Source organism: Azonexus hydrophilus (assembly GCF_038368255.1).
Classification (GTDB): Bacteria; Pseudomonadota; Gammaproteobacteria; order Burkholderiales; family Rhodocyclaceae; genus Azonexus; species Azonexus hydrophilus.
Genome location: NZ_CP151406.1, coordinates 173,015 through 227,833 on the forward strand (window position 1 = coordinate 173,015; position 54,819 = coordinate 227,833).

58 protein-coding genes and 2 riboswitches (2 of these 60 only partly in view) are annotated in these 54,819 nt (G+C 64.2%); of the genes, 34 read left to right on the forward strand and 24 right to left on the reverse strand.

All coding sequences use genetic code 11. From position 1 onward, the window contains the following. The 8 genes in view from AADV58_RS00785 to cobT are tightly spaced (at most 26 nt apart) and all read right to left on the reverse strand, a layout consistent with a single transcriptional unit that may run on beyond the window. Window positions 1–207, reverse strand: the 5' portion of a protein-coding gene (locus tag AADV58_RS00785) for a glycosyltransferase family 9 protein (RefSeq protein ID WP_051295240.1). Its footprint begins 822 nt before the window's first position; the window shows 207 of its 1,029 coding nt (coding positions 1–207); it begins with the start codon at window positions 205–207; its stop codon lies beyond the left edge, outside the window. A gap of 5 nt (window positions 208–212) precedes the next feature. Next, on the reverse strand, window positions 213–1,313 hold the full coding sequence (locus AADV58_RS00790) for a glycosyltransferase family 4 protein (protein ID WP_341743806.1): 1,101 nt from the start codon (window positions 1,311–1,313) through the stop codon (window positions 213–215). Then, window positions 1,310–3,061 carry a lipid A export permease/ATP-binding protein MsbA gene (msbA, locus tag AADV58_RS00795; protein WP_341743807.1) on the reverse strand — a complete coding sequence of 584 codons (1,752 nt, stop codon included), beginning with the start codon at window positions 3,059–3,061 and terminating at the stop codon, window positions 1,310–1,312. Before msbA ends, AADV58_RS00790 begins: the two co-directional genes overlap by 4 nt. A 26-nt stretch (window positions 3,062–3,087) precedes the next feature. Next, window positions 3,088–4,266, reverse strand: coding sequence for a glycosyltransferase family 4 protein (locus AADV58_RS00800; RefSeq protein ID WP_043420659.1), 1,179 nt, complete (start codon window positions 4,264–4,266; stop codon window positions 3,088–3,090). Beyond that, window positions 4,263–5,357 (reverse strand): putative lipopolysaccharide heptosyltransferase III, encoded by a 1,095-nt coding sequence (gene rfaQ / locus AADV58_RS00805; RefSeq protein ID WP_028994062.1) that lies wholly within the window; start codon window positions 5,355–5,357, stop codon window positions 4,263–4,265. Before rfaQ ends, AADV58_RS00800 begins: the two co-directional genes overlap by 4 nt. A 10-nt stretch (window positions 5,358–5,367) precedes the next feature. Continuing rightward, the gene (gene cobC, locus AADV58_RS00810) at window positions 5,368–5,865 is read right to left on the reverse strand and encodes an alpha-ribazole phosphatase family protein (protein WP_157272435.1); all 498 of its coding nucleotides are present in this window, start codon (window positions 5,863–5,865) and stop codon (window positions 5,368–5,370) included. An 11-nt stretch (window positions 5,866–5,876) separates the two neighbouring features. Next, window positions 5,877–6,638, reverse strand: a complete 762-nt coding sequence (locus AADV58_RS00815; protein WP_281982465.1) for an adenosylcobinamide-GDP ribazoletransferase — start codon at window positions 6,636–6,638, stop codon at window positions 5,877–5,879. A gap of 2 nt (window positions 6,639–6,640) precedes the next feature. After that, window positions 6,641–7,684, reverse strand: a complete 1,044-nt coding sequence (gene cobT / locus AADV58_RS00820) for a nicotinate-nucleotide--dimethylbenzimidazole phosphoribosyltransferase (protein WP_281982467.1) — start codon at window positions 7,682–7,684, stop codon at window positions 6,641–6,643. A gap of 74 nt (window positions 7,685–7,758) precedes the next feature. Next, window positions 7,759–7,949, reverse strand: a riboswitch (cobalamin riboswitch). Between the two features lie 5 nt (window positions 7,950–7,954). Here cobT and cobU point away from each other — a divergent pair. Next, window positions 7,955–8,518 carry a bifunctional adenosylcobinamide kinase/adenosylcobinamide-phosphate guanylyltransferase gene (cobU, locus tag AADV58_RS00825; RefSeq protein ID WP_424243823.1) on the forward strand — a complete coding sequence of 188 codons (564 nt, stop codon included), beginning with the start codon at window positions 7,955–7,957 and terminating at the stop codon, window positions 8,516–8,518. Here the strand turns inward: cobU and AADV58_RS00830 are convergent. Further along, window positions 8,493–9,959 carry a cobyric acid synthase gene (locus AADV58_RS00830; protein WP_028994058.1) on the reverse strand — a complete coding sequence of 489 codons (1,467 nt, stop codon included), beginning with the start codon at window positions 9,957–9,959 and terminating at the stop codon, window positions 8,493–8,495. The genes cobU and AADV58_RS00830 overlap by 26 nt on opposite strands. 59 nt (window positions 9,960–10,018) lie before the next feature. Further along, window positions 10,019–10,202, forward strand: a riboswitch (cobalamin riboswitch). A gap of 40 nt (window positions 10,203–10,242) precedes the next feature. Here AADV58_RS00830 and bluB point away from each other — a divergent pair. The 8 genes from bluB to AADV58_RS00870 are packed head-to-tail and all read left to right on the forward strand — an operon-like array spanning window position 10,243 to window position 17,827. Then, the gene (bluB, locus tag AADV58_RS00835; RefSeq protein WP_043420658.1) at window positions 10,243–10,968 is read left to right on the forward strand and encodes a 5,6-dimethylbenzimidazole synthase; all 726 of its coding nucleotides are present in this window, start codon (window positions 10,243–10,245) and stop codon (window positions 10,966–10,968) included. Continuing rightward, window positions 10,965–11,210 carry a Pathogenicity locus gene (locus AADV58_RS00840; protein ID WP_028994057.1) on the forward strand — a complete coding sequence of 82 codons (246 nt, stop codon included), beginning with the start codon at window positions 10,965–10,967 and terminating at the stop codon, window positions 11,208–11,210. The genes bluB and AADV58_RS00840 overlap by 4 nt, the downstream gene beginning before the upstream one ends. Beyond that, window positions 11,198–12,121, forward strand: coding sequence for an adenosylcobinamide-phosphate synthase CbiB (cbiB, locus tag AADV58_RS00845; RefSeq protein WP_341743808.1), 924 nt, complete (start codon window positions 11,198–11,200; stop codon window positions 12,119–12,121). Before AADV58_RS00840 ends, cbiB begins: the two co-directional genes overlap by 13 nt. Beyond that, the gene (gene cobD, locus AADV58_RS00850) at window positions 12,114–13,106 is read left to right on the forward strand and encodes a threonine-phosphate decarboxylase CobD (RefSeq protein WP_341743809.1); all 993 of its coding nucleotides are present in this window, start codon (window positions 12,114–12,116) and stop codon (window positions 13,104–13,106) included. The genes cbiB and cobD overlap by 8 nt, the downstream gene beginning before the upstream one ends. Further along, window positions 13,103–13,987 (forward strand): cobalamin-binding protein, encoded by an 885-nt coding sequence (locus AADV58_RS00855; protein WP_341743810.1) that lies wholly within the window; start codon window positions 13,103–13,105, stop codon window positions 13,985–13,987. Before cobD ends, AADV58_RS00855 begins: the two co-directional genes overlap by 4 nt. A 7-nt stretch (window positions 13,988–13,994) precedes the next feature. Continuing rightward, window positions 13,995–14,795 carry a cobalamin-binding protein gene (locus tag AADV58_RS00860; RefSeq protein ID WP_341743811.1) on the forward strand — a complete coding sequence of 267 codons (801 nt, stop codon included), beginning with the start codon at window positions 13,995–13,997 and terminating at the stop codon, window positions 14,793–14,795. A gap of 48 nt (window positions 14,796–14,843) precedes the next feature. Continuing rightward, window positions 14,844–15,737 carry an ABC transporter substrate-binding protein gene (locus AADV58_RS00865; protein ID WP_341743812.1) on the forward strand — a complete coding sequence of 298 codons (894 nt, stop codon included), beginning with the start codon at window positions 14,844–14,846 and terminating at the stop codon, window positions 15,735–15,737. Continuing rightward, window positions 15,734–17,827 (forward strand): diguanylate cyclase domain-containing protein, encoded by a 2,094-nt coding sequence (locus AADV58_RS00870; protein WP_341743813.1) that lies wholly within the window; start codon window positions 15,734–15,736, stop codon window positions 17,825–17,827. The genes AADV58_RS00865 and AADV58_RS00870 overlap by 4 nt, the downstream gene beginning before the upstream one ends. Window positions 17,828–17,835: 8 nt before the next feature. Here the strand turns inward: AADV58_RS00870 and AADV58_RS00875 are convergent, their stop codons facing one another. Continuing rightward, on the reverse strand, window positions 17,836–19,854 hold the full coding sequence (locus tag AADV58_RS00875; RefSeq protein ID WP_341743814.1) for a TonB-dependent receptor plug domain-containing protein: 2,019 nt from the start codon (window positions 19,852–19,854) through the stop codon (window positions 17,836–17,838). 13 nt (window positions 19,855–19,867) lie between these two features. After that, window positions 19,868–20,458, reverse strand: coding sequence for a PilZ domain-containing protein (locus tag AADV58_RS00880; RefSeq protein ID WP_028994050.1), 591 nt, complete (start codon window positions 20,456–20,458; stop codon window positions 19,868–19,870). A 228-nt stretch (window positions 20,459–20,686) separates the two neighbouring features. Here AADV58_RS00880 and metX point away from each other — a divergent pair, with 228 nt between their 5' ends. The 3 genes from metX to AADV58_RS00895 are packed head-to-tail and all read left to right on the forward strand — an operon-like array spanning window position 20,687 to window position 23,696. Further along, complete coding sequence (gene metX, locus AADV58_RS00885) at window positions 20,687–21,817, forward strand: homoserine O-succinyltransferase MetX (RefSeq protein ID WP_341744520.1); 1,131 nt, start codon at window positions 20,687–20,689, stop codon at window positions 21,815–21,817. Further along, a complete protein-coding gene (gene metW / locus AADV58_RS00890) occupies window positions 21,814–22,425 on the forward strand; it encodes a methionine biosynthesis protein MetW (RefSeq protein ID WP_341743815.1) in 612 nt (203 codons plus the stop codon). The genes metX and metW overlap by 4 nt, the downstream gene beginning before the upstream one ends. After that, on the forward strand, window positions 22,425–23,696 hold the full coding sequence (locus AADV58_RS00895) for an AmpG family muropeptide MFS transporter (RefSeq protein ID WP_341743816.1): 1,272 nt from the start codon (window positions 22,425–22,427) through the stop codon (window positions 23,694–23,696). The genes metW and AADV58_RS00895 overlap by 1 nt, the downstream gene beginning before the upstream one ends. Here AADV58_RS00895 and AADV58_RS00900 read toward each other — a convergent pair. From AADV58_RS00900 to AADV58_RS00920, 5 genes are all read right to left on the reverse strand, one after another. After that, window positions 23,680–23,979 (reverse strand): hypothetical protein, encoded by a 300-nt coding sequence (locus AADV58_RS00900; protein WP_341743817.1) that lies wholly within the window; start codon window positions 23,977–23,979, stop codon window positions 23,680–23,682. The two genes, AADV58_RS00895 and AADV58_RS00900, sit on opposite strands and share 17 nt — an antisense overlap. 1 nt (window position 23,980) lies before the next feature. After that, window positions 23,981–24,271 carry a YqjK family protein gene (locus AADV58_RS00905; RefSeq protein WP_341743818.1) on the reverse strand — a complete coding sequence of 97 codons (291 nt, stop codon included), beginning with the start codon at window positions 24,269–24,271 and terminating at the stop codon, window positions 23,981–23,983. After that, on the reverse strand, window positions 24,268–24,672 hold the full coding sequence (locus AADV58_RS00910) for a phage holin family protein (protein WP_341743819.1): 405 nt from the start codon (window positions 24,670–24,672) through the stop codon (window positions 24,268–24,270). Before AADV58_RS00910 ends, AADV58_RS00905 begins: the two co-directional genes overlap by 4 nt. 4 nt (window positions 24,673–24,676) lie before the next feature. After that, window positions 24,677–24,991, reverse strand: coding sequence for a DUF883 family protein (locus AADV58_RS00915; protein ID WP_028994044.1), 315 nt, complete (start codon window positions 24,989–24,991; stop codon window positions 24,677–24,679). Between the two features lie 63 nt (window positions 24,992–25,054). Beyond that, the gene (locus AADV58_RS00920) at window positions 25,055–25,852 is read right to left on the reverse strand and encodes an exodeoxyribonuclease III (protein ID WP_028994043.1); all 798 of its coding nucleotides are present in this window, start codon (window positions 25,850–25,852) and stop codon (window positions 25,055–25,057) included. 42 nt (window positions 25,853–25,894) lie between these two features. Between AADV58_RS00920 and pyrE the strand changes: the two genes are divergently transcribed. Then, window positions 25,895–26,536, forward strand: coding sequence for an orotate phosphoribosyltransferase (pyrE, locus tag AADV58_RS00925; protein WP_028994042.1), 642 nt, complete (start codon window positions 25,895–25,897; stop codon window positions 26,534–26,536). Then, on the forward strand, window positions 26,529–27,161 hold the full coding sequence (locus tag AADV58_RS00930; RefSeq protein WP_281985540.1) for a hypothetical protein: 633 nt from the start codon (window positions 26,529–26,531) through the stop codon (window positions 27,159–27,161). Before pyrE ends, AADV58_RS00930 begins: the two co-directional genes overlap by 8 nt. Here the strand turns inward: AADV58_RS00930 and gatB are convergent. The 4 genes from gatB to gatC are packed head-to-tail and all read right to left on the reverse strand — an operon-like array spanning window position 27,158 to window position 30,886. Further along, window positions 27,158–28,609: an Asp-tRNA(Asn)/Glu-tRNA(Gln) amidotransferase subunit GatB gene (gatB, locus tag AADV58_RS00935; protein WP_341743820.1), complete on the reverse strand. Its 1,452-nt coding sequence runs from the start codon at window positions 28,607–28,609 to the stop codon at window positions 27,158–27,160. The genes AADV58_RS00930 and gatB overlap by 4 nt on opposite strands. 12 nt (window positions 28,610–28,621) lie before the next feature. Continuing rightward, window positions 28,622–29,143 (reverse strand): hypothetical protein, encoded by a 522-nt coding sequence (locus tag AADV58_RS00940; RefSeq protein ID WP_281985545.1) that lies wholly within the window; start codon window positions 29,141–29,143, stop codon window positions 28,622–28,624. A 1-nt stretch (window position 29,144) separates the two neighbouring features. Next, window positions 29,145–30,602 (reverse strand): Asp-tRNA(Asn)/Glu-tRNA(Gln) amidotransferase subunit GatA, encoded by a 1,458-nt coding sequence (gatA, locus tag AADV58_RS00945; RefSeq protein ID WP_341743821.1) that lies wholly within the window; start codon window positions 30,600–30,602, stop codon window positions 29,145–29,147. After that, window positions 30,599–30,886 (reverse strand): Asp-tRNA(Asn)/Glu-tRNA(Gln) amidotransferase subunit GatC, encoded by a 288-nt coding sequence (gatC, locus tag AADV58_RS00950; protein ID WP_281985548.1) that lies wholly within the window; start codon window positions 30,884–30,886, stop codon window positions 30,599–30,601. The genes gatA and gatC overlap by 4 nt, the downstream gene beginning before the upstream one ends. 104 nt (window positions 30,887–30,990) lie before the next feature. Between gatC and AADV58_RS00955 the strand changes: the two genes are divergently transcribed. Genes AADV58_RS00955 through AADV58_RS00980 form a run of 6 tightly spaced genes read left to right on the forward strand, consistent with a single transcriptional unit; the run spans window position 30,991 to window position 37,457 of the window. After that, entirely contained in the window at window positions 30,991–32,034 is a 1,044-nt protein-coding gene (locus AADV58_RS00955; RefSeq protein ID WP_028994038.1) for a rod shape-determining protein, read from the forward strand. A gap of 33 nt (window positions 32,035–32,067) precedes the next feature. After that, window positions 32,068–32,982, forward strand: coding sequence for a rod shape-determining protein MreC (gene mreC, locus AADV58_RS00960; protein WP_028994037.1), 915 nt, complete (start codon window positions 32,068–32,070; stop codon window positions 32,980–32,982). Continuing rightward, window positions 32,982–33,503 (forward strand): rod shape-determining protein MreD, encoded by a 522-nt coding sequence (gene mreD, locus AADV58_RS00965; RefSeq protein ID WP_028994036.1) that lies wholly within the window; start codon window positions 32,982–32,984, stop codon window positions 33,501–33,503. The genes mreC and mreD overlap by 1 nt, the downstream gene beginning before the upstream one ends. Window positions 33,504–33,515: 12 nt before the next feature. Beyond that, window positions 33,516–35,447 carry a penicillin-binding protein 2 gene (gene mrdA / locus AADV58_RS00970; protein WP_028994035.1) on the forward strand — a complete coding sequence of 644 codons (1,932 nt, stop codon included), beginning with the start codon at window positions 33,516–33,518 and terminating at the stop codon, window positions 35,445–35,447. Then, the gene (rodA, locus tag AADV58_RS00975; RefSeq protein WP_341743822.1) at window positions 35,434–36,537 is read left to right on the forward strand and encodes a rod shape-determining protein RodA; all 1,104 of its coding nucleotides are present in this window, start codon (window positions 35,434–35,436) and stop codon (window positions 36,535–36,537) included. The genes mrdA and rodA overlap by 14 nt, the downstream gene beginning before the upstream one ends. After that, window positions 36,534–37,457 (forward strand): septal ring lytic transglycosylase RlpA family protein, encoded by a 924-nt coding sequence (locus AADV58_RS00980; protein ID WP_281985552.1) that lies wholly within the window; start codon window positions 36,534–36,536, stop codon window positions 37,455–37,457. Before rodA ends, AADV58_RS00980 begins: the two co-directional genes overlap by 4 nt. A gap of 5 nt (window positions 37,458–37,462) precedes the next feature. On the opposite strand, the gene AADV58_RS00985 is transcribed toward AADV58_RS00980, so the two are convergent. Beyond that, the gene (locus tag AADV58_RS00985) at window positions 37,463–38,365 is read right to left on the reverse strand and encodes a response regulator (RefSeq protein ID WP_028994032.1); all 903 of its coding nucleotides are present in this window, start codon (window positions 38,363–38,365) and stop codon (window positions 37,463–37,465) included. Between the two features lie 125 nt (window positions 38,366–38,490). Here AADV58_RS00985 and ubiU point away from each other — a divergent pair, with 125 nt between their 5' ends. Genes ubiU through ubiT form a run of 3 tightly spaced genes read left to right on the forward strand, consistent with a single transcriptional unit; the run spans window position 38,491 to window position 40,852 of the window. Beyond that, entirely contained in the window at window positions 38,491–39,498 is a 1,008-nt protein-coding gene (ubiU, locus tag AADV58_RS00990; RefSeq protein ID WP_341744521.1) for a ubiquinone anaerobic biosynthesis protein UbiU, read from the forward strand. Window positions 39,499–39,500: 2 nt separating this feature from the next. After that, complete coding sequence (locus AADV58_RS00995) at window positions 39,501–40,403, forward strand: U32 family peptidase (RefSeq protein ID WP_341743823.1); 903 nt, start codon at window positions 39,501–39,503, stop codon at window positions 40,401–40,403. Further along, entirely contained in the window at window positions 40,400–40,852 is a 453-nt protein-coding gene (ubiT, locus tag AADV58_RS01000) for a ubiquinone anaerobic biosynthesis accessory factor UbiT (RefSeq protein ID WP_281985556.1), read from the forward strand. The genes AADV58_RS00995 and ubiT overlap by 4 nt, the downstream gene beginning before the upstream one ends. 42 nt (window positions 40,853–40,894) lie before the next feature. Here ubiT and AADV58_RS01005 read toward each other — a convergent pair whose 3' ends face one another. From AADV58_RS01005 to AADV58_RS01015, 3 genes are all read right to left on the reverse strand, one after another. Further along, entirely contained in the window at window positions 40,895–41,557 is a 663-nt protein-coding gene (locus AADV58_RS01005; protein ID WP_028994028.1) for an OmpA family protein, read from the reverse strand. Between the two features lie 153 nt (window positions 41,558–41,710). After that, entirely contained in the window at window positions 41,711–43,546 is a 1,836-nt protein-coding gene (locus AADV58_RS01010) for a PHA/PHB synthase family protein (protein WP_028994027.1), read from the reverse strand. 16 nt (window positions 43,547–43,562) lie between these two features. Next, window positions 43,563–44,603 carry an MBL fold metallo-hydrolase gene (locus AADV58_RS01015; RefSeq protein ID WP_341743824.1) on the reverse strand — a complete coding sequence of 347 codons (1,041 nt, stop codon included), beginning with the start codon at window positions 44,601–44,603 and terminating at the stop codon, window positions 43,563–43,565. Window positions 44,604–44,699: 96 nt separating this feature from the next. Here AADV58_RS01015 and AADV58_RS01020 point away from each other — a divergent pair, with 96 nt between their 5' ends. From AADV58_RS01020 to AADV58_RS01070, 11 genes are all read left to right on the forward strand, one after another. Further along, entirely contained in the window at window positions 44,700–45,089 is a 390-nt protein-coding gene (locus tag AADV58_RS01020) for a MerR family transcriptional regulator (protein WP_028994025.1), read from the forward strand. A 53-nt stretch (window positions 45,090–45,142) separates the two neighbouring features. Further along, window positions 45,143–45,619 carry a PaaI family thioesterase gene (locus AADV58_RS01025; protein WP_341743825.1) on the forward strand — a complete coding sequence of 159 codons (477 nt, stop codon included), beginning with the start codon at window positions 45,143–45,145 and terminating at the stop codon, window positions 45,617–45,619. After that, window positions 45,616–46,788: an isovaleryl-CoA dehydrogenase gene (locus AADV58_RS01030; protein WP_028994023.1), complete on the forward strand. Its 1,173-nt coding sequence runs from the start codon at window positions 45,616–45,618 to the stop codon at window positions 46,786–46,788. Before AADV58_RS01025 ends, AADV58_RS01030 begins: the two co-directional genes overlap by 4 nt. Window positions 46,789–46,898: 110 nt before the next feature. After that, window positions 46,899–48,041 carry a carbonate dehydratase gene (can, locus tag AADV58_RS01035; RefSeq protein ID WP_298396176.1) on the forward strand — a complete coding sequence of 381 codons (1,143 nt, stop codon included), beginning with the start codon at window positions 46,899–46,901 and terminating at the stop codon, window positions 48,039–48,041. A 46-nt stretch (window positions 48,042–48,087) separates the two neighbouring features. Next, window positions 48,088–49,278, forward strand: a complete 1,191-nt coding sequence (locus AADV58_RS01040; RefSeq protein ID WP_341743826.1) for an acetyl-CoA C-acyltransferase — start codon at window positions 48,088–48,090, stop codon at window positions 49,276–49,278. After that, the gene (locus AADV58_RS01045; protein WP_051295236.1) at window positions 49,279–50,193 is read left to right on the forward strand and encodes a DMT family transporter; all 915 of its coding nucleotides are present in this window, start codon (window positions 49,279–49,281) and stop codon (window positions 50,191–50,193) included. Next, entirely contained in the window at window positions 50,190–51,326 is a 1,137-nt protein-coding gene (locus AADV58_RS01050; protein ID WP_281985567.1) for an acyl-CoA dehydrogenase, read from the forward strand. Before AADV58_RS01045 ends, AADV58_RS01050 begins: the two co-directional genes overlap by 4 nt. A 64-nt stretch (window positions 51,327–51,390) precedes the next feature. Continuing rightward, on the forward strand, window positions 51,391–52,011 hold the full coding sequence (locus AADV58_RS01055; protein ID WP_341743827.1) for a 2-hydroxychromene-2-carboxylate isomerase: 621 nt from the start codon (window positions 51,391–51,393) through the stop codon (window positions 52,009–52,011). A 19-nt stretch (window positions 52,012–52,030) separates the two neighbouring features. After that, window positions 52,031–52,630 (forward strand): TIGR00730 family Rossman fold protein, encoded by a 600-nt coding sequence (locus AADV58_RS01060; protein WP_341743828.1) that lies wholly within the window; start codon window positions 52,031–52,033, stop codon window positions 52,628–52,630. Window positions 52,631–52,684: 54 nt separating this feature from the next. Then, a complete protein-coding gene (locus AADV58_RS01065; RefSeq protein ID WP_341743829.1) occupies window positions 52,685–54,292 on the forward strand; it encodes a carboxyl transferase domain-containing protein in 1,608 nt (535 codons plus the stop codon). Between the two features lie 9 nt (window positions 54,293–54,301). Further along, window positions 54,302–54,819, forward strand: the 5' portion of a protein-coding gene (locus AADV58_RS01070; RefSeq protein WP_341743830.1) for an enoyl-CoA hydratase/isomerase family protein. The gene runs 268 nt beyond the window's last position; 518 of the gene's 786 nt are visible here — the first part of the coding sequence; it begins with the start codon at window positions 54,302–54,304; its stop codon lies off the right edge, out of view.

Genomic DNA, 54,819 nt, shown 5'->3' on the forward strand with positions numbered 1-54,819 from the left:
GGTGATCGAACCGACCGCGTGAACAAAGGGAAGGTTTTTGAACACTTCGGCGCGGTTTGGATGCCCGAGCACGGTCAGGCGCGCCCCGGGAAAGCGCTCGGCGATGGCTCGCAAGGTCGGGGTCGACAGCAAGGTATCGCCGATGCGCGAGACCTGGATCGCCAGAATGGAATGTACCGAAGCCGGCGCGGGCAAGAGGTCCGACATTCCGCCTAAACTCCGGTACGGCCGGCAACGGCAGACTGGAAAATTGACTCCATCCGGTCCAGCATGCTCGCCAGTGAAAAGCGCGCGGCCGCTTCCTGGCGGGCGCGAGTGCCGAGCAGCTGGCGGCGCTCCGGCGCGCCCAGCAGATCCTGCAATGCCTGGTAAAGGGCATCGGCGTCACGGGCTGGCACGATCAGACCGGTTTCGCCATGCGTGATGGCTTCGGTGATGGCACCAACCGGCGTCGAAATGATCGGCAAGCCGCTGAGCATGGCCTGCAGGATGGCTTGCGGCACGCCTTCGTTGGCATACGATGGCAGGCAGAAGACATCAATGGCCTGCATCCAGTGCTCCGGCTGGTCCTGCTGGCCGACCAGCGAAACGCGGTCGGCCAGGCCAAGTTCGGCAATCCTCGCCTCGATGTTCGGGCGCATCGGCCCCTCGCCGACGATCAGCAGGCGACACATCGGCAGTTCCAGGCGAGCAAAAGCTTCCAGAAGATACAAATGTCCTTTCCAGCTTCTTAGCGTCGCCACGATGCCGACATGAAGGCAAGCCGGATCGAGACCAAGACGCACGCATGCGGCCTGACGATCACCTGGCGCGAACCGCTGCGGATCAATACCGGTCGGCACCGAGGTGATGTGCGCGGCAGGAAATCCATTGCCATCGATCAGTTCGCGCCGCAACGCCTCACCCGTGGTGACCACGTGTTGACAGCCCCGGGTGTACAACCAGCGGGTTGCCGGATTGCTCGAGACCGCAGCAGAAATGTGACGTGTACGCACCACTGCCGGCGCATTCGCGCGCAGGCTGCAAGCCAGGGCGACCAGCCAGCTGTCGGTGGAACTGTGGGTATTGATCAGATCAACCGGATGTTCGTTCAGCCAGCGATGCATTGCCAACAAACCGGCCAGCCGCTTCTTGCCAATCGGCAGCGGCTGTACCGGTATGCCGCAACGCTGGGCTTCCTGATGAATGCGTGCTTCCGGCGGACACAGCAGCAACAACTCGTGGCCGCGCGCCATCATGCCGCGCGATTCCTCGAGAATCCGGATTTCCTGCCCCCCCCAGCCCAGGGAAGCCTCGGTATGGACAATTTTCATGTAGCTTCCGCAAACTGAAGTCGATGGAGTTGGGCATAAGCGCCATTGCTGGCCAGCAGTTCCTGGTGATTTCCGCTTTCGACCAGACGCCCGCCCGCCAGAACAGCAATGCAATCGGCACTTTCTATGGTCGACAGGCGATGTGCGATGACCAGGGTCGTGCGGCCCGTCATCAGGCGCTCCAGCGCTTCCTGGACCAGGCGCTCGGACTCGTTGTCGAGCGCCGACGTGGCTTCATCGAGGATCAGGATGGGTGCGTTCTTCAGGATGGCGCGGGCTATCGCCAGGCGCTGGCGCTGCCCGCCGGAAAGACGATTGCCGTTTTCCCCGATGACCGTGTCGAAGCCCTGCGGCAAGGCCCGGATGAATTCCAGCGCATTGGCCGCCTTGGCCGCTGCTTCAATCTCTTCCATGGTCCGCGTTCTGGCGTCGCCATAGGCAATGTTGGCGGCAACACTGTCGTTGAACAACAGGATATCCTGGCTGACATAGGCGATATGCCCGCGCAGGGAAGCCAGGGTCAGATCCTGAAGATCGTGGCCGTCGAGCAGGATACGGCCGGAATCCGGCGCATAGAAACGTGGCACCAGAGCCGCCAGCGTCGACTTGCCTCCCCCCGACTGCCCGACCAGCGCGAGCGTCTGGCCGGCCGGCAAAGTCAGGCTGACACCATCGAGTGCCGAACGCTCGGCCCCGGGATAACGAAAAGAAACCTTCTCGAAACGCAACTCGCCACGCACTTCGGACAACTGCAACCGCCCCAGGTCCGTCTCTTCCCGCTCGTCGAGCAACTTGAAAACACTCTCGGCAGCGGCCAGTCCACGTTGCAACGGCGCGTTGACGTCGGCCAGACGGCGCAAGGGTGCCAGCAGCATCAGCAAGGCAGTGATGAAGGAAACGAAACCACCGACCGTAACCTGACCTTCGCCGGACTGGACGATCGCCACATAGACCACGATGGCCACGGCAAACGACGCCAGCAGATGCACGATCGGCCCGATCGCCGCCGCCGCGACAGCCTGCCGCATGTTCTGGTTGCGGACCTGGTTGTTGGTCCCGGAAAAACGGGTTGTTTCCTGGGCCTCGCCACCGAAAACCTTGATCACCCGATTGCTGTGCGCGGTCTCCTGCAGTACCTGCACCATGCTCGAAATGGCCTGTTGGGCATTCAGGCTGGCTTTGCGCAAACGTCCGGAAAAGGTCCGCATGACAATCGCAATGGCCGGAATCAGGGCCAAACAGACCAGGGTCAGTTGCCAGTTCAACCAGAGCAGCCAGCCCAGCAGACCCAGCACCGACAAGCCATCGCGAATGACGATGACCACCACCGAGGTCGCCGCCGACGCAACTCCGTTCACGTCATAGGCGATCCTGGTCAGGGGTACGTTCGAGGAATTGGCCTGGAAGTAGCCGATCGGCAAACGTACCATCTTGGCATACATGGCTTCGCGGACATCGGTCACCACCCGGTTGGAAACCCAGGAAAAGCCGTAACTGGAGAAGAAGTTGAAGATCCCGCGCAGGAAAAACACCCCGACAATGCCCAGCGCGATCGCCAGCGGCGACCAACCGTCCTCGCCGGTTTTGAAACCATTGTCGAACATTGGCTTGAGCAAAGCCGGGAACAAGGGATCGGTCGCAGCCAGCACCATGGTCGCCAGCAGCGACAGGACGATGGCCAGCCAGTAAGGGCGGACATACCCGAGAAGACGGAGGTAAAGCTGGCGGCTGTTCGTTGTTTTGTTCATGTATCGCGACCGGGAACGACCCGCGATTATACAACCCGGTCAGGCGAGACCTGCAGGCCGTTGCCGACAATAAGCCGACGATAAAGCGCGATCAGTCGGTCGGCCATGGCTGGCAGGCCAAGCTCGGCAACAGCGGCGCGGGCCAGCAGGCGACTGGCCGGCAATTCAGCCAGCGCGCACAGCCTGAGCAGGCCATCGGACAAGGCGTCGACATCCAGCGCATCGACAAGATAGCCATTCTTGCCAGGGATGACCCAGTCGCGCGCACCACAACTGGTCGAGGTCAGCACCGGCAATCCGCAGGCCATCGCCTCCAGTACCGCATTCGGCCCGGGATCGTACAGCGTCGGCAGGACGAATCCGTCGGCCGCACCGTACCACGGCCGGACATCCGGCAGGGGCCCGGTGAAATGTACCCGCCGGCCGATCCCCAGGCGTTCCGCCGTCGCGCGCAGCGCATTCAGCTTGCGGTCCGCGCCGACAATCGCCAGATGAAATTCGCCCCCGGCACAACGCGCCATGGCCTGCAACAACTGCGGCACCCCTTTGCGCGCAAAGCCGCTGCCGACATGAAGCAGCAGCGGCACCGACTCCGGAATGCCTGACGCGCGCCGGATTCCGGCACGATGGATCGAGACCTGCTCCGGATTGAATACATCGAGATCGACGCCGTTTTCGATCAGTACCAGGCGCTCCCGGTCGACACCGTAGAAGCGGTGGATTTCATCGGCGACCATGCGGGAATTGCAGATCACGGCCCGCAAGGCCGGATGGGCAAACATATTCGCCTCGGCGTCCAGGACATAGCGATGGTAAGGCGAGAGTCTCTGACTCCAACGACCGACGGCACCAAGCACCCGGGCACGCTGCGCCAGCCACGCGGCATGAACACCGTCGCCGGCACGAAAAATCGAACACCCCGGGATACGCTCATGCGACTGGACCAGGTCAAACTGACCCGCCGCCATGAGTTTTGCTGCAGCCAGGGCAAAACCCCGGTCGCGCGCCAGACGGCCGCCGAACACTCCACCCGACGGCGGATCGCAATTGATCCGCTGAAAACCGTTAGCGGCGGCCTGCGTCCATTGCCGGGCGATCAGGAAAACATCGATCCCTTCCGCCGCCAGCGCCGCCAGCGCCCGTTCGACAAAGCGCTCAGCCCCGCCGTAGGGGTTGTAGCGCTGACGGACAATCGCAATTTTCATTTATCGAGAACTTCATCCAGGGCCGCCATCACCTGCTCGACCGGAAGGCTCTCCAGGCAGTCGCTGACCTTGCCGCCACCGCAACCATCGTTGCCGCAGGGCCGACACGGATGATGCATGCTGCTGACCACGCGCGCCTGCGCCGACCAGGGCCCCCATTGTTTCTCACCGGAAGGCCCGAACAAGGCGACGGTCGGCGTGCCCATGGCCGCGGCAATATGCATGGGAGCCGAATCAACCCCGATGAAGGCATCCGCCATCCGGGTCAACGCCGCCAATTCCTTAAGCGACAACTTGCCGCCCAGGGTCGCCACGGGATGCCCCAGTTGCGACTGGATGGCCGCCAGCATCGCCAGTTCGTCCTGGCTGGGCGCAGCCGTCAGCAGCACGCAGTGCCCGGCCTGCTCGAGGCGCGAAATCAGCTCGGCCATGCGCGACACCGGCCAGCACTTGAAGAACCAGCGGGAGGCCGGGTGGATGTGAATGAACCGGCCTTGCACGCCAACTTCCGCCAGATGTTGCCGTACCGAAGACTCTGCGGCCTCTCCCGGCACCAGGACCAGACGCCGCTGCGCCGGCGCCGGCCACACTCCGATACGGCGCAAGGCATCCAGATTCCGCTCGACGGTATGACGGGGCAGACCACCCGAAACCTTGTAAAGATGCGAAAAACTCCGCCGCCAGAGCGCTCCCGCATCGCTCCGGGTGCACCCCACCGCCCAACGCGGCCGCAGGATTCTCGACAACCAGGCACCCCGCCAATGCTCGGTCAGGTGCAGGATCAGGTCATAGGAGCGGGCACGCAAGCCAGCCAGCAAATCCAGTTCCGATTTCAACTGGTGCATGGCCCCCTTCTGCTTCGCCTTCCTGTCGACCTCGAACACGCGGGAAATCGCCGGGTGCAAGCTCAGCATTTCCGCCGTGTCGGCATAGACCAGCGCATCGATCTCGACCTGCGGCGCCGCCAGCTTGAGCGCGGAAAACACCGGCGAAGACAACAACACATCGCCGTGATGGCGCAGCTTGATGACCAGTACACGCTTCACCTCCCGCAAGGGGATAGCATCGCGCAGGGGATTAAATTCATTCATGGCCGGCATTCTACTGGTTCCATTCGATGACCGTACATGAAGCGTAGGGAAGGTCCCGGGTCAGCCAAGATGCAAGCTCACCGCCATCCTGCGCCGCCAGCAGCAAGCGTATCACCCCCGCATGGGTGACCAGCACGGCTGCCGGCAGCGTCAATGTCGAAAGAAATTCCAGCACGCGTGCCCGCACCATCAGCGGCGACTCTCCACCAGGCGGAGCATAGTTCTCTACATCGGCGGCCCAGGCATCGAGTTCGGCACGCGATACCTCATCCCATGGCACGCCCTCCCAGCGACCGAAGTCCATCTCCTGCAAGCGTGCATCGAATAACGGCGCCGGATGCAAGGCTTCAGCCAAGGCCCGGCAACGCTGCAAGGGGCTGCTCCACACCGGCAGCCCGGCAGGCAATTCGCTACGCAGACGGGCAGCGGCAACATCGACCTGCCTGGCCGGAATATCAAGCCGACCGTAGCAAATGCCCGGCGCAATCTCGGGCTCGGGATGGCGCACCAGGTACAGCGTCAGCGCGGCCATTGCGCGAGCAGCCCGAGGTAGAAGGCGATTTCGGCAAGCTGCTGGGTGGCACCCAGGCAGTCGCCGGTATAACCGCCCAGCCAGCGGCGGAACTTGGCCGCCAGCCAGGCCGTCGCCAGCAACGCGAACAGCAGCCCGACCACTGCCTGTTGCCAGGGCAGCCAGAGTAGCGGCGCCAGCGCGAATGCCAGGGCGAACAGCAATGCCCCCGGCGCCAGCCGCTGGGCCAGCGGCCTGGCTTTGGACTGCGCGTCGTCGCGCGCGTAGTCCATGCTCGCCAGCAGCAGCGTCGCACAGCCGCGCGACCCGGCATGACCGGCGAGCAGCGCCGCCGGCACCAGTGCCGGATCGAGCGCCGCGAGCAGCACGAACTTGCCGGTCAGCCCCAGCCACAGCGCAACCACGCCGTAACTGCCGACCCGCGAATCCTTCATGATCGCCAGGATGCGCGACTTGTCCCAGCCGCCGCCAAGACCGTCGGCGGTGTCGGACAGGCCGTCCTCGTGGAAGGCGCCGGTGGCGTACAGCGTTGCCGCCATCGCCAGCAGCACGGCGACCGGCTGCGGCCAGAACTGCAGCGCGGCCAGGTAGACCAGCGCGGCAATGCCGCCGACAACCAGGCCGACCGCCGGAAACCAGCGCGCCGAGTGGTTCAGCGCTTCAGCCGAATGGCCGACCCAGACAGGCACCGGCAGCCGCGTGAAGAAACGGACGGCGCCGAGGAAGTAGTCGAGCTCGCGGCGCAACATGGCTAGCCGGCGACGCCGGCCGACTCGAAGCTGGCCATCTCGTTGAGGAAGGCGACTGCCGCCTGGGCCAGCGGGAAAGCCAGCGCGGCGCCGGTCCCCTCACCCAGGCGCAGGCCCAGGTCGAGCAGCGGTTCGGCGCGCAGCGCCTGCAACTGCGCACGGTGGCCGGGCTCGGCCGAACGGTGGCAGAAGACGCAGTAGTCAAGCAAGGCCGGTTCCAGGCGCGCGGCGACCAACGCCGCAGAACCGACGATGAAGCCGTCGATGAGCAGCACCATCTTCGCTTCCGCCGCCGCCAGCATAGCGCCGACCATGGTCGCGATCTCGAACCCGCCGAACTCCGCGAGCACGGCAAAGGCGTCGTCGCCGCCGCCAGCGACGCGATAACGGGTCAGCGCCTGCTCCAGCAGCGCCTGCTTGCGCGCCAGCCCGGCGTCGTCGAGACCGGTGCCGCGCCCGACGCAATCAGCCAGCGGCACGCCGGTCAGGCAGTGGGTGATCAAGGACGCCGAGGCGGTGTTGCCGATGCCCATTTCGCCGAAACCGACCACCTTGCAGCCGGCTGCCGCCAGGCCGAAGACCACGCCGGCGCCCTGCTCGATGGCCTGCGCGCACTGCGCCGCCGTCATCGCCGGGGATTCCAGGTAATTGGCCGTGCCCGGCGCCACCTTGAGATCGATCAGGCCTTCACGCGGACCGCCGAAATCATGGGCGACCCCGGCATCGACCACCGACAGGCCGAGACCGTTCTGCCGGCAGAAAACATTGATTGCCGCGCCGCCGGCGAGGAAGTTCTCGACCATCTGCCAGGTCACGTCCTGCGGATAGGCCGAGACGCCGGCCTTGGCCGCGCCGTGATCGCCGGCGAAGACCAGCATCTGCGGCCGGTCGAGCGACGGCGTCAGCGTCTGCTGGATCAGGCCGATGCGCACCGCCAGCGCCTCCAGCTGGCCGAGCGAGCCGGGCGGCTTGGTCTTGCGGTCGACCTTGTGCTTGAGCGAATTTTCCATGCCCCGGTCCGGGGCGGTGATTGCGAACGAATGCATCCGATTCTCCAAAAGCGAAAGGGCCTCGCGACGACGTTTGGCCAACGCAGTCGCGAAGCCCTTGTCCACAGGCTTCAAAATGAAGATGTCCGACAGGTCTTCTGGCTTCCGGATCGTCCGATCCGCTGCGCCTTCCCGGCAGGTCTGTTTCCCTGCGTAGTGGCATCGTGCAGCGGCCGTCCCCGGTTACAGCGGCGGGCCCGCCCCGGAATAGAGTTGTCTCGCACCGGGTTCCGTTTTGTCGAACGCGCTGATTATACAATGGTGGCCATGAATGAACTGATCCTCGGCGGCGCCCGTTCGGGCAAGAGCCGCCATGCCGAGCAACGCGCTCTCGAATCCGGCCTCCGGGTCGTCTATGTCGCCACCGCCGAATCGCGCGACGGCGAGATGGCGCGCCGCATCGCCCACCACCGTGAACGCCGCCCGGCCGACTGGGGCTGCGTCGAGGAGCCGTTGCACCTGTCCGCCCGCCTGCGCGAACTGGCGGCGCCCGACACCTGCCTCCTGGTCGACTGCCTGACGCTGTGGCTCTCCAATCTGCTTTTCGCCGGCCGCGCTGCCGCCCAGGCCGAAGCCGGCGAGGCCGTCGACTGCCCGTTGTTCGCCGGTGAAACGGCGGCGCTGATCGAGACGCTGCCGCAACTACCCGGCCGCATCATCCTGGTCTCCAACGAGGTCGGCTGGGGCATCGTGCCGATGCACCCGGTTTCGCGGCTGTTCGCCGATGAACAGGGGCGGCTCAACCAGCGCGTCGCGGCAGTCTGCGATCAGGTGACGCTGGTCGCCGCCGGCCTGCCGCTGACGCTCAAGGCAGCGCCAGCCAGGGCCTGAGCTTTTCCCAGGCGAGCGCCGCCTCGACCGAATCGGCCAGGCGGTCGAGATCGGCTTCGCGGCGGGCGGCAAAGTCGACGTGATCGACCTCGCCGGCACCGGCCCAGCGCAACAATGCAGCCAAGGCCTCGGGATGGTCGAAAACGCCGTGGCAGTAAGTACCGAGAACTTGATCGTCGGCCGAGATAGCACCATCGGCACGGCCGTCGGCCAGCTGTACGGCAGCCCACGTCAAGCCATCGCCCTGGGTGACGCCGAGGTGGATTTCGTAGCCGGTCATCACCGGCCGGCCTTCGAGATGCAAGTGGCCGCTCACATTGCGCAGCTGCTTCTCCGTTTCCAGCGTCGTGTCCACCGCCAGGAAGCCAAGGCCGGGCGTCGTTCCCGGCTTGCCTTCGAGACCGAGCGGATCGGCGATGCTGCGGCCGAGCATCTGGTAGCCACCGCACAGGCCGATCACCTTGCCGCCGTAGCGCAGGTGGCGGGCGATGGCGCGGTCGTGGCCATGGACGCGCAGCCAGTCGAGGTCGGCGCGCACCGCCTTGGAACCGGGCAGGACGATCAGATCGGCCGGCGGCAAAGCTTCGCCCGGCGCGATCCAGCGGAAATCGACCTGCGGGTGCAGGCGCAGTGGATCGAGGTCGTTATGGTTGGAAGTACGCGGGTAGGCCGGCGCGACGACGCGGATTTTTGCTGTTTTCTTGCCGTCGACCGTGGATGTCGCGATTGCGTCCTCGGCGTCGAGCATCAAGCCGTGCAGGTAGGGCAGCACGCCGAGCACCGGCTTGCCGGTGCGCTGCTCCAGCCAGGCCAGACCGGGTTCGAGCAACGCGATGTCACCACGGAAACGGTTGATGACGAAGCCGACGACGCGCGCCTGCTCGGACGCCGACAGCAGCTCCAGCGTGCCGACCAGATGGGCGAAGACGCCGCCGCGGTCGATGTCGGCGACGATGATCACCGGGCAATCGACCGCTTCGGCGAAGCCCATGTTGGCGATGTCGCGGTCACGCAGGTTGATCTCGGCCGGCGAACCGGCGCCCTCGACCAGCACGCAATCGTATTGCGCGGTCAGCCGGCCCCAGGATTCGAGCACCGCGCCCATCGCCCGCGGCTTGTAGTCGTGGTAGGCCTTGGCGTCGAGGTCGGTGGCGACCTTGCCGTGGATGATCACCTGCGCCTTGCGGTCGGTGGTCGGCTTCAACAGCACCGGGTTGAAATCGGTATGCGCTTCGAGACCGCAGGCCAGCGCCTGCAACGCCTGCGCCCGGCCGATCTCGCCACCGTCGACGGTAACCGCCGAATTGAGCGCCATGTTCTGCGGTTTGAACGGCGCCACGCGTACCCCACGCCGCTTCAGAATCCGGCACAGCGCCGCGACCAGCGTCGATTTGCCGGCGTCGGACGTCGTTCCCTGGACCATCAGCGCGTTGCCTATCATGCGTGCAAACCCGTGAAAAAAGGCCGTAATTATGGCACCATCGCTGCCTTCCGATGCGAATCGGAAACTTGTCTCCCGGTGCCTTCCGGCTTTGCCGGCAGGAGAATCGGGAAGGCGGTGCGATTCCGCCACGTGCCCAACGCTGTGAGGATGACGGGCGATGCACAGGCCACTGCTGCGGCGGGAAGGCGCATCGTCCGGGTGAATCCGAGTCAGAAGACCGGCCGGGAGACGTAATTCGGCACCGTGGACGGGTGCCTTCGCGTTTCCAGAAGGGGAATCCATGGAAAACCAGCACGCTTTTTCCGACGCCGAACGGGCCGCCGTCTATCACGCCATTTTCAGCCGCCGCGACGTGCGCGGCCAGTTCCTGCCCAACCCGGTCGCCGACGACCAGCTCGCGCGCATCCTGATGGCGGCGCATCACGCGCCGTCGGTCGGTTTCATGCAGCCGTGGAATTTCCTCGTCGTCCGCTCGGCGGACGTGAAACAGCGGGTGCACGACATCTTCGCGCAGGCCAATGCCGAAGCGGCGACGATGTTTCCGGACGAAAAGCGCGAAATCTACGGCAAGCTGAAACTGCAGGGCATCCTCGACGCGCCGGTGAACCTGTGCATCACCTGCGACCGCTCGCGCAGCGGCCCGGTCGTGCTCGGCCGCACGCACATGCCGACCATGGACCTCTATTCCAGCGTGTGCGCCGTCCAGAACTTGTGGCTGGCTGCCCGCGCCGAGGGCCTCGGCGTCGGCTGGGTCAGCATCTTCCACGAGAAGGCGCTGCAGGACGCGCTCGGCATTCCGCATCACATCGTGCCGATTGCCTATCTGTGCATCGGCCACGTCAGCCATTTCAAGGATCGCCCGGAACTGGAAAGCGCCGGCTGGCTGCCGCGCCTGCCGGTCGAGGAACTGGTCTTCCACGAACAGTGGGGGACGCGCGATTTACCGGAAAATGCCGGGCTGACCGCCGCCCTGTCGGCGCTCGCCGCGGCGGAGCGCGGCGCATGAATGGCACTTTCCCGGCCGACCAGCGCGCCGCGCTGCTCGCCCTGCCCGGCGTCGGGCCGACGGTGATCCGCCGCCTCGAAGAGGCCGGCTACGCGCCGTTGGCCCGGCTGGCCGGCGAGGAAAGCGCCGTCGTCACGCTGCACATCGCCCGCATGATCGGCTCGACCTGCTGGCACAACAATCCACAGGCGCGCGCGGCAATCGACGCCGCCATCGCCCTGGCCCGCCAATGGCCGAATTGAACCTGCTCGCCGGCCCCTACGCCATGCCGCTGGCGGCGCTCGCCGCGGTGCTGCTCGACCGCCTGTTCGGCGAAGTGCGGCGTTTTCACCCGCTGGTCGGCTTCGGCGCGCTGGCGGCGGCGATCGAAAAGCGGCTGAACCGGCGCACGATTGCCGGCGGCGTCCTCGGCTGGGCGCTGGCGGTGCTGCCCTGGGTGGCGCTGGCGCTGGCCTTGCGACCATTGGCGCCGTTCGCGGTCGACGTACTGCTGCTCTATTTTTCGCTCGGCGCGCGCAGCCTGTGCGAACACGCCGAAGCGGTCGCCCGGCCGCTGAGCGAGGGACGCCTTGATGAGGCGCGGCAGCGCGTCGGCTGGATTGTTTCCCGCGATACCGCAGCACTCGACGAGGCCGGCGTCGCCAAGGCCGGCGTCGAATCGGTGCTGGAAAACGGCAACGACGCGATCTTCGGCGCGCTGTTCTGGTTCGCCCTGCTCGGCGGCCCCGGCGCCCTGCTGTTCCGGCTGGCCAACACGCTCGATGCGATGTGGGGCTACCGCACCGAACGCTACAACCTCTACGGCCGCTGGGCCGCCCGCGTTGACGATGCGCTCAACTGGCTACCGGCCCGGCTGACCGCACTGAGCTACGCCCTGCTCGGCCGCTGGCGCGACGCACTGGCCTGCTGGCGCACCCAGGCGCCCGGCTGGGAAAGCCCGAACGCCGGCCCGGTGATGGCGGCGGGCGCTGGCAGCCTCGGCGTGCAATGCGGCGGCGCCGCCATCTACCACGGCCGCGAGGAAATTCGCCCGCCGCTCGGCTGCGGCCCGGCGCCGGTCGCCGCCGACCTCGGCCGGGCGATCACGCTGATCCGGCGCAGCCTGTGGCTGTGGCTAGCCGTCCTTTTCCTGATCGGAGCCCTGCATGCTTGACCATGGCGGCCGCCTGCGCGAAGCCGCGGCCCACTACGACATCCCGCTCGCCGACTGGCTCGATCTGTCCACCGGCATCAACCCGCAGGGCTGGCCGGTGCCGCCGCTGCCGGCCGCAGTCTGGCAACGCCTGCCGGAAGACAACGACGGCCTGGAGGCCGCCGCTGCCGCCTACTACGGCAACGCCAACCTGCTGCCAGTGGCCGGCTCGCAGGCCGCCATCCAGTGGTTGCCGGCGCTGCTGCCGCGCGCCGCCGTGGCCTGCATCGCGCCGCTCTACAACGAACACCCGCAGGCCTGGCAGCGCGCCGGCCACAAGCTGCGCTTCCTGCAGAACGCGACCCTGCCGCGCGCGCTGGCGGCGGCGACGCCCTACGTGCTGCTGTGCAACCCGAACAATCCGACCGCCGACCGCCACCCGCGCGAACTGGCGGTCGACGCCGCAGCGCAACTGAAAAAGCGCGGCGGCTGGCTGATCGTCGACGAAGCCTTCATCGACGCCACGCCCGAGCACAGCCTGACGCCGCTGGCCGGCACGGCGGACGCCCCTAACCTGATCGTCTTCCGTTCGCTGGGCAAGTTCTTCGGCCTGGCCGGGCTGCGCGTCGGTTTCCTGTTCGCCGCCCCCGAACTGCTGGCGAAGATGGCCGAGGCCATCGGCCCGTGGAGCGTCGCCGGCCCGTCGCGCGCCGCAGCAACGCTGGCACTGGCCGACAACGCCTGGCAAGCAAGCACGCGCCAGCGCCTGTTGGCCGACGGTGAACGCCTGCGCCAGTTGCTGGCACCACTCGGCGAGGTCAAGGCGACGCCACTGTTCGCGACACTGAACGCACCGACCACCGCCGAACTGCACGAACACCTGGCGCGCCGCGCCATCCTCACCCGCCGCTACGAATCGAATCCGCTGCTGCGCGTCGGCCTGCCACCCGACGAGGCCGGCTGGCAGTGTCTGAAGGCAGCCCTTGCCGACTGGAAGCCCGCATGAAAATCCACCTGCCTGCTGTACTGGCAGCCTTCGCCCTGAGCCCGATGGTCCACGCCGAACTGCTGATCAAGGACGATACCGGCCGCGAAGTCAGGCTGGCCAGACCCGCGCAGCGCATCGTCGCCCTCGCCCCGCACATTGCCGAAACGCTGTTTGCTGCCGGTGCCGGCGACAAGCTGGTCGGCACCGTCGACTACAGCGACTATCCGCCCGCCGCCAAACAGGTCAGGCGGGTCGGCGGCTATTCGCGCATCGATCTGGAAGCGGTCGTCGCCCTCAAGCCTGACCTGGTGCTGGCCTGGGAAAGCGGCAACAACATGGCGCAGGCTGACAAGCTGCGGGCGCTCGGCCTGACTGTTTTCGTTTCCCAGCCCAACCACATGGAAGACATCGCCGGCCAGGTCGAACGTTACGGCCGACTGGCCGGGACGGAAGCGGTCGCCAACGCCGAGGCTAGACGTTTCCGCGAGCGCATGGCGGCCTTGCGCACGGCCAACGCCGGCAAACCCAAGGTACGCACCTTCTACCAGATCTGGAAGGCACCGCTGGTCACCGTCGGCGGCCCGCAAATCATCAGCGACGCGATGCGTATCTGCGGCGGTGAGAACATTTTCGGCCACCTGACGCAGATGGCGCCGCGCGTCGGCATCGAATCGGTGATCGAGGCTGACCCGGAAGCCATCGTCGCCACCGGCATGGGCGACGCCAAGCCCGAATGGCTGGACGACTGGCAGCAGTGGAAGCGCATGACCGCCGTCCAGCGCGGCAACCTTTTCCACATCAATCCCGACATCATGCAGCGGCACACGCCGCGCATCCTCGACGGTACGGCGAAACTTTGCGACCACCTCGATGTCGCACGCAGCCGTCGCCCCAAGTGAGAACGCCATGCCCCGCCTGCCCCAGCGCATCGTCTGCCTGACCACCGAAACCGTCGAAGTCCTCTACGCCCTGGGCGAGCAGGACCGCATCGTCGGCATCAGCGGCTACACTGTCCGGCCACCACAGGCGCGCAAGGAAAAACCCAAGGTTTTCGCCTTCACCACCGGCGACATCGAGAAGATCCTCGCCGTCGAACCCGACCTAGTGCTGACTTTCTCCGACCTCCAGGCCGACATCGCCCGTGACCTGATCAAGGCTGGCATTGCGGTCTACGCGCTGAACATGCGCAGCGTCGACGACATCCTGGCGATGATCGAAACCGTCGGCCGCCTGGTCGGCGCCGAGGATCGCGCACAGGCGCTGGTCGCCGGGCTGGAAGCGCAGATCGCCCAGGCCCGGGCACTGGCCGAGAAACACATCGCCCAACATGGCCGCCGGCCGCGCGTTTATTTCGAGGAATGGGACGATCCGCTGATCAGCGGCCTGCGCTGGGCATCCGAGTTGATTGAAATCGCCGGCGGCGAAGATGTTTTCGCCGAACGCGCACGCTCGCCGTTGTCCCGCGACCGCCGGCCAACACCCGAGGAAGTGATCGCGGCGGCGCCGGAGATCATCATCGGCTCCTGGTGCGGCAAACACTTCCGCCCCGAACGTGTCGCTGCCCGGCCGGGTTGGGAGGCCATTCCGGCGGTCAATCAGGCGCGCATGCACGAGATCAAGTCGGCGATCATCCTGACGCCGGGACCGGTTGCCATCAGCGAAGGCCTGCCTTTGCTGCTCGATATTCTCTGGCCGAGTACAACGTAGGGCAAACGTGTATTGCCCTGGCATGTCGCCAGCCCCTATAGTGACGGCATGTCGCGGCCAGCACTGCTCCTCCTGCTGTTTTTCCTATTCCATGCAAAAGCCTGGGCAGGCGAAATTGCGCTCATCCTGGCCGATGACAGCGCGCCGTACCGAGAATTCGCCAGCAGCCTGCAAAAAAACCTGCAGGCCGGCTGGAAAATTGCCTACACCGATAACAATCTCCGACCAGCCGACCGGCAACCGGTGGACCTCATCGTCACCGCCGGCAGCGGTGCCCTGCGTACCGCCCTCGCAGCCAATCCGAAAACACCGATCCTGGCCACCCTGTTGCCCGAATACAGTTACCAGGCGGCGCTTGTCGAAGCGCGTGCACCGCCCCTGGTTTCGGCTATCTACCTGGATCAGCCGGCCAAACGACAGGCACGGTTGCTACGCTTGCTATTCCCGGAAGTGCGCCGCGTCGGCTTGCTGGTCAGCGATCAATCGGCACCGCAGATCGCATCGTTCCGCTCGGCACTGACCCTTCAGCGCATGCAGTTGCACAGCGAGCAGGCAAGCAACGAACAACAAATACTGCCCACGCTCGAAAACCTGCTCGCCCGCAGCGAAGTCCTGCTGGCCGTCCCCGATGCACTGATCTACTCACGCAGTAGTATCCGCCCCTTGTTGATCACTGCCTACCGCTTCCAGCGGCCGGTCATCGGCTTCTCCGCCTCCCTGGCCAAGGCAGGAGCGCTCGCTGCACTGTATTCGACGCCAGCCCAGATCGGCCGACAGGCCGGTGCACTGATTTCGGTTCATGGCAACCGCCTGCCGCCGCCGCGACCACCTTCCGAATATTCGCTGACCATCAACCAGAGCGTCGCCGATGCCTTTGGCCTGCGCCTGCCGGACGAAACCGATCTCTTGCAGAAACTGCTCACCAGCGGGACTGAAGAATGAACAACCTGACATTACGCCAGCGACTACTGATCCTCACGCTGCTACCCAGCGCCCTGATCACCACGCTGCTCGTGCTCTATTTCTCGATGACCGGCATCAACGCCATCGAAGACCAGTTGCGCGGCAAAGGCCTGGCCACCGTCCGTTACCTCGCGCCGGTCAGCGAGTACGGCATCATTGCCGGGCAGATGGACGGCATTTACGGCCTGGTCCAGGCTGCCATGCAGGAACCTGGCGTCAAGGCCGCCATCATCGTCAACCCGAAGGGGCGCACACTGGCAGTCAGCGGTCGCGTCTCGCTGCCCGCCGAAATCATCCGCCAGCACCTCGACAAGCCGGCCCTGGTCGCCGAAACCGAAACCTGGATCGCCTTTGGTGCCCCTGTCATCCGCACGCAAAGCGACAGCGATCCGCTGTTCGATATTGCCGGGCTCGACGAAAACCCGCAGGAAACCATCGGTCATGTCTTCATCGAACTCGACAAGCTGGACCTGATCGAGCGTCAGCGCGACCTGATCCTGCAAGGCCTGATCGCCGTCCTGACCGGTCTGGGCCTGATGGGTGCGCTAGCCATTGCCATGGCCGACCAATTGGCCAAACCCCTGCAGCGTCTGACTGCCGCCGTCAGGCAGATGTCGGCAGGCCATTTCGGCACCCGTATTCCGGCCTCATCGAGCGGCGAACTGCGCATCCTTGAGGACGGTTTCAACGACATGGCCAGCCACATCGAGGGCGCTCACCAGTCGATGCAATCGCGGATCGAGGAAGCCACGGCACAGTTGGTCTTCCAGGCCCGTCACGACGCCTTGACCGGACTGGTCAACCGCCGCGAATTCGAACTCCGGCTCGACAAGGCACTGGCCAACGTCCATGCCGGCGGCGACGAATTCAGCGTCCTGTTCATCGACCTCGACCGTTTCAAGGCGGTCAACGACGCCTGCGGCCACCTGGCTGGCGACGAACTCCTGCGCCAGATCGCCCTGCTCCTTCAGGGGCGACTGCGCGAAGAAGACACCCTGGCGCGCCTGGGCGGTGACGAATTCGGCATCATGCTGGCCAATTGCGGCCTGATCAAGGCCCGCCAGGTTGCGCAGGATATCTGTGCCCTGTCGGCGGAGTACCGTTTCGTCTGGCAGGACCGGATTTTCGCCATCGGCGCCAGTATCGGTCTGACCCCGGTAAGTCGAGATGTGCGCGAGATCCAGGAAATATTCGCACTCAGCGATGCAGCCTGTCTGCGCGCCAAGGAACTCGGACGCAATCAGGTTTGCGAAATGGCACCGGCTACCCAGACCGAACGCCGGCGCGATCGCGGCAACTGGGCGGGACGCCTGGCCAATGCCCTCTCGGAAGGCCGCCTGATGATCGAAGCCATTCCGCTCCGCGCCCTGCAGCCAGGTGTTCCCGGCGGGCCAATGGCCGAATTGAGCGCCCGCCTCAACGAACCCGGTCAGGCACCGGTCGCCCTCAGTGCTCTGATCGACGCCGCTGAACGTTACGACATGTCGAGCAGCTTCGACCAGCATTTCCTGGACACCGCGATCCGTGCCCTGGCACGTGCCAACAAGCAACACATGCCGATGACCTGCATGGTTCCACTTTCCCGTGCGTCCATCAGCACCCCAGAAACCGGCGACTACATTGCGGCACGCCTTGCCGAACACGCCATTCAGGGAGAAGGGCTGTGTCTGATGTTCTCCGAGGATGTCAGCACCCACCAGACCAGTCAGCTGATCGAGTTTTCCCGTCGCATGCGCGAACTGGGTTGCCAGATCGTCCTGACTGAATTTGGCGGCGCGATTTCCTCATTCACCCAACTGCGGACCGTAGCGCCCAGCCATGTCCGCCTGAGCCAGAGCCTGACCCGCGATATCGGCGACGGCATGACCTCGACTGCGCTGCTGCGGGCCATCCTCGAAATCACCGGCGAGCAGCAGATTTTCCCGATTGCCGAAGCGGTCGACGACACCCCCTTGCTGGAGCATCTGCACAGATTGGGGATCGCCTATGCGCGCGGCAAGGCTGTAGCCCCCCGCGAGCCCTTTGACGCCTGGTTTGAAGGCGTGGTCATGCGCGGCAGTCGCGGCTGAGGCCGACCTTAGAAATCCACGCTCAAGGAGACCCAGTGGCGCCGATCGACGGTTCGCTGATTTGGCTGCGACCCAGCCTTTCTCTGTTCGACGTGCGCCCCATCCAGCGACTGGACCGTATAGGCAATCTCACCCCGTTTTCCCCCAAGCTTGAAGGTATGGGCCAGGCGGGCATCAGTCCGCGCATATTTGTCGACTGAGGTATTACGCGTCCAGCGCATGCCGCCCACCCAGTAACGCGCCAGCGACAGGTCGAAACCAAGCGGCAATTTCTGCATCAGAAGCACGGACGAACTACGACGGGGCGCCGACTCATCTGCCAAACGAACGTATCTATCAGGGCTAGCACCTATATTGCTGCCAGGCGTCTCCAAAATCCGCTGGCCATTCTCGGAAAACCGACTATCAATCCTAATACTGTAGTGATTGAGCAATACACGAGTCATTTCCAGTGGTTGCCACTTGAATTGAACCTCGTAACCACGCATGGTGATGTCCTGAATCGACTGCTCGGAATCCGGTATCGGGGAAGCGCCTGTGCGAACGATCATCAAACGATCACTGACCCTCTCCCGAAAATGGCGCACATCCAGACTCATCCGCCAGTCGCGCCAGTCACCGAGGTAGGCTAGCTCCCAGCTGTCCAGCCTTTCGGCCGGCAATTGCGGATTGCCGATCCGGATGACCTGATTGGCAGCTGGCCCGCTCAGGTAATTGGCCCGATAGGCAAAAATACTGGAAGTCCGCCAAGCCTGAGCATAGCCGACCCGGACCGTGTTCTCCGTATTGAAATGAAACGCTAGGCTGGCACGCGGCGACAGGTGGTTACCCGCCAGGGTATCGTACTCACTGGATGCCCCAAGATTGGCAGTCACCCAGGACGAAGGCTTCCACTCGCTGTTGGCAAAGGCCCGCCATACCTGACGCGTCTCCGTTCCGCGATCGTGAAGCATGGTTTTTGAACTGACGGCATCGTGGCGCCAGCTAGCCCCCCAAACCAGGCGAACTTTGTCGATCGGCGAAAAGTTGTGCATTGCCTCGATTTCGTGGCGCCGCCCCCAATCGCCGGATTCATTGACTTCGTTGTAACCCGGCGGGCGGCTCGGATGAGTGTAGCTGTCATCGCCCCGGTCTTCGCTGAAGGTGTAACGCAACGAAAAGTCCGCACCATCTTCGAGCGTCCGTAACCAGCGCGTCTGTATCCAGAGCGACGACTCATCGAGCGCACGGAACGGGTTTCTTGTATCGACCACCGGCGGGGTCACGGTATCCAGTCGCCCGCGGGTGAATTCGCCGTCAACCCGGCCAAGATGCAGTTCAAGGCTGTCGCTGATGCTCGCAGCGTAGTTGACGCGTAGATCAAGGCGACGATTCCGGTAACTGTCACGCCAGTCGTAATCGTCATCGAGGCCCTCGTCCTTGGTCTCCTGGTAGGTCAGGCGATAACTGCCGTTATCGCCAATGCGCCCGCCGGTACGCAAGGTGTAGTCGCGTACGCCCTGGCTGCCGCTGCTCGCCGAGAGCGAGCTTCCCTGTACCAGCGAGGGATCGATGGTGATGATATTGACCACGCCGAGAAAGGCGTTGGTGCCGTAAGACACTGAATTGGAGCCACGAACCACCTCGATTCGTTCGATATCCTCCAGTGCCACCGGCACCAATGCCCAATTCATGCCATTGCGGAACAAGGGTGAATGCAGCGAACGACCATCGATCAGCACCTGAACCCGTGGCGAAAAATCGTTGTCGTCCGTAATCCCGTGATAATTGACCCTGGCCGCCGTATCGCTGTGAGCGAAGGTCTGGAAGCCCGGCACCAGACGGAAGATGTCGTTCAATGAACGAACACCCGAGGCTCGAATCATTTCACGATCAATCACCGTCACCGATGCGGGAGCATCGGCCAGGCGTTGAGGCAGGCGGCTGACCGAAGCGACAACGGGCAAGTCGGCAAAGAAAAGTTCATCGCTGGCTGAGGCGCCAGTTACCAGAAGCGACAGAATTAGCGGCGCAATGCGTGATGACAAGGCAATGCTCTTGTCAGACAGCTGGATGACCCGGCAGCGTCAAGGCAAACTTCCAGGCCTCGGCAAAACACACCGACTGCTCACCGAGTACCGCGCCATGACGCTCTGTCGCCACCACGCACAAGGCCAGGCCGGCCTGTTCGACCTGGGTGACGCCGGCCAGGTCGATTTCGTCGACTCCGACACGGGTCAACGCGTGCATGAAATCATTGCGCAAAGAGCCGTTGAGACCGCCGGCAATGCGCATGATCTTGCGCCCACCCACTTCGTGCACCGACAGGATGGAAGCCTTTCCCGATGCCAGCGCACCACGGATCGCATCCTCGATCACCACCTGATTGATCAGGCCGGCCTGGAAGCGGGCGCCGTAGAGATCACCGAGGCGACTGACCACGGTCACCGAGACATCCATCACCGGCGAGCCGAACAGCGAGAACTCACAACCAGCGGATTGTCCGATTTCGAGCGGGATGTCGCAGTGCATCATCAGGCCGGACATCGACAGGTTTTCGATGCAAGCTTCTCCGATCTTGCCACCAAAGCCCACCTTCGCCCGAGGCGGGACCCCGAAGCGGATGCGTTGATGTCGTCGCTGTTCGAGCATGCCTGCCCCTTGATATTGTTCGTTTGACTAGCCCGAATAGTACCAAAGTCCCATTTACATTCGCAGGCTGATGTCACGAATTGACTTTTCAACGACCGCTGGGTATCTTCAAGGCCGTCGGAAACCTCCGGCGGCGCCGATTTATCTCAGATTGCGGGCGCCTTAGAAATGCCGCTAAAGCGGGGCCCCCAGTTCGCGTTTTGGCCAACTGGGTTTTTTGTTTCTGGAATCATCATGCCGGGTATTGGCGTCGTCGAATCACAACGCATCCACTTCAGCGAACCGCTCCATCTGCGTAGCGGCGGCATCCTGCCGGCCTACGACCTGGCCGTCGAAACCTACGGTACGCTCAACGCCGCCCGCTCCAACGCCATTCTGGTCTGCCATGCACTGTCCGGCCACCATCACCTGGCCGGACATTACGCCGATGCACCGGACAATGTCGGCTGGTGGGACAACATCATCGGCCCGGGGCGGCCGCTCGACACCGACAAGTTCTTCATCGTCGGCCTGAACAATCCCGGCGGCTGCCACGGTTCGACCGGCCCGTCGTCGATCAACCCGACCACCGGCAAACCCTGGGGCGCCGATTTCCCGATCATCGCCGTCAGCGACTGGGTCAATGCCCAGGCCCGCCTGGCCGACAAGTTCGGCATCGATAGTTGGGCCGCGGTCATGGGCGGCAGCCTGGGCGGCATGCAGGCGCTGCGCTGGAGCATTTCCTACCCGGAGCGGGTGCGTAACGCGCTGATCATCGCTTCCGCACCCAAGCTCACGGCGCAGAACATCGCCTTCAACGACGTCGCCCGCCAGGCCATCTTGACCGATCCGGATTTCCACGGCGGTCATTACTACGAACACGGCACGCGCCCCGTCCGCGGCCTGCGCCTGGCCCGCATGCTCGGCCACATCACCTACCTGTCCGACGATCAGATGGGCGAGAAATTCGGTCGCGAGCTGCGCAACAGCTCGTTCGCCTTCGATTACGACGTCGAGTTCGAGGTCGAATCCTACCTGCGCTATCAGGGCGACAAGTTCGCCGGCTATTTCGACGCCAACACCTACCTGCTGATGACCAAGGCCCTCGATTACTTCGACCCGGCACGCCTCGACGACGGCGATCTGGTCAGGACCATGGCCCGCACGCATCCCGACACCAATTTCTTCGTCGCCTCGTTCACCACCGACTGGCGCTTCTCGCCGGCGCGCTCGCGGGAAATCGTCGCCGCGCTGCTGGCCAACGGACGCAAGGTCTCCTACGCCGAAATCGACCTCAACTTCGGCCACGACTCCTTCCTGATGGAAGACCCGCAATACCACGGCCTGGTTGCCGCCTTCCTGGGGAACATCGCCTTATGACCAATACGCTCGGACGCCCCGATTTCGACGTCATCGCCGGCTGGGTCGAGCCGGGACATCGCGTGCTCGACCTCGGTTGCGGCGACGGCGCGCTGCTCAAGCACCTGATCGAAACCCGCAATGTCCAGGGCTGGGGTGTCGATATCGAGGACGCCAACGTGCTGGCCGCCCTGCGCAACGGCATCAACGTGATCCAGAGCAACCTGGAAAACGGCCTCAAGGACTTCGCTGACGACGCCTTCGACCACGTGGTGCTGTCGCGCACCCTGCAGACGGTGCGCCACACTGAAGGCATCCTGCGCGAGATGCTGCGCGTCGGTCGCGAAGCGGTCGTTTCCTTCCCCAATTTCGCCTACTGGCAGAACCTGCGCTCGGTCCTCGACGGCCGCATGCCGGTGTCGGAAGACCTGCCCTACCAGTGGTACGACTCGCCCAACGTCCGCTTCTTCACGCTGCTCGATTTCGAAGCCCTGTGCGCGCAGATGGGACTGACCATCGTCGAACGCCGCGTGCTCGACGAAGCCGGTGAAATCATCCAGGCCGAGTCGCCGCGCGACCTGAATTTCCTCGGCAGCCTGGCCGTTTACCGCCTGACCCGTCCGCGCTGATGCCCGCCTGGCTGAACGCGATGTGGAACCGGCGGATGCTGATCTGCATCTTCACCGGTTTCGCCTCGGGATTACCGCTCTACCTGCTGCTCAATCTGGTGCCGGCCTGGCTCAAGACCGAAGGCCTGTCGCTGCGCGCCATCGGCGCCTTCGCGCTGATCCAGTTCCCCTACACCTGGAAATTCCTGTGGGCGCCGCTGCTCGACCGCTACGGCATCCTGCCCTGGCTCGGTCGCCGACGTAGCTGGATGTTCGTCTCGCAGATCGGCCTGGTCGCCGCCATCGGCTGGCTCGGCCAGTTGTCGCCGATCGATCACCTGTCGCTGGTTGTCGGCCTGACCGCCCTGCTCGCCTTCCTGTCGGCCACCCAGGACATCGCCCTCGACGCCTTCCGCCGTGAAATCCTGCCCGACCACGAGCTCGGTCTGGGCAACGCCATCCACGTCAATGCCTACCGCATCGCCGGCCTGGTCCCCGGCTCGCTGTCGCTGATCCTGGCCGACCACCTGCCGTGGAACCAGGTTTTCGTCATCACCGCTGCCTTCATGATTCCCGGCCTGGCGATGACGCTGCTGGTCAAGGAACCGCTGGCCGCAACGGGCAGCCCGCGCACGCTGCGCGATGCCGTGGTCGAACCCTTCCGCGAATTCTTCGGCCGCCACGGCGTGCAATCGGCGCTGCTGGTTCTGGCCTTCCTGTTCTTCTACAAGCTCGGCGATTCGCTGTGCACCGCGCTGGCCACCCCGTTCTACCTGGACATGGGCTACAGCAAGACCGAGATCGGCATCATCGCCAAGAATGCCGGCCTGTGGCCGATGGTCATCGGCGGCATCCTCGGCGGCATCTGGATGCTCAAGCTCGGCATCAACCGGGCCTTATGGCTCTTTGGCGTCGCCCAGATTGTGACCATCCTCGGCTTCGTCTGGATGGCCTGGATCGGTCCCGGCGAATCGACACCACTCCGTCTGGCGACGCTGGCCATCGTCATCGCCGGCGAAGCCGTCGGCGCCGGCCTGGGCACCACGGCCTTCGTCGCCTTCATGGCGCGGACCACACACCCGGCCTACACGGCCACGCAGCTGGCACTATTCACCAGCCTGATGGCGGTGCCACGCACCTTCATCAACGCCACCGCCGGCTGGCTGGTCGAGGCCATGGGCTGGACGCAGTTCTTCTGGCTGTGCTTTTTCCTCGCCGTACCGGGCATGCTGCTGCTGTTCAAGGTCGCGCCGTGGCGCGAGAATGGCGAACGGACTAGTCCAGTCGCCTGAGGCGGCGGCGATCCAGCCACCAGGCGTAGGCCGGCAGGATCAGTATCGAACCGGGTAGCAGCAGGACGATCAGGTAGGGAGAAAGATGGGCGATCCGACGTAGATGGATCAGCAGCTCGCGCCGCTCTTCGATGGTCCACTGCCCGCCGTTACGGGCTTTCATCAGCAGCGGCATCATGCCGCGCGTGGCCATCACCTCGCCGATCACCCGCTGCACTTCGCGCCGCTGCGACGACAGCAACTGCCGCCACCAGCCGGGCAGGGGCAAGACCAGGCGATCCATGCTAGAGGCGCGACAGGGTGTTGCGCATCGCCCGCCAGCCACGCCAGACGAAGAAACCGCGCTGGGCCCAACGCAAGGCCCGCCGGGGACGCACAACGACAGCGCCGGCAACGGCGGCGCCAACCGCCAGCGGATGCTGCTTGAGCCAGTCGACGCCGCGCAAGACGGCGTCACCGGCGGAGAAAACGCCGCCCAAGGCCTCGGCCTCGCGCGCCAGCGTCTGCCGCTGGCCAGCGATGCGAACGCCTAGTGCACCGCGCCGGGCGGCAAGTTCGAGCAGTTTTTCGTTCATTCGCGCGCACTGCCGCGCAATTGCGCGATGTCGGCGTCCAGTTCGGCCAGACTGCTACGGAACAGTCGGCTCGGTGCCTTGGCCTGCTGCCGTAGCGACAGCACCAGCACGGCGGCGCCGACGAAGAACAGCGCAGCGAACAGGCCGAAAACCACTACCCGCTGTTCCCAGAAGGCCAGCGCCAGGCTGAACACGGCCATGATAACCCCGAGCGCGATCAGGAATGCCGCGCCGATGGCCTTGGCCCACATCGCGATCAGGCGATATTTCTCTTCCTCGATCTCGACGGCGAGCAATTCCGCCCGCGTCCTGCCGATCGACAGGAGCGTCGCGAAAATGTTCTTCAGCGCGGCGAAGAGTCCCGGGCGCCCGGCGTCTTCGGGCGGCAACTGGGCCGACATCCGCTTAGCGGCGGCCGATCAGCACACCCAGGGCGACACCGACGATGGCGGCAACGCCGACGGCCTTCCACGGCTCGTCATGGACGAAATCGTCGGTGGCACGGGCGGCAGCCTTGGTCTTGTCGATAACGACATGTTCGAGATCGACGATGCGTTCCTTGGCATCGCGCAAGCGTACCGTCAGGCGTTCGCGCAGTTCGCCGACCTTTTCGCCGGCCACACCGGTGGTGGCACGCAGCAGTTCTTCGGTATCGGCAATCACGACCTTCAGGTCGGAAACCAGCTTGTCCTTGTTGGCGGCGGTCATTTGTTCTGACATTTTGTAACCTCGTCTGCGAGCGGTTGTTCAGGGATTACAGGTTAGCCCTTCCGGCAGCGTAAATCAATTCGCATTGGTCGCCAGAAGATAGTCGTAGTCGATGATCAGCGGGGCATGGTCGGAAAAGCGGCTGTCCTTGTAGATCGACGCCTGCCTGGCCGTCGCCGCCACCCCGGGGGTGGCGATCTGGTAATCGATGCGCCAACCGACGTTGTTCGCCCAGGCCTGCCCGCGATTGCTCCACCAGGTGTAGGCCTCGGCGGTCGCTTCGGGATGAAGCTGGCGATAGACGTCGACCCAGCCCAGCTCGTCGAACACCCGGGTCAGCCAGGCGCGCTCTTCCGGCAGGAAACCCGAGTTTTTCTGATTCGACTTCCAGTTTTTCAGATCGATTTCCTTGTGCGCGATATTCCAGTCGCCACACAGCACGATTTCCCGGCCTTCGGCGCGCAACGCCTGCATCTTGGGCAGGAAGACATCGAGAAAGCGAAACTTGGCTTCCTGGCGCTCCGGCGAGGAAGAACCGGACGGCAGATAAAGCGAGATCACCGACAGATTGCCGAAATCGGCGCGCAGATAACGGCCTTCGGCGTCGAATTCGCCGCCATCGAACCCCTCGATCACACTCACCGGCGCCGACCGACTCCAGACGCCAACACCGCTGTAGCCTTTTTTCTCGGCATGGTGATACGCAGCGTGCATGCCATCAGGCGCCCGCATCTCGGCAATCAGATCAGCCGCCTGGGCTTTCAGTTCCTGCAGACAGACGATGTCGGCCTGCTGCTGTTGCAGCCAGGGCAGCAGGTTTTTGCTCCAGGCCGAGCGGATGCCATTGAGGTTCAGGGAGATGATGCGTAACATTGCATTAATACCGGTCGTTTTCCAGACTGGAACTGGAGATTTATGGATTTTCGTCAGGATTTCATCGAGTTCGCCCTGAAATGCGAGGTGCTGCGTTTCGGCGAATTCAAGACCAAGGCCGGGCGGCTGTCGCCCTACTTCTTCAATGCCGGCCTGTTCAACGATGGCGCGTCCCTCGGGCGTCTCGCCGGATTCTACGCGAAAGCCGCCAAGGCTGGCAGCGTCGACTTCGACATGCTGTTTGGCCCGGCCTACAAGGGCATTCCGCTGGTCGCCGCAATCGCCATCGCCTTGGCCACCGAAGGCAGCAACTATCCTTTCGCCTTCAATCGCAAGGAAGCCAAGGATCATGGAGAGGGCGGCACCATCGTTGGCGCCCCGCTGAGCGGCCGCGTGCTGATTGTCGACGACGTGATTTCGGCCGGCACTTCGGTGCGCGAATCGGTCGAACTGATCCGTGCCGCCGGCGCCACGCCGGCCGGCGTCCTGATTGCCCTAGACCGCCAGGAGCGCGGCCAGGGCGAGTTGTCTGCGGTTCAGGAAGTCCAGCGCGACTACGGCATCCCGGTAGTTGCCGTCGCCGGCCTGCGCGACCTGATGACCTACCTCGAACACCATGCCGAGTTCGCCGGACACCGGGCTGCCGTCGCCGCCTACCGCGAACGCTACGGGGTCGATGTCTAGGGCCGTCGTCGCCCTCCTGTTGAGCTTGCTGGCCGCTCCGGTGTGGGCGGCGGCAGGCGAATTGTTCTGCTGTACCGAACCCGCCAGCGGTCGCCGCATCTGCGCCGACATGTTGCCGCAACAATGTCGCGGCCTGGCCTACCGGGTTTTCGACCGGGCCGGCAACCCGATCCGCGACGTCGCCGCACCGCTGACCCCGGAACAGAAAGCGGCCGCTGCCGCCGAAGCGCAACGCAAGAAAGAAGAAGAGGAAAAACGCCTCGAACAGCGGCGCATCGACCAGGCGCTGCTGACCACCTATGCCACGGCCGAAGACATCGACATGGCCCAGCGCAAAGCGGAAGGCGATGTCCAGCTGACCATCCAGACGGCCACGGCCAAGATCACCGACTTGCAGAAATCGCAACGCAAGCTGGCCGAAGAAGCCGAGTTCTACAAACGCAAGGCGATGCCGCCCGAACTCGACACCAAGCTGCGCACCGTCGGCCACGAAATCCGCCTGCAGCAGGAGCTGATCCAGGTCAAGCGCAAGGAACTGGAAGCCATCCGCAGCAAATACGACAGCGACCGCCAGCGTTACTTCCAGCTGACCGGGCGCTCAAGCGCCCAGCCCGCCGAACGTTAAGCCCCCAGCTTCTTCTTCAGCAGTTCGTTGACCTGCTGCGGGTTGGCTTTGCCCTTGGCCGCCTTCATCACCTGACCGACCAGCGCGTTGAACGCCTTTTCCTTGCCGGCGCGATACTCGGCCACATTGGCCGCATTGGCAGCCAGCACCTCGTCGACCAGCGACTCGATGGCACCGCTGTCGGTGATCTGCTTCAGGCCCTGCTGGTCGATGATCTCGTCAGCACTCGCGCCTTCGCCATTCCACAGCGCCTCGAAAACCTTCTTGGCGATGTTGTTGGAGATGGTGTTGTCGGCGATGCGCGCCACCAGGCCGCCCAGTTGCTGCGATGACACCGGCGACTGGGCGATCTCCAGGCCGTCCTTGTTCAGGCGGGCAGCAAGATCGACCATGACCCAGTTGGCACACGGCTTGGCCGAGGCCTGACCGGCAACACCAACGGTGGCCTCGTAGAAATCGGCGATTTCCTGGCTGGCGGTCAGCGTCGTCGCGTCATAGGCGGACAAGCCGAGTTGCTCCATGAAACGCTGGCGCTTCTGTACCGGCAGTTCGGGCAATTCGCCCTTGACCCGCGCGACCCAGTCATCGGAGATGACCAGCGGCAGCAAGTCCGGATCGGGGAAGTAACGGTAGTCGTGTGCGTCTTCCTTGCTGCGCATCATCCGCGTTTCACCACTGTCCGGATCGAACAACACGGTCGCCTGCTGGATGGCGCGGCCTTCCTCGATCTCGTTGATTTGCCACTGCACCTCGAAATCAATGGCCTCCTTGAGGAAACGGAAGGAATTCAGGTTCTTGATCTCGCGGCGCGTACCAAAGGGGGCACCGGGGCGACGCACGGACACGTTGGCGTCGCAGCGGAACGAGCCCTCCTGCATGTTGCCGTCGCAAATGCCGATCCAGCGTACCAGCGCATGCAATGCGCGGGCGTAGGCGACGGCCTCGTCGGACGAGCGCATGTCGGGCTCGGTGACGATTTCGAGCAGCGGCGTGCCGGCACGATTGAGGTCGATGCCCGACTTGCCGTGGAAATCCTCGTGCAGCGACTTGCCTGCATCCTCCTCGAGGTGGGCGCGGGTCAGGTTGACCGTTTTTTCGTAAGCCTTGTCGCCGCTGCCCACCTGGACGGTGATCGCGCCGCCCTGCACCACCGGCAGTTCGAATTGGCTGATCTGGTAGCCCTTGGGCAGGTCGGGGTAGAAGTAGTTCTTGCGCGCAAACACCGACTTCGGGGCAACGTGGGCGCCGATGGCCAAGCCGAAGCGGATCGCGCATTCGACGGCCTGGCGGTTGAGCACCGGCAGCACGCCGGGCAGCGCCAGATCAACGGCACAGGCCTGAGTGTTCGGTGCGGCACCAAAGGCGGTCGAGGCACCCGAGAAAATTTTCGAAACGGTCGCCAGTTGTGCGTGCGTCTCGATACCGATGACAACTTCCCATTGACTCATGCTTAGTTCCGTTCAGTGACAGCGACCGTTGCGTGCATCGACGACGACCGGCCAGAGGTATTCGAAAGCCTTGCCTTCGCAGGATTTGGGGCAACTGTTGAAGGCGATGGTCACCTTGTGCTCCTGCTCCCACATGCGCACGGTGCAGTTGCTCTCCTGCTTGTGCCGCAACAGCACCTGCGGCAGCTTCGCGTCCTGGGCAAAATCCTTCATGTTGAAGTTGCAACTACCGCGCCCCTTCATGCTGACCTGGGCATCGAAGGATTTCACTTCGGCTTCCTTGACCAGCAGATTGAGCCGGGTCACGGTACCGATCGCATCGCTGTGCGAGCAACGCGAGCGGACGTTGAGCGGCCGGGTCGGCTGCGGCTTCAGGTTACGGTTGGCCAGGTACTTCAAGGTCGAATTCTTGAATTTCGGCGTTTCCTCAGCCACCGGCGGTGCCGGCTCCGGCACCGGCTCGGGCGCTGGCGGCGGCGAGGCACAGGCCGCCAGCAGGGCGGCACCGACCAGCGCGAAGACAGTGCCGCGCATCTTATTCGATACCCTGAGGACGCCGCTGATGCCAGTCGGTCGCTTGCTGGTAGCGATGCGCGACGTTGAGCAGACGAGCCTCGTCGAAGTAGTTGCCGATCAGCTGCAGGCCAACCGGCAGGCCACCGGAGAATCCGCAAGGCAGCGCCATGCCGGGCAGGCCGGCGAGGTTGACGGCGATGGTGTAGATATCGGACAGGTACATCTGCACCGGGTCGGCGGATTTCTCGCCGAGCTTGAACGCGGTCGTCGGCGAGGTCGGCCCGAGGATCACATCGCAGGACTTGAAGGCGTCGACGAAATCGTTGGCGATCAAGCGGCGGATACGCTGCGCCTGCAGGTAGTAGGCATCATAGTAGCCGTGCGACAGGACGTAGGCGCCGATCAGGATGCGGCGCTTGACCTCTTCGCCAAACCCCTGCGCCCGCGTCTTCATGTACATGTCGTCGAGGTTGCCGTAATCCGGCGCACGGTAACCGTAGCGGACGCCGTCGAAGCGGCTCAGGTTCGAGCTCGCCTCAGCCGGCGCAATGACGTAGTAGGCCGGCACCGAGAGGTGCGAGTTGGGCAGCGAGACGTCGACGATGGTCGCGCCGAGCCGGCGGTATTCGTTGATCGCTTCCTGCACCGCGTCCATCACCCCGGCGTCGCAGCCGGCGGCGAAAAATTCCTTGGGCAGGCCGATGCGCAGACCGGCCAGCGGCTGCTCGAGGCTGCGCGTGTAATCCTCGGCCGGGCGTTCGAGCGAGGTCGAATCGCGCGCGTCGAAACCGGCCATGGTGTTGAGCAGCAGCGCGCAATCCTCGGCGGTGGCGCCCATCGGGCCGCCCTGGTCGAGCGACGAGGCATAAGCGATCATGCCGTAGCGCGAGACCACGCCGTAGGTCGGCTTGAGGCCGGTCAGGTTGCACAAGGCGGCCGGCTGGCGGATCGAACCGCCGGTGTCGGTGCCGGTCGCCGCCGGTGCCAGACGGGCGGCAATCGCCGCGGCCGAACCGCCGGACGAACCGCCGGGGACGCGCTGGCGATCCCAGGGGTTCTTCACCGGGCCGAAGAACGAAGTCTCGTTCGACGACCCCATGGCGAATTCGTCCATGTTGGTCTTGCCCAGCGACACCAGGCCGGCATCGCGATGCATCTTTTCGATCACCGTCGCGTCATAGGGCGCAACGAAGTCGGCAAGCATCTTCGAGCCGCAGGTGGTGCGCCAGCCTTCGGCGCAGAAGATGTCCTTCTGGGCGATGGGGATGCCGGTCAGCGGACCGGCCGTGCCGGCAGCAATGCGGGCATCGGCCGCAGCGGCCATGGCCAGCGTTTTTTCGTGGTCGACGGTGACGAAGGCGTTGATGTCGGGGTTCAGACGCTCGATCCGGTCGAGAAACAGCGTGCTCAGTTCGACGCTGGAGACTTCCTTGGCTGCCAGGGCCTGCGACAGTTGCTTGAGTGTCTTGTCGATCATTCGATCACCTTCGGCACGAGATAGAGACCGGCCTCGGTTTCCGGTGCGACGGCCTGGTAGGCGGCGCGCCGGTCGGCCTCGCTGACGGCGTCGGGACGCAGGCGTTGCGAGACGTCCTGGGCGTGCGCCATCGGCTCGACGCCGGTGGTGTCGACGGCCTGCATCTGCTCGATCAGTTCGAAGATGCCGTTGAGATGGCCCTGGGTGGTCAGAGCCTCGGATTCGCTGACCTCGATGCGGGCGAGATGGGCGATCCGTTTAACCTGTTCTGAAGTAAGCGACATGGCTTGAAAAAGACTTTTTGCAGCGCACAAAGTCTTAAAAACGAAAGCGTTGTAAGGTATCATAAAAGCTTTATCTACCGCATCCCCCGCGCGGAGCTCAACAGATGTTCGGATTCCTCTCCAAGTATTTTTCCAACGACCTCGCCATCGACCTCGGCACGGCCAATACGCTGATTTACGTGCGTGGCCGCTCGATCGTCCTCGATGAGCCGTCGGTCGTTGCGATCCGCCTCGAAGGCGGCCCCAACGCCAAGAAAACCATCCAGGCCGTCGGCAAGGAGGCCAAGGAAATGCTTGGCAAGGCCCCCGGCAGCATCACCGTCATCCGGCCGATGAAGGATGGCGTGATCGCCGACTTCACCGTCACCGAGCAGATGCTCAAGCAGTTCATCAAGAAGGCGCACGACTCGAAGCTGTTTTCGCCGAGCCCGCGGATCATCATCTGCGTGCCGTCCGGCTCGACCCAGGTCGAACGCCGCGCGATCCGCGAATCGGCCCTCGGCGCCGGCGCCAGCCAGGTGTACCTGATCGAGGAACCGATGGCCGCGGCGATCGGCGCCGGCCTGCCGGTTTCCGACGCGACCGGCTCAATGGTCGTCGACATCGGCGGCGGCACTACCGAAGTCGGTGTCATCTCGCTCGGCGGCATGGTCTATGCCGGTTCGGTGCGCGTCGGCGGCGACAAGCTCGACGAAGCGATCATCAACTACATCAGCCGCAACTACGGCATGATGATCGGCGAAAACACCGCCGAAAACATCAAGAAGACCATCGGCTCGGCCTTCCCCGGCGCCGAAGTCAAGGAAATGGAAGTCTCCGGCATCAACAAGGCCGAAGGTATCCCGCGCAAGTTCACGATCTCGTCGAACGAAATCCTCGAAGCGCTGACCGACCCGCTCAACCAGATCATTTCCGCCGTCAAGTCGGCGCTGGAAAAGACGCCGCCGGAACTCGGCGCCGACATCGCCGAAAAGGGCATGGTCCTGACCGGCGGTGGTGCCCTGTTGCGCGATCTCGACCGCCTGCTGATGGAAGAGACCGGCCTGCCGGTAATCGTTGCCGACGAACCGCTGACCTGCGTCGCCCGCGGCTGCGGCATGGCGCTGGAAAAGATGGACAAGCTGGGCAGCATCTTTGCCTCGGATTAACGCGTCGACCGCAAGCCTGCAGGATTGATCGCGATGGCTGGCACCGACCACGCTCCACCGCCTTTCTTCAAGCGAGGGCCAGCACCGCTGGCCCTTCTGACTTTCTATGTCGCGATCTCGCTGGCGCTGTTCGTCGTCGACCTGCGACTGAAAAGCCTCGACCTGCTGCGCCAGAGCATTGCCCTGGTCACCGATCCGATCCAGCGCATCGCCCAGACGCCGGGCAGCCTGGTCGACAACGCACTCGGCTACCTGCGCGGGCTGGACGACTTGCTTGAGGAAAACACCGGCCTCAAGCAAACGCAGCTGCAAACCGCACCGAACTTGCAGCGCCTGGAACACCTGGAGAAGGAAAACGAGCGCCTGCGCAAACTGCTGGCGGTCAAGGAGCGGGAAAAAGCCAAGGGCGAAGTGGCCCAGATCATGTACACGGCCCGCGACCCCTTCTCGCACAAGATCATCGTGGACAAGGGGCAGCAATCCGGCATCGTTGCCGGCCAACCGGCCATCGACGAATCCGGGGTGGTCGGCCAGGTCACCCGGACCTTCCCGTTCTCGTCGGAAATCACCCTGATCACCGACAAGGACCAGACGGTACCTGTCCAAGTGGTTCGTACCGGCCAGCGCTCTGTGGTTTTCGGCCTGGGCAAAGGACGACTCGAATTGCGCTACATCCCGGCCAACGCCGACATCCAGGAAGGCGACCTGCTGGTCACCTCAGGGCTCGACGGCATCTACCTACCCGGCTTTCCGGTTGCCCGTGTGGTCAGCATCGAGCGCGAACACTCCTACGCCTTCGCCCGCATCCTGTGCGCACCTGTAGCCGCCGTCGAGAATTTCGGCGAAGTCCTGGTCCTCTCGCCACGCCAGCCGCAAGCCCCCCGCCCACCCGACGCAACCGGGCGTAGCGGCAACACGGGCACCCCCGTCAAGGCGGGAGCAAACTGATGCAGCCAACCTTCTCCTCATCGCGCATCCTGCTACCGGTCCGGCCCTGGTTCATCGCCTTCAGCCTGCTCACCGCCCTGCTGCTGAATTTCCTGCCAACCGCTCAATGGCCCGGCATCCCTGATTGGGTTGCACTGGTGCTGTGCTTCTGGAGCATCCGCGAACCGCGTCGCGTCGGCATGGGTTGGGCCTTCGTCCTCGGCCTGATGATGGATGTCGCCGACGGCGCCGCGCTCGGCCAGCATTGCCTGGCTTACGTCCTGCTGGCCTACATCGCCGCCAGCCAGTCCCGGCGTATCCTGTGGTTCCCGCTGGCCCAGCAGGCTTTGCAGGTGCTGCCCATGCTGCTGGCCAGCCAGTTCATCCAGCTCGCCATGCGCATGCTGGCCGGCGCCGATTTCCCGGGGTGGGGGTTCCTGATCGGTCCGCTGATCGCCACCTTCCTGTGGATTCCCGCCACCTTCCTGCTACTGCTGCCGCAATATCAGCCGGTCGAGCGGGACGAAAACCGTCCGCTCTGACCGCCGTCGGCAATGAACGACTTCCATCACAGCGAACAGGACTCGGATCGCTTCCGCAACCGCCTGGTCATCGCCGGCAGCTTCGTGCTGCTGTGTTTTGCCCTGCTCTTCGGCCGCTTTTTCTATCTGCAGGTGCTGCAGCACGAGTACTACGCGACGCGCGCCGAAAGCAATCGCATCTCGCTGGTCCCGGTGATGCCCAACCGTGGCAATATCGAAGACCGTAACGGGGTCATCCTGGCGCGCAACTACTCGGCGTTCACGCTTGAAATCACCCCATCGAAAACCCTGGGCCTCGAAGAAACCATCGACCAGCTGGGCGAGATCGTCGAAATCCAGCTCAAGGACAGGCGACGCTTCAAACGCCTGCTCGAGGAGTCGAAAAACTTCGAATCCATTCCCATCCGTACCCGCCTGACCGACGAGGAAGTCGCCCGCTTTGCCGCCCATCGCTATCGCTTCCCTGGCGTCGAGGTCAAGGCCAGGCTGTTCCGCCAGTATCCGGAAAACTCGCTGGCCGCGCATGCGATCGGCTACATCAGCCGGATCAACACCAAGGACAAGGAGATGATCGAGGCCAGCGGGCATGGCGCGAACTACAAGGGCACCGAGCATATCGGCAAGATCGGCCTGGAAGCGCATTACGAATTCGAACTGCACGGCACCGCCGGTTACGAACAGGTCGAAGTCGATGCCGGCGGCCGTGCCGTGCGCGTCCTCTCGCAAACGCCGCCGACCCCCGGCAACAATCTGAAGCTGACGCTGGATGCCGAGTTGCAGCGGGTTGCCGAGCAGGCCTTTGGTGGTCGCCGCGGCTCGCTGGCCGCCATCGACCCCAGCAACGGCGCCGTGCTTGCCCTGGTTTCCTCGCCCGCCTTCGACCCCAACCTGTTTGTCGACGGCATCCGCTTCGACGACTGGGATGAGCTGAACAATCATCCGGACAAACCCCTGCTCAACCGTGCCATCTACAGTACCTATCCGCCGGGTTCGACCTTCAAGCCGCTGATGGCACTGGGCGCACTGACCACGGGCAAACGCACCCCCGGCCAGGCCATCGCCGACCCCGGCTTCTTCAATTTCGGCAACCGTCGTTTCATGGACGACAAGGTCGGCGGTCACGGCATGGTCGACATGCACAAGTCCATCGTCGTCTCGTGCAACACTTACTACTACGTCCTGGCCAACGACATGGGCATCGACAACATCGCCCGCTTCATGGGCGACCTCGGCCTCGGCCGACGGACGGAAATCGACATTCCCGGCGAGGCGACCGGCATCCTGCCGTCACCCGAATGGAAGCAGCGCCGCTTCAAGAAACGCGAACAGCAGAAATGGTATCCCGGGGAGACCATCTCGATCGGCATCGGCCAGGGATACAACGCCTATTCGACCCTGCACATGGCGCATGCTCTGGCCAACGTACTCAATTATGGCCAGGTTTTCCGGCCGCACCTGGTCCATTCGATCACCAACCCGACCACCGGCGAGGTGCGCATGGTCGAACCGCAGCCGATCCGCCAGATTGCACTCAAGCGCGAACATGTCGACGTAATCAAGCGCGGCATGGCCGGGGTCGTCAAGGAAGGTACCGGTGCCCGCGTCTTCGCCGGCGCCGCCTATGATTCCGGCGGCAAGACCGGAACCGCCCAGGTCTTCAGCCTGAAAAGCGGCCAGAAATATGTTGCCGGCCAGGTTCGCGAACGCCTGCGCGACCACTCCTGGTACGTCGCCTTTGCCCCGGTGGACAACCCGAAGATCGTCGTCGCCGTGATGGTCGAAAACGGCGGTTTCGGTGCCCAATCGGCGGCACCAATCACCCGCCAGTTGTTCGACTACCACCTGACCGGCAAGCGCCCGGGCGGCCCGGCACCGGAAGTCGACAGCCCGGATGAAGAGGAAGCCATCGACCTGATTCAGGAGAGCACCGATGAAGCTCATTAAGCGCATCATCCAGAACATCCTGGCCCACCTCGACATGCCGCTCTTCCTGATCGTCATGGCGCTGATGGGCATCGGCCTGATGACCATCTATTCGGCAACCGCCAGCGACGGCTTCTGGAAACTGGACAAGCAGTTGATCAACATCGCTGCATCGACCGTCGTCATGCTGGTCGTCGCCCGGACGCCACCCCAGACCTTGATGCGCTTTGCCGTCCCGCTCTATGTACTCGGCGTCGTCCTGCTGATCGGTGTCGCGCTGTTCGGCATCGTGGTCAATGGCTCGCGCCGCTGGATTTCGCTCGGCGTGGCGCGCATCCAGCCGTCCGAAATCATGAAGATCGCCATGCCGCTGATGCTGGCCTGGTATTTCCACAAGCATGAGTCGATGCTGCGTGCCCGGCATTTCGCCGTTGCCACGGCGATTCTACTGATCCCTATCGCCCTGGTGCTCAAGCAGCCTGACCTCGGCACCTCGCTGCTGATCGGCGCCGCCGGCTTCTTCGTCATCTTCTTCGCTGGCCTGCCGTGGAAGATCATGCTCGGCCTGGGGGCTGCCGCCGGCGCCGCCATGCCTTTTGCCTGGAACATGCTGCACGACTACCAGCGACGGCGCGTACTGACCTTGCTCGACCCGACCTCGGACCCGCTTGGCGCCGGCTATCACATCATCCAGTCGACCATCGCCATCGGCTCGGGCGGCGGCGTCGGCAAGGGTTACCTGAACGGCACCCAGACCCACCTGGAATTCATCCCGGAAAAACACACGGACTTCATCTTCGCCGTCTTTTCCGAGGAATGGGGCCTGCTCGGCAACGGTATCCTGCTGATCCTGTTCACGCTGCTGATCGGCCGCGGGCTGATGATCGCCGCCGCTGCGCCGACCATGTTCTCGCGCCTGCTGGCTGCGGCCCTGACCCTGGTCTTCTTCATCTACGCCTTCGTCAACATGGGCATGGTCTCGGGTATCCTGCCGGTGGTCGGCGTCCCGCTGCCCTTCATCAGCTACGGCGGCACCGCGCTGCTGACCCTGATGCTCGGCGTCGGCATCCTGATGAGCATCCATACCCACCGCATGCTGGTAAAGAAATGACCGCTTCCCTTCGCCTGCTGGCCCCCCTGACTTTCACCCTATTGCTCGCCGCCTGCGGCAGTCAGCCGGAGCGGCCGGCCAGCAGCGCGCCGGCGACCCCGAGCGCTGGTACCAGCCGCCCGGCACCCCCGCCGCCGGTTGCCACCCCGCGCGGCGGCGGTTATTACAAGGATGACGGCCCGGCCAGCGAGATTCCGGACAACCTGGACCAGATCCCCGACGCGGTACCGCGCTGGGAGCCGCTGCACCGGCCGGCACTGCGGCCGTACGAAGTATTCGGCAAACGCTACGAGCCAAACACCTCGGTCCGCCCGTACAAGGCCCGTGGCCTGGCCAGCTGGTACGGCAAGAAATTCCACGGTCAGAAAACCTCGATCGGCGAACCCTACGACATGTTCGCCATGACCGCCGCTCACCCGACGCTGGCCCTGCCGTCGTATGCCCGCGTCACCAATCTGCAGAACGGGCGCTCGGTCGTCGTTCGCGTCATCGATCGCGGCCCCTTCCACGCCGGACGCATCATCGACCTCTCCTATACCGCCGCGCACAAACTGGACATCATCCGCAACGGCAGCGCCCAGGTCGAAGTCGAGGCCATCGTCCCGACCGGCAGCAGCACCAGCTACGCCCAGGTGGCACCGCCGCCGCAGCCGGCAGTCAGCCCGCCGGTAGTGGAAAACGCTCTGCCGGCAGGGGTTTACCTGCAGCTCGGCGCCTTCGCCAATGCCGACAACGCCGACAACCTGAAGCGCCATCTGGTCGGCGAACTCGACTGGGTCAGGGAAGAAATGCACATCGTCCGGGCCAACGGCCTGCACCGTCTGCAGCTCGGCCCCTATGCCTCACGCCCGGCAGCCGAAAATATCGCCGAACGCATCCGCAGCGCACTCGGCTACAAGCCAACCATCGTCCTGCGCTAAGAACCTCAGGGACGTGGTGACAGAATGACGCGGGCGGTCACGATGTTGCCGCGGCCTTCGTATTCAAGACTGGAAAAACTGGTCAGCCGCGCCATCGCGATACCGCGCCCGTTGGGATCAAAAGCCCGCTCGGGGTCGAAATCGAGGAATTTCTGCCAGTCGAAGCCCTCACCTTCATCGGTGATGCGGAAACTGATCGCCTCGGTACTGCATGTCACCTGGATCGTCGCCCGCCGACCACTGAACGGTGCAATGTTGAGCCGGCGGCGGATTTCTGCCTCCCAGTCGCCATCCCACTTGAGCAGCGATTTTTCACGATAGGTGATACCCAGGTTACCGTGCTCGACGGCGTTGAGCATCAGGTCCGACAGGCCCGGCGCGACGCGGTCCGGATCCGGGCACAGGGCGGCCAGGACCGGCACCAGACAGGAGACTTCCTCCAGCGTGGCAAAACCGTACTCGGCGCCGACCAGCAGCTTCTGCGCTTCCTCGAGGCGGGCCGCCCGGGTGCGCAACGAAGCCCGGGCCCGCCGGTCGTCAAGGGCAGCACGGACAATCGAAATCAGCGCTTCCGGTGCATACGGCTTGGTCAGGTAGTAGTAAGCCCCGGCCTCCAGCCCCTCGCGCACCTGCTCCGGTGCCGAGGCGGCCGTCTGCATGATCACCGGCACGTCTTCGAAACGGTGGTCGGCCTTGATCCGGCGCAACAGTTCGATACCGTCCATGCCGGGCATCATCCGGTCGAGCACGACCAGCGAGAAATCGCTGCCCGGCTCGGCCAGTCGCTGCCAGGCCTGCAGCGGATCGCTGAACAACTCTAGAGCCAGCTTTTCCTGCTCGAGAAAATCCTCGATCAGCATCAGGTTGATGGCTTCGTCGTCGACAACGAGAACGTGATTCTGGGACATGGATGCTGAATGCCGATGCAGGAATGTTGCCGGAATCCTAGCACGAGCCAGGGCTTTGATGAGGATCAATGGCTGGCCCGGCGCACTGGCTATACTTTCCCCCTTCTCCGGAATGAATGTTTCTCATGCCCACCTTGCCCGATCTCGTTTGCCCCGCTGGTAGCCTGCCGGCGCTCAAGGCAGCCGTGGATAATGGCGCCGACGCCGTCTATCTCGGATTCAAGAACGATACCAATGCGCGTAATTTCGCCGGTCTGAACTTCGACCAGAAAGGCATGAGCGACGGTATCCGCTACGCCCACGGCAAAGGCCGCGAAATCCTGCTGGCGATCAACACCTTCCCGCAGGCCGGGCGTACCGCCGACTGGCACAAGGCGGTCGATGCCGCCGTCGACCTCGGCGTCGATGCGATCATCCTGGCCGACGTCGGCCTGCTCGATTACGCCACCCGCCGTCATCCGCAACAACGGCTGCACCTGTCGGTCCAAGGGTCGGCGACCAGCTACGAGGCGATCAATTTCTGCCAGCGCGAATTCAACATCCGGCGCGCCGTCCTGCCGCGCGTGCTGACGCTGGCCCAGGTCGAGCATGTGATCCGGAATACCTCGGTGGAAATCGAAGTCTTCGGTTTCGGTAGCCTGTGCGTGATGAACGAGGGTCGCTGCTGGCTGTCGTCGTACGCCTGCGGCGAGTCGCCGAATACCGTCGGCGCCTGCTCGCCGGCCAAGTACGTCAAGTGGGACAAGCAGCCCGGCGCCATGGAAACCCGGCTCAACGGCATCCTCATCGACCGCTTCGGCGACGACGAACCGGCCGGCTACCCGACGCTGTGCAAGGGCCGCTTCGACGTGCAGGGCGAAACCTATTACGCGCTTGAGGAACCGACCAGCCTCAACGTCCTGTCCATCCTGCCCGATATCCTCAAGATCGGCGTGCGCGCGATCAAGGTCGAAGGCCGGCAGCGCAGCCCGACCTACGTCACCCAGGTGACCCGAACCCTGCGCGCCGCACTCGATGCGCTGCGCGAAGGCGACGCGCGCTACCACGTCAAGCCGGCCTGGCAAAGCGAACTGGCCAAGGTTTCCGAAGGCAGCCAGGCGACGCTCGGCGCCTACAACCGGCCGTGGAGATAAGCATGAAACTGTCGCTCGGCCCCCTGCTCTACTTCTGGCCCAAGGCCGAAGTCATGGCCTTTTACGCGGAAATGGCCCAAAACCCGGCCCTCGACGTCATCCATGTCGGTGAAGTGGTCTGTTCCCGGCGCCAGCAGTTGCGCACCAGCGACTGGATCGGCCTGGCCCGCGACCTGACCGACGCCGGCAAGGAAGTCATCGTTTCGGCGCAGGCCCTGCTCGAATCGGAGAGTGACCTGAAGGCCCTCCGCCGCCTGGTCGACGACGCAGGCTGCAAGGTCGAAGCCAACGACCTCGGCGCGGTCAATCTGGTTTGTGGCAAACCCTTTGTCGCCGGGCCGCACCTGAACATCTACAACGAGGAAACGCTGGCCACCTTCGCCCGCTACGGCATGTGCCGCTGGGTACCGCCGCTGGAAGCCTCGCGCCAGATGATCGAGCACCTGCATCGTTACCGGCCGGCCGGCGTCGAGACTGAGGTCTTCGCCTTCGGCAAACTGCCGCTGGCCTTTTCGGCACGCTGCTTCACCGCCCGTCATTACGACCTGAACAAGGACGATTGCCAGTTCAAGTGCCTCGACCATGAGGAAGGACTGACCCTGCGCACTCGCGAAGGCCAGGAATTCCTGACCATCAACGGGATCCAGACGATGTCGGCGCAGACCTACAGCCTGCTCGGCGACATGCCGGCGCTGCGCGAGATCGGCATCGACATTATCCGCCTCAGCCCACAGAAGAAGCACATGGCCGAAATCATCGCTGCCTTTGCCGCCGCCGGAAGCGGACAAGTCACCGCGCCCGACACCTCGACCTGGAGCGAAAGCGGCCTGGTCAACGGCTACTGGCACGGCGACGCCGGTATTGCGGTACATTCCGCCAACGAACTTCCCGGAGTCACCGCATGAGCCCGAACTTCGTCATTCCCCGTTTCCGCCTGCCGGCCTTCATCGCCCGCTTCGGCCACAAGCTGCCGCAATGGCCGCATACGCTGGCCCTGGTCGGCGCACTGAACGCCGCCCTCAAACTCAAACTGCTGCCCGAAAGCGAACTGGCGGCACTGGAAGACAAGCTGTTCCGCGTCCGCGTCCTCGATACCGGCGGCGAAGCCAACTATACCTTCCGCAACGGCATGTTCCGCCCGGTTTTCCAGGCCCAGCGCGAACCCGACCTGGCGTTCGCCGCCAACCTGTCGGCCTTCCTGCAGTTGCTCGCCCGCCAGGAAGACCCGGACACGCTGTTTTTCAACCGCGAACTGGAAATCACCGGCGACACCGAGCTCGGGCTGATCGTCAAGAACATGCTCGACGCCATCGAATTGCCGGCCTTGCCGCAACTCCCCCTGCCCGGACGTTGACAAGCCCGCACTCGGCGGGCTTGGCTGGGGGTAGACGCGGAATCAGTTAGCGCTGGTTTCGGCGATGAAAATCTCGACCCGGCGGTTCATCGCCCGTCCCTGGGCGGTGGCATTGTCGGCAATCGGTTCACGCGAACCACGACCATCGATGGCGATCCGCGACGAGGCGACACCGCGCGGTGCCAAGTAATCGCGCACGGCCGCCGCCCGATTCACCGACAGCGGGTTATTGACCGCATCGGAGCCAACACTGTCGGTATGGCCGATGATGGTCACCCGGGTCACCGGATGCTGGGTCAGCCCCTGCGCCAGCTTGTCGAGGACCGGACGCAAGGACGGCTTGATGTCGTAACGACCGGAATCGAAGGAAACATCGCTGGGAATCTCCAGCTTCAGGCGATTATCGGCCGTCTGCGTGACGTCGATGCCGGTGCCGGCAGTCGCCTGCTCCATCGCTGCTTTCTGTTCCTGCATCCGCTTCGACCACAGGTAACCACCACCGGCGCCGATAGCCGCACCGGCAGCAGCACCGATCAGCGCTCCTTCACCACGATCCGAGCGGTTCGAAGTTGCCGCGCCGAGAACCGCCCCGGCGACGGCTCCTATCGCCGCACCGGTACCGGTGTGGCGCTGGGTTTCATCCATGTTGGCGCAACCCGTGAGGACCAGGCTGGCTGCACTGAGCATCAGTATCGTATTTTTCATTGTTCTCTCCTTGCTTGTTCGACGAGTGACCAGTTCAGATTAGCACGCACCGCAGACAGGCATAACGGAGATATGTAACAAATGGCAAACGCCTTTTCACAATGAAAAAAGGGAGGGCCGCAGCCCTCCCCATGATCTCGGCAGAAATGCCGGTCAGTCCTTCTTCTGGGTGTCCAGACGGAACTTGACGTAGCTGCCCGGGGCCGGTTCGATGACCTTGAGCGCACCGGCTTCCGGCTGACGGGCCGGCACCTTGGCCGAGCCGCCCGGCAGGCTGGTCACCCACTCATGCCAGTGCGTCCACCACGAACCGGCATTCTGGGTGGCACCGGCCAGGAACTCTTCCGGGCTTTCCGGCAGGTTGCCGTCGGTCGCGTCATTGGTCCAGTAGCCGTATTTGTTGGCCGCCGGCGGATTGACGATGCCGGCGATGTGGCCGGAGCCGCCGAGCACGAACTTGGTCTTGCCGGAAGGCAGGCGGGCGCCCATGTAGGTGCTCTTCCAGGGGGCGATGTGGTCTTCGATCGTGGAGATGAAGTAGCACGGGGTCTTGACCTTGGAGAGGTCGATCTTGACGCCGCCCAGGGTGATGCCACCGGGCTCCTTGAGCAGGTTGGCCAGGTACATGTTGCGCAGGTAGAAGCTGTGCATCGCTGCCGGCATGCGCGTCGAATCCGAGTTCCAGTACAGCAGGTCAAACGGGAACGGATCCTTGCCCATCAGGTAGTTATTGACCACGAAGGACCAGATCAGGTCGTTGGCGCGCAGCATGTTGAAGGTGCCGGCCATTTCCGAACCTTCGAGGAAGCCGCGTTCGGCCATCTTCTTTTCCAGTCCGGCAACCGCGCCTTCATCGAGGAAGACACCGAGTTCGCCCGGCTCGGAGAAGTCGAGCATGGTCGTGAAGAAGGTTGCCGAGTTGGCGCGCTTGTCCTTCTTGGCGGTCATGTAGGCCAGCGTGGTCATGGTCAGCGTACCGCCCAGGCAGTAGCCGGCCAGGTTGACGCTGTCTTCGCCGGTGTGGGCGCAGACCTGGTTGATCGCTTCCAGCGAACCTTCGAGCAGGTAGTTCTCGAAGGACTTCTGCGCCAGCTTCTCGTCCGGGTTGACCCAGGACATGATGAAGGTGGTGTGGCCCTGGCTGGTCGCCCAGTTGACCATGGAGTTCTTCTCGCGCAGGTCGAGGATGTAGTACTTATTGATCCACGGCGGCACGATCAGGAAGGGCTTCTTGTACTGGTCCGGGGTCTTCGGATCGTACTGGATCAACTGGAACAGTTCGTTCTGGAAGACCACCTTGCCCGGCGTCGTGGCAACGTTCTTGCCCATTTCGAAGGCCGAGGTGTCGGTCATCCGGATGCGCAGCTGGCCATCGCCGGCCTCGACGTCGTGCAGCAGGTTGTTCAGGCCCTTGATCAGGTTCTGACCGTGGCTCTTGACCGTTTCGCGGAAGACTTCCGGATTGGTCATGGCGAAGTTCGACGGCGACAGCGCGTCGATGTACTGACGGGTGAAGAAATTCACCTTCTGCTGGGTCGCGTCATCCAGGCCATCGGTATCGGCCACCGTGTCATGAATGTGACGAGCGGCGATGAGGTAGGACTGCTTCATGAAGTCGAACAGGAAATGCTGTTCCCATTCCTCGTCCTTGAAGCGATTGTCGCCCTTCTTCGGCGCGGCCACCGGGGCGGCGCCCGGCATGCCCATCATCTTCATCATGGAACCCTGCCACAGCGAGAAGTAGTCCCACATCATGTTCATCTGGGTCTGCGCCAGCTTGTACGGGTTGGCCATCAGCCGCGCCGACAGGTCCATGAAGGCCTTGGCCACGCCGAGTTCGTCGGCCGGCGCCTCGACCCCGTCCTTGGCCTTCTTTTCCATGTACTGGGTGATGATGCGCGAGGCGCGCTGTGCCACCTCGGCATAGGTCTTGGCCATTTCGGCCGGATTGGGCAGGTTCAGGCCCTGGTCTTCGGTTTGCTGCGACATCTTGAAACTCCCTCTGTCAGTGCGCGGCGGGTTGGTGCTGCAACCGCGAATAGCGAATCACCCCGTCGGCGTCGATGCTGCGTGACAGCCGACCGGCTTGTTCCAGATAGTTCAGGTGGGCAATTGCTTCGCCCATCGCGAACATCGTTTGGTGTGTATCGAGCACCCGACCAAACAACACGTCGAGCAACCCGGCTGCGCTCTGCGGCGCGTGTTCACAGCTGTTCTCAAGCGCATGCAATCGTTCTTCGTGGTGCGCATGCAATGCACCCACCCGTGCCTGCACCCCGGTGAAGGGCAGACCGTGTGATGGTAAAACCAGGGTTTGCGGCAGAACTTCCTCAGCCATCCGGTCCAGCGACGCCAGATACCAACGCAGGGCGTCGGCGTCCGGCGTTGCCGCAAAAACGCTGATGTTGGTGGAAATTCTTGGCAACAACATGTCTCCGGAAATTAACACGCCAAGTTCAGCACAGTAAAGCGCCAGATGCTCCGGCGCATGACCATAACCGATGATTGTTTGCCAGGTGTGACAGCCAATCCGGATCGCATCGCCGGCCTTGATCCGCCGATAGTGTTCCGGCAAGCCGGGCACCGCCTTGCGATAGCCCGATCCACGCTTCTCGAAACGGGCCAGATGCTCGCCATCGAGGCCGTGCTGACGGAACTGTTCGACCATGAAACGCGCGCCGTGGCCAGCAACTTCATTCCACACGACATGGGCGGTCAGAAACTCGCCGGAGGTCATCCACAGCTCGGCACCGGTCTCGGCCAGCAGCCAGGTCGCCAGCCCGAGGTGATCGGGATGGAAGTGGGTGACGATCAGGCGTGTCACCGGCCCGTCGAGTCGGTCGAGGATGGCGCGCCAGGTTTCGCGCACGGCATCGTCGGGGAAACCGGTATCGACGATGGTCCAGCCGGCGCCGTCGCGCATCAGCCACAGGTTGATGTGATCGAGCTGAAACGGGAGCGGCATGCGCAGCCAGAAAATGCCGGGCGCGACTTCGCGCACTTCCCCGGCGGCGGGAATCTCTGTGAAGGGATAATCGAGGGACATGCTGTTCCGTTTCGTTTTTTGTACAAGTTACCATACGGTAGCGGATTGAAAAAAGCCCCGTCATCTGCTTAACTTCGCGGCAATCTTGGAGACATCATGAGCCAGCCGGCCACTTTCAGCATTTCCGACCTTGCCCGGGAATTCGCCATCACCCCGCGCACCATCCGCTTCTGGGAAGACCAGGGCATCCTCGCCCCGCAGCGCGAGGGCCAGAAACGCATTTTCACCCGCCGCGACCGCGCCCGCCTGAAAATGGCCCTGCGCGGCAAGCGCCTGGGCCTAAGCCTGGCCGAGATCAAGGACCTGATCGGCATGTACAACTCGACCGAGGACGAGACGCCGCAACTGATGGAATGCCTGCGCGTCATGTCCAAGCGGCGGGAAGCCCTGGAACAGCAGCGCGAGGACATCGAAGCGATGCTCGCCGAAATCGGCCAGTTCGAGCAGCAGTGTGAAAAGGAACTGACGCGCAGGAAAAACGCGTGATTTTTTTTGCCGATTGGTTTACGTTAACGTCAACGTAAGATAAATCGACTGCCATGCACAAGCCCACCGATCCCGATTTCGCTGCCCGCGTCCTCGCCAGTTTCCAGCGCCAGAGCGCGATGGCGCTGATCCGCGCGGCGCTGCCGCGGATCGAATACGGCATCACGGAAATCCACGTGCCGCACTGGGACGGGATCGAACAGCAGCACGGCTACGTGCACGGCGGTGTCGTCGGCATGATTGCCGATTCGGCCGCCGGCTACGCGGCGATGACCACGGTACCGGCCAGCGCCTCGGTGCTGACCGTCGAATACAAGATGAACCTGCTCGCCCCGGCCGACGGTGAAAAACTGATCGCCCGCGGCCAGGTCGTCCGTGCCGGCCGCACGCTGATCGTTACCCAGGCCGAAGTCTTCGCCGTCAAGGACGGTAAAGAAACCCTGTGTGCGCTGATGCAGCAGACGATCATGGCGATGCACGGAAAAGCGGACAGCAAGACAACCAACAACAAACCGGAGACAAACCCATGAACATTCCCAGCCTCGACTTCGCCCTCGGCGAAGACATCAACCTGCTGCGCGACGCCGTCAAGGCGTTTGCCGACGCCGAGATCGCGCCGCGCGCCGCCGAGATCGACCGGGTCAACGAATTCCCCGCCGACCTGTGGCGGAAATTCGGCGACATGGGCCTGCTCGGCATGACTGCCGGCGAGGAGTACGGCGGCACCAACATGGGCTACCTGGCGCACATCGTCGCGCTCGAGGAAATCTCGCGCGCCTCGGCCTCGGTCGGCCTGTCCTACGGCGCCCACTCGAACCTCTGCGTCAACCAGATCCGCCGCAACGGCAGCGAAGCGCAGAAGCAGAAATACCTGCCCAAGCTGATTTCCGGCGAACACGTCGGCGCGCTGGCGATGTCCGAGCCGAATGCCGGTTCCGACGTCGTCTCGATGAAACTGCGCGCCGAGAAGAAGGGCGACCGCTACGTGCTCAACGGCGCCAAGATGTGGATCACCAACGGCGGCGACGCCGATACCCTGGTGGTCTACGCGAAGACCGATCCGGCGGCCGGCGCCAAGGGCATGACCGCCTTCATCGTCGAGAAGGGCATGAAGGGCTTCAGCCACGGCACCCACCTCGACAAGCTGGGCATGCGCGGTTCCAACACCTTCCCGCTGTTCTTCGATGACTGCGAAGTGCCGGAAGAAAACGTGCTCGGCGGCGTCGGCAACGGCACCAAGGTATTGATGTCCGGCCTCGACTACGAGCGCGCCGTGCTTTGCGGCGGCCCGCTCGGCATCATGGCCGCCTGCATGGACGTGGTCGTGCCCTACCTGCACGAACGCAAGCAGTTCGGCCAGCCGATCGGCGACTTCCAGCTGATGCAGGGCAAGGTTGCCGACCTGTACTCGACCTGGCAGGCCACCCGCGCCTACGTCTATGCCGTCGGCCGCGCCTGCGACAGCAGCGATCACTCGCGCACGCTGCGCAAGGACGCCGCTGGCGCCATCCTCTACTCCGCCGAAAAGGCGACCTGGATGGCCGGCGAGGCAATCCAGACCCTGGGCGGTGTCGGCTACACCAACGAGTACCCGACCGGCCGCCTGTGGCGCGACGCTAAACTCTACGAGATCGGTGCCGGCACCTCGGAAATCCGCCGCATGCTGATCGGTCGCGAACTGATGGCGGAGACACGCTGAATTCATAATTACCGGCACAGGTAGAATGCGCGATTGTCCCCGGCCACCCCGGGGACAACGTAAAAAATGCGAAGCGGTATCCCGCCTTCGCCTACCAGGAGCCACACAGCATGAAGATCACCCTGCGCACGCTTTCCGCCGCCGACACCGAGGCCATCGAACAGGTCCGCCAGTATTTCCGCAATTACGCGGCCTGGCTGGGCGTCGACCTCTGTTTCCAGAACTTCGACCAGGAAATGGCCTCGCTGCCCGGCGCCTACGCGGCGCCGGCAGGCCGGCTGTTCTTCGCCGAAGTCGACGGCCGACCGGCCGGCTGCGTCGGGGTGCGTCCGTTCTCCGAAGGCGTCTGCGAAATGAAGCGCCTTTACGTCGATCCCGAGCGACGCGGCCTCGGCGTCGGCCGGGCGCTGGCGCTGGCAGCAATCAAGGCGGCCAAGGAAATCGGCTACAAGCGCCTGCTGCTCGACACCCTGCCGAACATGCGCATGGCGGTGAAGCTCTACCGCGAACTCGGCTTCAACGAAGTGCCGGCCTATTACCCGACGCCGGTCGAGAACACCATCTTTCTCGCCCTCGACCTCGACAACTGGTCGGAAGAGGAAAACTGCAACGAGAACCTCTGCCACCTGTTCGACTACAACCGCGCCTGGGCGCGCCAGATGCGCGAGATCGACCCGACCTACTTCGACAAGCTGGCGCAGTTGCAGAACCCGGAATTCCTCTGGATCGGCTGTTCCGACTCGCGCGTGCCGGCCAACCAGATCGTCGGCCTGCTGCCGGGCGAGGTCTTCGTCCATCGCAACGTTGCCAACGTCGTCGTGCACACCGACCTCAACTGCCTGTCGGTGATCCAGTACGCGGTCGACGTGCTCAAGGTCAAACACATCATGGTCGTCGGCCACTACGGCTGCGGCGGCGTGCTTGCCGCCTTGAACCGCGCCCGCGTCGGCGTCGTCGACCTGTGGCTGCGCCATGTGCACGATGTGCACAACAAGCACCTCGCCGCCGTCGATTCGCTGCCGCCGGAAAAGCGCCACGACCGTCTGTGCGAACTCAACGTCCTCGAACAGGTGGTCAACGTCTGCCACAACCCGGTCGTCCAGGACGCCTGGCAGCGCGGCCAGAAACTGACCGTGCACGGCTGGATCTACGGCCTCAAGGACGGTCACATGCACGACCTCGGCATCACCATCGACACCCCGACCGACCTGCCGACCCGCTACGAGGCGGCGTTGCTGGCACTCGACGCCTGAGCCCCCTTAACCCCATTCCCATAACAAACCGCAAGGAGAAAACAGCATGCAAGACCCGATCGTCATCGTTTCCGCCGCCCGTACCGCCATGGGCAGCTTCCAGGGCGGCTTCGCCGGCCTGACCGCCGCCAATCTCGGCGCCGAAGCCATCAAGGCCGCCGTCGCCCGCGCCGGCATCGACGCCAACCTGATCGAAGAAGTCCTGATGGGCTGCGTCCTCCAGGCCGGCCAGGGCCAGGCGCCGGCCCGTCAAGCCGCACTGCAGGCCGGCCTGCCGCTGTCGGCCGGCTGCGCCACCATCCACAAGGTCTGCGGTTCGGCAATGAAGGCCACCATGCTGGGTCACGACGGCATCCTCGCCGGCTCCTACGGCGCCGCCGTGGTCGGCGGCATGGAGTCGATGACCAACGCCCCCTACCTGCTGCCCAAGGCACGCGGCGGCTACCGCCTCGGCCACGGCCAGTTGCTGGACCACATGTTCCTCGACGGCCTTGAGGATGCCTACGGCAAGGAGACCCGCGGCCGCCTGATGGGGACGTTTGCCGAAGAGTGTGCGGCCACTTATGGCTTCACCCGCGAAGCGCAGGATGCCTACGCCGTGCAATCGACGACCCGCGCCATCGAAGCCAGCAACAACGGTTCCTTCGACTGGGAAATCACCCCGGTCACCGTCGCCGGCCGTAAAGGCGATGTCGTCATCGACAAGGACGAAGGCCCGTTCGCGGTCAACGTGGACAAGATCCCGACCCTGAAGCCGGCGTTCAAGAAGGACGGCACGGTCACCGCCGCCAACTCTTCGTCGATTTCCGACGGCGCCGCCGCCATGGTGCTGATGCGCGAATCGCAGGCCGCCAAGCTGGGTCTGGCGCCGGTTGCCCGCATCGTCGCCCACACCACCCATGCCGGGGTGCCGGCACTGTTCCCGTCGGCCCCGGTCGGCGCCATGCAGAAACTGTTCGCCAAGACCGGGTGGACCGCAGAATCGGTCGATCTGTTCGAAGTCAACGAAGCCTTCGCCGTCGTCGCCATGGCCGCGCTGCACGACCTCAAGCTCGATCCGGCCAAGGTCAACGTGCATGGCGGCGCCTGCGCGCTCGGCCACCCGATCGGCGCTTCCGGCGCCCGCATCGTCGTCACCCTGCTCGGCGCGCTGAAGAAGACCGGCAAGAAGCGCGGCGTCGCCTCGCTGTGCATCGGCGGTGGCGAAGCCACGGCCCTCGCGGTGGAAATGCTCTAAGTGCCGCAACAGGCCCGGACCCTGACCTACGCCAAGCTGGTGGCAGCAATGGCGATGTGGGGCGGCACCTGGATTGCCGGGCGGGTCATCGCCCAGGAACTCAGTGCCCCGCTCGCCGTCGCCTCGCTGCGCTTCGTCATTGCCGGCCTGGTGGTCGGCAGCGTCATGCTGATTTCCGGTGGCGGCATCCCGCTGCCCCAGGGTCGGCAGGAATGGGCGCTGGTCTGGGCGCTGGGCTTTTTCGGCATCTTCCTTTACGGCCTGTGCTTCTTTTTCGGGCTGCAGCACATCCCGGCCGGGCGCGGCGCGCTGGTCGTCGCACTCAATCCGGTGGTCATCGTGCTGCTCGCCTGGCTGACCGGCAAGGAAGGCATGAACCCCCGCAAAGCGGTCGGCAGCATCATCGCGCTGGCCGGCTGCCTGACGGTGATCGGCAACGGCGATCCGCTGGCCCTGCTGCAGGGCGAGGTCGGCATCGGCGAATGGCTGATCATCGGCTGCGTGTTGAGCTGGACCGCCTACACCTTCATCGGCTGGCGCGCCACCGGCCGCTTCTCGGCGCTGGCGACCACGCTCTACGCCTGCCTGACCGGCGCCATCCTGCTCGGGCTGGCAGCGCTGGTGCAGGGCGACATCGATCCGGCCGCCTGGTCGTGGCGGGTGTGGACCGGCATGTTCTTCCTCGCCGTCTTCGGCACCGCCATCGCCTACACCTGGTTCACCGCCGCCGTGCAGCAACTCGGCGCCGGCCACGCCTCGGTCTTCATTAACCTGGTACCGGTCTTTGCCGTGCTGCAGGCCGCCGTCCTGCTCGACGAGCGCCTCGGCCTGCCGGTGCTTTTCGGCGGCCTGCTGGTGATTGCCGGCGTCTGGCTGACCACCCTACAAAAAACAACTCTGGAGAAAACAGCATGATTCTGACGCAAGAACAGGAAATGATCCGCGACACCATGCGCGCCTTCGCGCAGGAGCGCCTCGCCCCCTTCGCCGCCGAATGGGACCGCAACCACACCTTCCCGGCCGACGCCCTGAAGGAACTCGGCGAGCTCGGCGCCATGGGCATGTGCGTGCCCGAGGAATGGGACGGCGCCGGCATGGACTACATGAGCCTGGTGCTGACGCTGGAAGAAATCGCCGCCGGCGACGGTGCCACTTCGACCATCGTTTCGGTGCAGAACTCGCTGGCCTGCGGCATCACTCAGAAGTACGGCACCGACGCGCAGAAGGAAGAATGGCTGAAGCCGCTCGCCCGCGGCGAAAAACTCGGCTGCTTCTGCCTGACCGAACCGCACACCGGATCGGACGCCGCCGCCATCACCACGCGCGCCGACAAGGATGGCGACCATTTCGTGTTGAACGGCGTCAAGCAGTTCATCACCACCGGCAAGCACGCCCACATGGCCATCGTCTTCGCGGTGACCGACAAGGCCGCCGGCAAGAAGGGCATTTCCTGCTTCCTGATCCCATGCAATACCCCGGGTTTCATCGTTGGCCGCACCGAAGACAAGATGGGCCAGCACGCGTCCGACACCGTGCAGATCATCCTGGAAAACTGCCGCGTGCCGGCTTCCGCATTGCTCGGCAAGGAAGGCGAAGGCTACAAGATCGCCCTCTCCAACCTCGAAGCCGGCCGCATCGGCATCGCCGCCCAGAGCATCGGCATGGCCCGCGCCGCGTTTGAAGCAGCCGTCCGTTACGCCAAGGAACGCGTCACCTTCGGCCAGCCGATCATCGAGCACCAGGCGGTCAACTTCAAGCTGGCCGACATGAACACCCTGCTCGACGCCGCCCGCCTGATGGTCTGGCGTGCCGCCCAGTTGAAGGACGCCGGCAAGCCCTGCCTGAAGGAAGCGTCGATGGCCAAGATGTTCGCTTCCGAAGCCGCCGAGAAGATCGCCTCCGACGCCATCCAGATCCACGGCGGCGTCGGCTACACCAGCGACTTCCCGGTCGAACGCATCTACCGCGACGTGCGCATCTGCCAGATCTACGAAGGCGCCAACGATATCCAGCGGCTGGTGATCGGCCGTTCGATCGCTGCCGAGTAAGCGCAAACCTGCGGTCGACCGGACCCAGAATTCCGGCGACCGCCCCAACCCCGAGGAGACAAACATGAATGAAACTGCAGACAAGGCCCCGATCGATTTCTGGTTCGATTTCTCCAGCCCCTACGGCTACCTGATGGCCGAGAAGATCGACGAAGTCGCCGCCCGCTTCGGTCGCAAGGTGCGCTGGCACCCGATCCTGCTCGGCGTCATTTTCCAGGCCACCGGCTCGCGGCCGCCTGCCGACGGCAGCAGCGCCAGGGCCAGATACGTCTATCGCGATTTCCATCGCTCCGCCCGCCACATGGGCATTCCCTACAATCCGCCGAGCCGCTTCCCGCTACCGACGCAGAACGCCGCCCGCGCCTACTACTGGCTGCACGGCCAGGATTGCGCACTGGCCCGCCAGTTCGCCCATGCCGTCTATCGCGGCTTTTTCGTCGACGACCTCGACATCTCGTCGCCCGACACCGTGCTCGATATTGCCGGAAAACTGGGCGTCGACCGTGAAACCCTTGCTGCCGCGCTGCAAAGCCCGGAAATCAAGGCCCGGCTCAAGGACGAATGCGAGCAGGCGCTGGCCACCGGCGTCTTCGGTTCGCCGCACGTGATCATCGACGGCGAACACTTCTTCGGCGCCGACCGCCTGCCGCAGATCGAACACTGGCTGGAAAGCGGCGGTTTTTAAAGTAGTTCACACGAGAATCATGAAAAGAATCTGCGTCTTCTGCGGCTCGAACGCCGGCAGCCAAGCTATCTACCGCGCCGAAGCCGAAAAGCTCGGGCGGCTGCTCGCCGCGCGTGGCATCGAACTGGTCTATGGCGCTGGCAACATCGGCCTCATGGGCGCCGTCGCCGATGCCTGCCTGGAAGCCGGCGGCACGGTCATCGGCATCATTCCGGAAGCGCTGGTGGGCAAGGAAGTCGCCGGTCGTGCCGTCGATCACCGGGCGCTGACCCGGCTCGAAGTCGTCGATTCCATGCACACCCGTAAAGCGCGCATGGCCGAGCTGTCCGACGGTTTCATCGCCCTGCCCGGCGGCTTCGGCACCTTCGAGGAATTTTGCGAAATCCTCACCTGGGGGCAGCTCGGGTTCCACGTGAAACCGATGGGCCTGCTCAACGTGAATGGTTTTTACGACCCGCTGCTGGCGATGTTCGACCGCGCCGTCAGCGACGGCTTCCTGCGCCCGCAGAACCGGGCGATGGCGCTGGCCGACACCGATATCGAAAGACTGCTGGCGACGATGGCCGATTACCGGCCTGAACCGGTCAGCAAATGGCTCAAGGAGGAAAGGCAGTTGTAGGGCCTTCCATTTTTCCGTTTTCAGGTAACGCACAGACAAAAGAAGCGAGGAGACATGACCATCCTGAAATCCCAATTGAACCCGCGTTCGGCCGATTTCCAGGCCAACGCGGCGGCCATGCAGGCGGTCGTTGACGACCTGCATGAAAAGGTCGAGAAGATCGCTCTCGGCGGCCCGGAAGCGGCCCGCCAGAAGCACCTGGCACGCGGCAAGCTGCTGCCGCGCGAGCGGGTCAGCGCCCTGCTCGATCCCGGCACGCCCTTCCTCGAGATCGGCCAGTTTGCGGCCTACGGCATGTACGGCGGCGACGTGCCGGCGGCCTCGGTGATCGCCGGCATCGGCCGCGTCGAGGGCGTCGAATGCATGATCGTCGCCAACGACGCGACCGTGAAGGGCGGCACCTATTACCCGCTGACCGTCAAGAAGCACCTGCGCGCCCAGGAAATCGCGCTGGAAAACCGCCTGCCGTGCATCTATCTCGTGGACTCCGGCGGCGCCTTCCTGCCCATGCAGGACGAGGTCTTCCCGGACAAGGAACACTTCGGGCGCATCTTCTTCAACCAGGCCAACCTGTCGGCGGCCGGCATCCCGCAGATCGCCGCGGTCATGGGTTCATGCACCGCCGGCGGCGCCTACGTGCCGGCGATGTGCGACGAGTCGATCATCGTCCGTGATCAGGGCACCATCTTTCTCGGCGGTCCGCCGTTGGTCAAGGCAGCGACCGGCGAGGTCGTCACCGCCGAAGACCTTGGCGGGGCCGACGTGCATACGCGCATCTCCGGCGTCGCCGACCACCTGGCCGAGAACGACGCGCACGCGCTGGCCATCGCCCGGCGCATCGTCCGCGACCTGAACTGGAAAAAGACGCCGCCGGTCACCCTGACCACCCCGAGCTCCCCGCTGTTCAGCCCGGAAGAGCTCTACGGCGTCATTCCGACCGACACCAAAAAGCCTTTCGACGTGCGCGAGATCATCGCCCGCATCGTCGATGGCTCCGACTTCGACGAGTTCAAGGCGCGCTACGGCACGACGCTGGTCTGCGGCTTCGCCCGCATCTTCGGCTATCCGGTCGGCATCGTCGCCAACAACGGCATCCTGTTCAGCGAATCGGCGCTCAAGGGCGCGCATTTCATCGAACTCTGCGCCCAGCGCGGCATCCCGCTCGTCTTCCTGCAGAACATCACCGGCTTCATGGTCGGCCGCAAATACGAGAACGGCGGCATCGCCCGCGACGGCGCCAAGATGGTGACCGCCGTCGCCACCGCCAAGGTGCCGAAATTCACCGTCGTCATCGGCGGCTCGTTCGGCGCCGGCAACTACGGCATGTGCGGTCGCGCCTACAGCCCGCGTTTCCTGTGGATGTGGCCGAACGCGCGCATCTCGGTGATGGGCGGCGAACAGGCCGCCGGCGTGCTGGCCACGGTCAAGCGCGACGGCATCGAAGCCAAGGGCGGCAACTGGTCGCCAGCAGAGGAAGAAGCCTTCAAGGCGCCGATCCGCGAGCAGTACGAGACGCAGGGACACCCCTACTACGCGTCGGCGCGGCTGTGGGACGACGGCATCATCGATCCGGCCGATACACGGCGCGTGCTCGGCCTGGGACTGTCGGCGGCGATGAATGCGCCGGCGCAGGAAACGAAGTTCGGCATTTTCCGGATGTAAGGAGCCACCATGTTTACTTCCCTGGAAATCGAACTCGCCGGCCCGGTCGCCACGATCTGGATGAACCGGCCCGACCTGCATAACGCCTTCGACGAAACCCTGATCGCCGAACTGACCGCCGCCTGCATCGCCCTCGACGGGGATGCCGATGTGCGCGTCGTCGTCCTCGGCGGGCGCGGCAAGAGTTTCTCGGCCGGTGCCGACCTCAACTGGATGCGCCGTGCCGCCAACAACGGCATCGATGAGAACCTCAACGACGCCCGCGCCTTGGCCGGCATGCTGCGCACCCTGGCCGAGATGAAGAAGCCGACCATCGCCCGCGTGCAAGGCGCCGCGCTCGGCGGCGGCATGGGCCTGGCCTCGGCCTGCGACATCGCCGTCGCCTCGACCAAGGCTGTGTTCGCCACCTCCGAGGTCAAGTTCGGCATCATTCCCTCGGCGATTTCGCCCTACTTGCTGCGTGCCATCGGCGCCCGCCAGGCGACGCGCTACTTCCAGACCGCCGAGCGCATCGACGCCGCCCGCGC

Bases quoted from the DNA above. Each gene is read 5' to 3' on its own strand.
- AADV58_RS01005 (WP_028994028.1), bottom strand. From the start codon at position 41,557: ATGAAAAATACGATACTGATGCTCAGTGCAGCCAGCCTGGTCCTCACG.
- AADV58_RS01020 (WP_028994025.1), top strand. From the start codon at position 44,700: ATGAGCCAGCCGGCCACTTTCAGCATTTCCGACCTTGCCCGGGAATTC.
- AADV58_RS01025 (WP_341743825.1), top strand. From the start codon at position 45,143: ATGCACAAGCCCACCGATCCCGATTTCGCTGCCCGCGTCCTCGCCAGT.
- mreC (WP_028994037.1), top strand. From the start codon at position 32,068: ATGGCTGGCACCGACCACGCTCCACCGCCTTTCTTCAAGCGAGGGCCA.
- AADV58_RS01055 (WP_341743827.1), top strand. From the start codon at position 51,391: ATGAATGAAACTGCAGACAAGGCCCCGATCGATTTCTGGTTCGATTTC.
- AADV58_RS00840 (WP_028994057.1), top strand. From the start codon at position 10,965: ATGAATGGCACTTTCCCGGCCGACCAGCGCGCCGCGCTGCTCGCCCTG.
- AADV58_RS01030 (WP_028994023.1), top strand. From the start codon at position 45,616: ATGAACATTCCCAGCCTCGACTTCGCCCTCGGCGAAGACATCAACCTG.
- AADV58_RS00880 (WP_028994050.1), bottom strand. From the start codon at position 20,458: ATGCTCGAACAGCGACGACATCAACGCATCCGCTTCGGGGTCCCGCCT.
- gatC (WP_281985548.1), bottom strand. From the start codon at position 30,886: ATGTCGCTTACTTCAGAACAGGTTAAACGGATCGCCCATCTCGCCCGC.
- cbiB (WP_341743808.1), top strand. From the start codon at position 11,198: ATGGCCGAATTGAACCTGCTCGCCGGCCCCTACGCCATGCCGCTGGCG.
- rodA (WP_341743822.1), top strand. From the start codon at position 35,434: ATGAAGCTCATTAAGCGCATCATCCAGAACATCCTGGCCCACCTCGAC.
- can (WP_298396176.1), top strand. From the start codon at position 46,899: ATGAAGATCACCCTGCGCACGCTTTCCGCCGCCGACACCGAGGCCATC.
- AADV58_RS00920 (WP_028994043.1), bottom strand. From the start codon at position 25,852: ATGTTACGCATCATCTCCCTGAACCTCAATGGCATCCGCTCGGCCTGG.
- AADV58_RS00870 (WP_341743813.1), top strand. From the start codon at position 15,734: ATGAACAACCTGACATTACGCCAGCGACTACTGATCCTCACGCTGCTA.
- cobU (WP_424243823.1), top strand. From the start codon at position 7,955: ATGAATGAACTGATCCTCGGCGGCGCCCGTTCGGGCAAGAGCCGCCAT.
- AADV58_RS00915 (WP_028994044.1), bottom strand. From the start codon at position 24,991: ATGTCAGAACAAATGACCGCCGCCAACAAGGACAAGCTGGTTTCCGAC.
- AADV58_RS00985 (WP_028994032.1), bottom strand. From the start codon at position 38,365: ATGTCCCAGAATCACGTTCTCGTTGTCGACGACGAAGCCATCAACCTG.
- AADV58_RS00940 (WP_281985545.1), bottom strand. From the start codon at position 29,143: ATGCGCGGCACTGTCTTCGCGCTGGTCGGTGCCGCCCTGCTGGCGGCC.
- AADV58_RS00900 (WP_341743817.1), bottom strand. From the start codon at position 23,979: ATGGATCGCCTGGTCTTGCCCCTGCCCGGCTGGTGGCGGCAGTTGCTG.
- AADV58_RS00895 (WP_341743816.1), top strand. From the start codon at position 22,425: ATGCCCGCCTGGCTGAACGCGATGTGGAACCGGCGGATGCTGATCTGC.
- gatA (WP_341743821.1), bottom strand. From the start codon at position 30,602: ATGATCGACAAGACACTCAAGCAACTGTCGCAGGCCCTGGCAGCCAAG.
- AADV58_RS00955 (WP_028994038.1), top strand. From the start codon at position 30,991: ATGTTCGGATTCCTCTCCAAGTATTTTTCCAACGACCTCGCCATCGAC.
- AADV58_RS00995 (WP_341743823.1), top strand. From the start codon at position 39,501: ATGAAACTGTCGCTCGGCCCCCTGCTCTACTTCTGGCCCAAGGCCGAA.
- msbA (WP_341743807.1), bottom strand. From the start codon at position 3,061: ATGAACAAAACAACGAACAGCCGCCAGCTTTACCTCCGTCTTCTCGGG.
- AADV58_RS01065 (WP_341743829.1), top strand. From the start codon at position 52,685: ATGACCATCCTGAAATCCCAATTGAACCCGCGTTCGGCCGATTTCCAG.
- AADV58_RS01015 (WP_341743824.1), bottom strand. From the start codon at position 44,603: ATGTCCCTCGATTATCCCTTCACAGAGATTCCCGCCGCCGGGGAAGTG.
- AADV58_RS00790 (WP_341743806.1), bottom strand. From the start codon at position 1,313: ATGAAAATTGTCCATACCGAGGCTTCCCTGGGCTGGGGGGGGCAGGAA.
- mrdA (WP_028994035.1), top strand. From the start codon at position 33,516: ATGAACGACTTCCATCACAGCGAACAGGACTCGGATCGCTTCCGCAAC.
- AADV58_RS01060 (WP_341743828.1), top strand. From the start codon at position 52,031: ATGAAAAGAATCTGCGTCTTCTGCGGCTCGAACGCCGGCAGCCAAGCT.
- AADV58_RS00980 (WP_281985552.1), top strand. From the start codon at position 36,534: ATGACCGCTTCCCTTCGCCTGCTGGCCCCCCTGACTTTCACCCTATTG.
- mreD (WP_028994036.1), top strand. From the start codon at position 32,982: ATGCAGCCAACCTTCTCCTCATCGCGCATCCTGCTACCGGTCCGGCCC.
- cobT (WP_281982467.1), bottom strand. From the start codon at position 7,684: ATGCATTCGTTCGCAATCACCGCCCCGGACCGGGGCATGGAAAATTCG.
- ubiU (WP_341744521.1), top strand. From the start codon at position 38,491: ATGCCCACCTTGCCCGATCTCGTTTGCCCCGCTGGTAGCCTGCCGGCG.
- AADV58_RS00815 (WP_281982465.1), bottom strand. From the start codon at position 6,638: ATGTTGCGCCGCGAGCTCGACTACTTCCTCGGCGCCGTCCGTTTCTTC.
- AADV58_RS01050 (WP_281985567.1), top strand. From the start codon at position 50,190: ATGATTCTGACGCAAGAACAGGAAATGATCCGCGACACCATGCGCGCC.
- AADV58_RS00855 (WP_341743810.1), top strand. From the start codon at position 13,103: ATGAAAATCCACCTGCCTGCTGTACTGGCAGCCTTCGCCCTGAGCCCG.
- AADV58_RS00905 (WP_341743818.1), bottom strand. From the start codon at position 24,271: ATGAACGAAAAACTGCTCGAACTTGCCGCCCGGCGCGGTGCACTAGGC.
- cobD (WP_341743809.1), top strand. From the start codon at position 12,114: ATGCTTGACCATGGCGGCCGCCTGCGCGAAGCCGCGGCCCACTACGAC.
- rfaQ (WP_028994062.1), bottom strand. From the start codon at position 5,357: ATGAATGAATTTAATCCCCTGCGCGATGCTATCCCCTTGCGGGAGGTG.
- AADV58_RS00910 (WP_341743819.1), bottom strand. From the start codon at position 24,672: ATGTCGGCCCAGTTGCCGCCCGAAGACGCCGGGCGCCCGGGACTCTTC.
- AADV58_RS00800 (WP_043420659.1), bottom strand. From the start codon at position 4,266: ATGAAAATTGCGATTGTCCGTCAGCGCTACAACCCCTACGGCGGGGCT.
- AADV58_RS01010 (WP_028994027.1), bottom strand. From the start codon at position 43,546: ATGTCGCAGCAAACCGAAGACCAGGGCCTGAACCTGCCCAATCCGGCC.
- AADV58_RS00930 (WP_281985540.1), top strand. From the start codon at position 26,529: ATGTCTAGGGCCGTCGTCGCCCTCCTGTTGAGCTTGCTGGCCGCTCCG.
- AADV58_RS00830 (WP_028994058.1), bottom strand. From the start codon at position 9,959: ATGATAGGCAACGCGCTGATGGTCCAGGGAACGACGTCCGACGCCGGC.
- pyrE (WP_028994042.1), top strand. From the start codon at position 25,895: ATGGATTTTCGTCAGGATTTCATCGAGTTCGCCCTGAAATGCGAGGTG.
- AADV58_RS00865 (WP_341743812.1), top strand. From the start codon at position 14,844: ATGTCGCGGCCAGCACTGCTCCTCCTGCTGTTTTTCCTATTCCATGCA.
- AADV58_RS00860 (WP_341743811.1), top strand. From the start codon at position 13,995: ATGCCCCGCCTGCCCCAGCGCATCGTCTGCCTGACCACCGAAACCGTC.
- gatB (WP_341743820.1), bottom strand. From the start codon at position 28,609: ATGAGTCAATGGGAAGTTGTCATCGGTATCGAGACGCACGCACAACTG.
- metW (WP_341743815.1), top strand. From the start codon at position 21,814: ATGACCAATACGCTCGGACGCCCCGATTTCGACGTCATCGCCGGCTGG.
- ubiT (WP_281985556.1), top strand. From the start codon at position 40,400: ATGAGCCCGAACTTCGTCATTCCCCGTTTCCGCCTGCCGGCCTTCATC.
- AADV58_RS01040 (WP_341743826.1), top strand. From the start codon at position 48,088: ATGCAAGACCCGATCGTCATCGTTTCCGCCGCCCGTACCGCCATGGGC.
- bluB (WP_043420658.1), top strand. From the start codon at position 10,243: ATGGAAAACCAGCACGCTTTTTCCGACGCCGAACGGGCCGCCGTCTAT.